This window comes from Zobellella sp. An-6 (assembly GCF_052487945.1).
In genome coordinates, this window is the sequence record NZ_CP199259.1 from 1,872,610 (window position 1) to 1,929,039 (window position 56,430).

Sequence of the window (56,430 nt, forward strand, 5' to 3'; positions counted from 1 at the left end):
CTTCTTCTTCGCCGACGCCGGCAAGCTGGAGGCGCTGGATGAGTACATGCGCGAGCTGAAAAAAGAAGGCAACTCCATCGGCGCCAAGATCCAGGTGGTGGCCCAGGGCGTGCCCGTGGGCCTGGGAGAGCCGGTGTTCGACCGGCTGGACGCCGATCTCGCCCATGCCCTGATGAGCATCAACGCGGTCAAGGGTGTGGAGATCGGCGACGGCTTCGCGGTGGTGGAGCAGAAAGGCTCCGAGCACCGGGACGAGCTCACCCCCGAGGGTTTTGCCAGCAACCATGCCGGCGGCATACTGGGCGGCATTTCCAGCGGCCAGGACATAGTGGCCAGCATTGCGCTCAAGCCCACCTCCAGCATCATGGTGCCGGGCAACACCATAGACGTGCACGGCAACCCCACCGAAATGGTGACCCGCGGCCGCCACGATCCCTGCGTCGGCATCCGCGCCGTGCCCATCGCCGAGGCGATGATGGCCATAGTGCTGCTCGACCACCTGCTGCTCAACCGGGCCCAGAACGCCGAGGTCGTGACCAGCACGCCCAAACTGTAAGGTCGTATTCGACCTAACCCGTCGCCGGTCCTGGAGCGCGGGCGGCCCGCCCGCATGAACCCGGCGCCGCGCCACTTGTGTACCCACCGCAGCCGGGTAAAATAGCGGCCCTGAATCGAGGGCCGCTTTTTATTATGTCATTTTGCTACCGGGATCTGATTTCCCTGTTTAACCAAAGCTTCGCCGACACGTACAATACCCGCCTCGAGCTGGGGGACGACGAGCCCATCTACCTGCCGGCCGACGCCGAAGTGCCGTACCATCGCATTATTTTTGCTCATGGTTTTTTCGCCAGTGCCCTGCACGAGGTGGCCCACTGGCTGCTGGCGGGGGAGGCGCGCCGACAGCAACCGGACTACGGCTACTGGTACCATCCGGACGGCCGGGATGCCGAGGCCCAGGCGGCCTTCGAGGCGGTGGAGGTGAAGCCCCAGGCCATCGAATGGGCGCTGTCGCTGTGCTGCGGTTTTCCCTTTAACGTGAGCTGCGACAACCTGAATGGCTGCGTGGATCCGGATCGTCACGCCTTCCGGGCCCGGGTGCGGGAGCAGGCGCTACGCTACCTGGCCGGGGGTTTTCCGGCCCGTGCCCGGATCTTTATGGACGTGCTGCGGCAACACTACGGCCGGCCGGGCCTGAGCGCGGCGGACTTTGACTGACAGAGGAAGGCGGATGTTCAAGATTGGCCTGATTATCAACCCCCTGGCGGGCCTGGGCGGCAGCGTGGCCCTCAAGGGCAGCGACGGCATGGCCGAGCAGGCCCTGGCCCTGGGCGCCGAGCCCCGGGCCCTGCAGCGCAGCAGCCTGGCCCTGGCGGAGCTGGTGGCGCTGAAGGATCATGTCACTATCTACACCGTGTCCGGCGACATGGGCGAGACGGTGTGCCGCTCCCTCGGGCTGCCGTTCGAGGTTTGCTACCAGGCCGCCAGCCCCAGCACCGCCGAGGACACCCACCGGGCGGTGCCGCTGCTGGTGGCACGGGGCATCGATCTGCTGTTGTTCGCCGGTGGTGACGGCACCGCCCGGGACATCTGCGCCGAGGTGCCGGAGCGGCTGTGCGTGCTCGGCATCCCCGCCGGGGTGAAAATCCACTCCGGGGTGTACGGCGTCACTCCCGCCGGCACCGGCCGGCTGCTGGCCAGGCTGGTGCGTGGCGAACCGGTGAGCCTGGTGGAAGCCGAGGTGATGGACATCGACGAGGCCGCCTTCCGCGAGGGCCGGGTGCGGGCCCGCCGTTACGGCGAGATGCTGATCCCCGGCGAGCTCAATTATGTGCAGGCGGTCAAGGTCGCCGGCAAGGAATCCGCCGAGCTGGTGCTCACCGACATCGCCGACGAGGTGATAGCGCGCATGGAAGAGCACGACGACTGCTACTTCATCATGGGCTCGGGCACCACGGTGGCGGCGGTGATGGAGCGGCTCGGCCTTAGCAATACCCTGTTGGGCGTGGATCTGGTGTACCAGAAACGCCTGCTCGCCTCGGATCTGGACGCCAGAGGCCTGTATGAATGGATCAAGGACAAACCATGCAAGCTGGTGATCACCCTGATCGGGGGCCAGGGCCATATCTTCGGCCGTGGCAATCAGCAGCTCAGTCCCCAGCTCATCCGGGCCGTGGGACGCGACAATATCTGGCTACTGGCGACCAAATCGAAGCTCAATTCGCTGCAAGGGCGCCCGTTGCGAGTGGACACCAATGATCCCGCACTCGACCGCGAACTCGGCGGCCTGATCCGGGTGATCACTGGCTATCATGATGAAGTTCTGGTCCGGGTGGCAAACCCGGAAGACGAGGCTCAATAGATGAACATTTTTGAATTCGAACGCCTGCTGCTGGCGGAAATAGACGCCCAGGTGGCCGATGCCAGCGACGATCAGCTGTTCGCCGGCGGCTACCTGCGCGGGCACATCACCCTGGCGGTGGCCCAGAGCGAGTTGTCCGGCCGCAACCATATCCGGGATGTGAAAGCCAGGGTCAAAACCAGCCTCAACCAGGCCATACTGAGCGGCGAGCTGAACGACGACGATCAGAAGCTGGTGCTGGGCTACTGGACCCGGCTGGTGGACAAGGTGGAGCGCCAGGCCGCCGCCACCGAATAAGCGGGACAAGGCACAAAAAGAAAGGCCGGCGCCTGTAAAGGCGCCGGCCTTTTGCATTTATTTGCCGGCTTGCGCCGGATCTGCCGTAGGGTCGATTGTAGGGTCCATTTCAATGGACCAACCCCGGCACCGGGTTCGGTCGAATAAATCCGACCCTACGGCGGGTCCGTCGTAGGGTCGATTGTAGGGTCGGATGGGTTGGTCAACTCAATTCGACCCTGCGGGCGCCGTGTCAGTCCAGGATTATGCCCTGGTGCTTGAGGGCCGCGATGATTTCATCGGCGGCGGCTTCGGCGCTCAGGGTGGTGGTATCCAGGCGGATTTCCGGGTTCTCCGGCTGCTCGTAGGCGGAGTCGATGCCGGTGAAGTTCTTCAGCTCGCCGCCGCGGGCCTTTTTGTACAGTCCCTTCACGTCACGCTCTTCGGCCACCGCCAGCGGGGTGTCCACGTGCACCTCGATGAACTCGCCCTCGGCCAGCAGCTCGCGCGCCATGCGGCGCTCGGAGCGGAACGGCGAGATAAAGGCGGTGAGCACGATCAGGCCCGCGTCCACCATCAGCTTGGACACTTCCGCCACCCGGCGGATGTTCTCCACCCGGTCGGCGTCGGTAAAGCCCAGATCCTTGTTCAGGCCGTGGCGCACGTTGTCGCCGTCCAGCAGGTAGGTGTGGCGGCCCAGGGCGTGCAGCTTTTTCTCCACCAGGTTGGCGATGGTCGACTTGCCGGCGCCGGACAGGCCGGTAAACCACAGCACCGCCGGCTTCTGGCCCTTGGCCTGGGCCCGCGCTTCCTTGTCCACGTCCACGTGCTGGAAGTGGATGTTCTGGCTGCGGCGCAGGGCGAAGTGCAGCATGCCGGCGGCCACGGTGTTGTTGCTGAGCCGGTCGATCAGGATAAAGCCGCCGGTGTCCTTGTTGTGCTGGTAGTCGTCGAAGGCGATGCCCCGGTCCAGGCTGATGTTGCACACGCCGATGGCGTTGAGCTCCAGCTTCTTGGCGGCGGTGTGCTCCAGGGTGTTGACGTTCACCTGGTACTTGATGTCGGTGATGGTGGCGGTGACCGTCTTGGTGCCGATCTTCAGCAGGTAGGGCCGGCCCGCCAGCATGGCGTCTTCGTGCATCCACACCAGGGTGGTCTCGAACTGGTCGGCGGTTTGTGCCGGCGCCTCGGCGGTGGAGATGACGTCGCCGCGGGAGATGTCAATTTCATCGGTGAGGGTCAGGGTCACCGACTGGCCGGCCACCGCCTGGGGCAGGTCGCCGCCGTGCACCACGATGCGGGCCACGTGGCTTTCCTTGCCGGAGGGCTGCACCCGGATGCGGTCGCCGGGCTTGATGATACCGCTGGCCACGGTGCCGGAGAAGCCGCGGAAGTCCAGGTTGGGGCGGTTGACCCACTGCACCGGCAGGCGGAAGGGGGCCTTCTGCATGCGGGTGTCGTCCACTTCCACGGTTTCCAGGTAGCCCATCAGGGTGGTGCCGTGGTACCAGGGCATGTTGTCGCTGTGGCTGATGATATTGTCACCCTTGAACGCCGACATGGGAATATAGGTGATCTGCTTGAGCCCCAGCTGCTCGGCGAACTGGCTGTACTCTTCCACTATGGTGCGGAAGGTCTTCTCGGAATAGCCCACCAGGTCCATCTTGTTGATGGCTACTACTATGTGGCGGATACCGAGCAGCGACATCAGGTAGCTGTGGCGGCGGGTCTGGGTGAGGATGCCCTTGCGCGCGTCCACCATCAGGATGGCGGCGTCGGCGGTGGAGGCGCCGGTCACCATGTTGCGGGTGTACTGCTCGTGTCCGGGGGTGTCGGCCACGATGAACTTGCGCTTGTCGGTGGAGAAGAAGCGGTAGGCCACGTCGATGGTGATGCCCTGCTCGCGCTCGGCGGCCAGGCCGTCCACCAGCAGGGCGAAGTCGATGTCGTCACCCTGGGTGCCCCATTTCTTGGAGTCGGCTTCCATGGCGGCGAGCTGGTCTTCGAACAGCATCTTGGACTCGAACAGCAGCCGGCCGATGAGGGTGCTCTTGCCGTCGTCGACGCTGCCGCAGGTGATAAAGCGCAGCAGGCTCTTGTGCTCGTGCTGCTTCAGGTATTGCTCGATATCGGTGGCAATCAGGTCGGATTGGTGCGCCATTAGAAGTAACCCTCTTGTTTTTTCTTTTCCATGGAAGCGGCGGAATCGTGGTCGATCATCCGGCCCTGACGCTCGGAGGTCTTGGTGAGCAGCATTTCCTGGATGATGGCGGGCAGGGTGTCGGCCTCGGATTCCACGGCGCCGGTGAGCGGGTAGCAGCCGAGGGTACGGAAGCGCACCTTCTTCATCATCGGCACTTCGCCTTCTTTCAGCGGCATGCGCTCGTCATCCACCATGATCAGGGTGCCGTCGCGCTCCACCACCGGGCGCTCGGCGGCGTAGTACAGGGGCACGATGGGAATGTTCTCGAGGTGGATATATTGCCAGATGTCGAGTTCGGTCCAGTTGGACAGGGGGAAGACGCGGATGGACTCGCCCTTGTGCTTGCGGGCGTTGTACAGCTTCCACAGCTCGGGGCGCTGGTTCTTGGGATCCCAGCGGTGCTGGGCGGTGCGGAAGGAGAAGATGCGCTCCTTGGCGCGGGACTTCTCCTCGTCGCGGCGGGCCCCGCCGAAGGCGGCATCGAAACCGTACTTGTCGAGCGCCTGCTTGAGGCCTTCGGTCTTGGTGATGTCGGTGTGGATGGCGGAGCCGTGGGTGAAGGGGTTGATGTCCTTCTCGATGGCCTCGGGGTTGATGTGCACCAGCAGATCCATGCCCAGTTTTTCGGCCATCTGGTCGCGGAAGCTGTACATTTCGCGGAACTTCCAGCGGGTATCCACGTGCAGCAGGGGGAAGGGGGGCACCGAAGGATAGAAGGCCTTCATCGCCAGGTGCAGCATAACGGCGCTGTCTTTGCCGATGGAGTAGAGCATGACCGGGTTTTCGGCCTCGGCCACCACTTCCCGCATGATATGGATACTCTCGGCTTCCAGCCGTTGCAGGTGCGTCAGATTCATAATGCTACTGTTCTCGCCTATGGATTATGCTAATAACTAAATGTTATAGATATTCAGTATGTCCAGTTTATTTGATATATGATTACAATGATAGCCCTGCTTAAAGAGCGAGTGGTTATATATGTCAGCCTATTTGGTATTAGCATCAATCGGAGCCTTGTTGGCCTTGCTGATACAAGGACGTTTTTCGCCGGCGGTGCTGTTTACCTCCTGGGCCATCGGCTATGTGCTGCTGGGCGTGGTGGAGCAGCAGGCACTGCTGAACAGCTTTTCCAACCCGGCGCTGATCACCCTGCTGGTGCTGATGCTGGTGTCGCTGGCGCTGGAGCGCTCGCCCCTGCTCGACCGCTTTTCCGACGCCCTGCTCAAGGGCCGGGAGTCGCTGGCCAGCCTGCGCCTGATGGGGGTCACCGCCACCCTGTCCGCCTTTCTCAATAATACCGCCGTGGTGGGATCATTGCTCGGGGTGATTTCGCGCCAGCGTTATGTTCCCGCCTCCCGCTTGCTGATCCCGCTGTCCTATGCCTCCATCCTCGGCGGCGTGACCACCCTGATCGGCACCTCCACCAACCTGGTGGTGAACTCCTTCGTGGTGAACGCCGGCCTGCCGCCGCTCGGCATGTTCCAGTTTGCGGCGGTGGGGGTGCCGGTGGCGGCGCTGTGCCTGCTGGGGTTGCTGTTCAGCATCCGCCTGTTGCCCCGCCACTCCATGCAGGATCGGGAGGCGACCCTGCCCTATTTTCTCGAGGCTCAGGTGATGCAGGGCTCGCCGCTGATCGGCATGAGCATAGAAGCCAACCAGCTGCGCAGCCTGGACGGCCTCTTCCTGCTGGAGATCATCCGCAACGAGCGGCTGATAAGCCCGGTATCGCCGGAAGAGATCCTGGAGGAAGAGGACATCCTGGTGTTCACCGGCGAGGTGGAGAAGGTGCAGGCCCTGCAGCGCTTTGCCGGCCTGCAGGTGTTCGGTGCCCAGGCCGACGATCTGCTGGCCTCCAACCTGGTGGAGGTGGTGATCTCCAACGAATCGGAGCTGGCCAAGCGCACCCTGCGGGAGGTGGATTTTCGCACCATGTTCAACGCCGGCGTGGTGGGCATCCGCCGGGGCCGGCGCCGGCTGACCGGCCAACTGGGGCAGATACCGCTCAAGGTGGGCGACAGCCTGCTGCTGGCGGTGGGCACCGATTTTATGCAGCACCGCAATATCGACCGCAACTTCCATGTGCTGAACGGCACCCTGCAGCGGCCCAAGCTCAGCAACCGCCAGAGCCTGTTCGCCTTTACCGGCTTTGGCGCGGTGATCGGCCTGGCCGCCCTGGGACTGGTGCCGCTGCTGAACGGACTGCTGGTACTGCTGGCGGCGCTGCTGCTGAGCCGTGTCCTCACCCTGAGCGAGCTGCGTCGGCGCTTTCCGTTCGAGCTGATGCTGATCATCGGCTCGGCCCTGACCGTGGCCAAGGCGCTGGAAAGCTCGGGCGGCGCCCAGCTGGTGGCCGACACCATGCGCACCCTGTTCGACGGTTACGGGGTGTACGGCGCCTTTATCGGGGTGTTTTTGATCACCCTGGTGCTGACCGAAACCGTCACCAACAACGCCGCCGCCGCCCTGGCCTTTCCCATCGGCCTTTCCACCGCCCAGGCCTTCGGCGCCGAGCCCATGCCCTTTATCATGGCGGTGGCCTTCGGCGCCAGTGCCTGCTTTATGGTGCCCTTCGGCTACCAGACCCACCTGATGGTGTATTCCCCCGGCCGCTACCGCATGCTGGACTACCTGAAGGCGGGGCTGCCGATCAGCCTGCTCTACTCGGCGGGCGTACTTATCCTGGTGCCCCTGGTCTTCCCGTTCTAACCGGCGGCCAACACCGCCGCCGATTTGTCCCGTAGCGCGGGCGGCCCGCCCGCGCTACGGGAACCCTGGCCCGAAAACCCTGCCTTAATCCGCAAGCGTACCCATACGGGCGAACGGTCGTGGATGGCTGACGGGGGAGAGGAATACAGACGGCAGTAACGCAACAGCGGAACCATCAGCAACGCGCCGGACCGAGAGAACTAGGAAGAGAAAATGGCGGAGATTGGAGGTGGCGCCCGCCAGCCGCATCCCGGCACTCGAAGGTCCCTGCCTTGGCTGCTCCCTTCCGGGCCTGACCAGGTCGACAAGGTTTCGATGCGAGAGGACCAACGGGGCCACCATCGAAGAGCGGCCAGTCTAGCAAAACGCCTTTTGAATGCAACCCCCGCCGGCGCGACTGCTGCTTTATTGCCCTGGGTCCTGCGGTGGCCCCTGCGGATGGGCGGCGGGCAGGGCCGATGCTACGGAGGGCCCGGCGGTTGCTTGCCGCCCCGCCGCCAGCGGTGGTAGCGGGCCAGCCAGGCCAGCAGCCGCTGTGGGGCATGGGCTTTCTTCCACTCGCCGGCGGCGTACTTGTTGGCCTCGCTCAGGGTGGGGTAGATGTGGATGGTGGCCAGCAGCTTGTTGAGCCCTAAGCCGTGGCGCATGGCCAGCACGTATTCCGCCAGCAGCTCGCCGGCGTGCTCGGCCACTATGGTCACCCCCAGTATCCGGTCCTTGCCCGGCACCGTCAGCACCTTGATAAAGCCGTGATCGGCGCCGTCGGTGATGGCCCTGTCGAGATCCTCCAGCCCGAAGCGGGTCACCTCACAGGCGATGCCCCTGTCCCTGGCCTCGGCCTCGGACAGGCCCACCCGGGCCACCTCCGGATCCACGAAGGTACACCAGGGGATCACCGAGTAGTCCACCCGGAAGCGTTTGAACTGGCCGAACAGGGCGTTGACGCTGGCGTACCAGGCCATGTGGGCGGCGGTGTGGGTGAACTGGTAGCCCCCGGCCACGTCGCCGGCGGCGTAGATGTGGGGGTAGAGGGTTTCCAGGTAATCGTTGGTCTCGAGCCGTTTATCGGGGTCGATGCCCAGCTGCTCCAGGCCGTAGCCGGTCAGCCGGGGGCGGCGGCCCAGGGCGAGCAGCAGATCGTCGAAGGCCAGCGCCACTTCCCGGTGGTGATGGCGGACGATCAGCCGCTTGCCCCGGTCGTCCTGCTCCAGCCGCAGCGGCTGGTGGCCGGTCAGCACGGCGATGCCGTCCCGGGTGAGCGTCTCCTTGACCCGTTCGCTCACTTCCTGGTCTTCCTTCGGCAGCAGCCGGGGGTTGCGCTGCACCAGGGTCACCTCCGATCCCAGCCGGGCCAGGGCCTGGGCCAGCTCGCAGCCGATGGGGCCGCCGCCCAGCACCAGCAGCCGGCGGGGCGGGCTGTCCCGCTGGGCCAGGGCCTGCCACAGGGTGTCGCTGGTGAGATAGCCGACTGTTTCCAGCCCCGGCAGCTCGGGCACCAGGGGGTCGGCCCCGGCGGCGATGATAACGGCGCGGGCGGTCAGCCGGCGGCGACTGCCGTCGTGGAGATCCACCTCCACCGTCCAGGGATCGAGCAGGCGGCCATGGCCCTGCAGTACCTCCACCCCCAGGGCGGTGTAGCGTTCCACGCTGTCATGGGGCGCGACCTTTTTGATGATCTCCTGCACCCGCGCCATCACCCGCTTGAAGCTGAACTCGGGCTGGGTGGCACAGAGGCCGTAATGGTCGGCCTGGCGCATCTGGTGGGCCAGCCTGGCGCTGCGGATCAGCGCCTTGCTCGGCACGCAGCCGGTGTTGAGGCAGTCACCGCCCATCTGGCCCGCCTCGATCAGGGTGACCCTGGCCCTGACGGCGGCGGCGATATAGGCGCTGACCAGGCCGGCGGCGCCGGCGCCGATCACGATAAGGTTGCGGTCGAAATGGCGGGGTTTTTGCCAGCCCCGGTAGACCCGGCGGCGCTGCATCAAGCGGACCAGGTGGCGGGCCAGCAGCGGAAAGATGCCGAGCAGGGCGAAGGACAGCCACAGGGCGGGGGAGAGGATGCCGCCGAGGGAGTCGAGGGCGGCGAGCCGGGTGCCGGCGTTCACATACACCAGGGTGCCGGGCAGCATGCCGAGCTGGCTCACCCAATAGAAGCGGCGGGCGGGAAAGGGGGTCAGCCCCATCAGCAGGTTGATCAGGAAAAAGGGGAACACCGGCACCAGCCGCAGGGTGAACAGGTAGAAGGCACCGTCCCTGGCAATGCCGTCGTTCACCGCCTTGAGCCGGTCGCCGAAGCGGTGCAGCACCTGGTCGCGCAGCAGGAAACGGGCCGCCAGCAAGGCCAGGGTGGCGCCCAGACTGGAGGCGAAGGACACCAGCACCAGCCCCTGCCAGAGGCCGAACAGGGCGCCGGCGGCCAGGGTCATGATGGCGGCGCCGGGCAGGGACAGGGCCGCCACCAGCACATAGAGCAGGAAGAAACCGGCGGCGGTAAGCCAGGGCGACCGGCCGCGCAGGGCGGCGAATTCCGCCTGGTGCTGTTTGAGTGCCGCCAGGGTCAGCAGCTCATGGCCGCCCAGGACGAAGAAGAGCAAGGCGAGCGTCAGTAACACCAGCAGCAGGATAAGCTTTTTCATAGGGTTCCTTGTGGCGGTCTTGGGCACGGCGGGCCGCCCTATGCGAGTGAATCATGCCTTAATAGTCGCCCCGGCGAGGCGGATTATTACAGATTGGAAGAAAAAGCCGCCATGGGCGCGGGAAACATGAAAAAAAGGTGGCGCCCTGTAATAAATCACGCCACCCGCACGACGTAATAACCAGGCCGGCATCGACGCCGGTTTGTTATCCATTCACCTGCCGTTTAAGGAAACCCTATGAAACTGCTCCATGCCCTGTTGTTGTCCCTCGGCCTGCTGCTCGGCGGCCAGGTCGCCGCCGCCGATATCCGCCCCTTCAGCCAGCCGCTGTTCGAGCAGTTGCAGGTCGAGGGCACGCCCGTGCTGGTGGACGTATACGCCGACTGGTGCCCGGTGTGCAAACGCCAGGAAGCGGTGCTGACGCCCATGCTGGCCGAGCCGGCCTTCGCCGATTTGACCCTGCTCAAGCTGGACTTCGACAGCCAGAAGGATGAGCTCAAGGCCTTCGGCGTCCGCCGCCAGAGCACCCTTATCCTGTTCCGGGACGGAGAGGAACTGGCCCGGGTGCTGGGGGAGACCGATCCCGCCCGGCTGCGCGCCTTCGTCGAACAAGCCTACTGAGGACGACGGATGGATCTCGGACTCGCCACCCTGGGGCTCAGCCTGCTGGCCGGCCTGCTGACCACGCTGTCGCCCTGCGTCCTGCCGCTGCTGCCGATAGTGGCGGCCTCGGCCATGGCCCGGCAACGGCTCGGGCTCTTCACCCTGGCGCTGGGCATGGCGCTGTCCTTCACCCTGGTGGGGGTGGGCATCGCCTCGGTGGGCCTGACTTTGGGGCTGGATGAGCGGCTGCTGCGACTGACCGCCGCCGTGCTGATGCTGCTGGTGGCGGCCTGGCTGCTGAGTGCCCGGCTGCAGGCCTGGTTCAGCGGCCACGCCTCCGCCCTGAGCGGGCGCGGCCAGGCCTGGCTGAACGGCTTCAATCCGGACTCGGCCATCGGCCAACTGGGCGTGGGCCTGCTGCTCGGCCTGGTGTGGACGCCCTGCATCGGCCCCACCCTGGGCGCGGCCATCGCCCTGGCGAGCCAGGGCCAGAGCCTGGCCAGCGTGTCGGCGGTGATGCTGGTGTTCAGCCTGGGCGCCGTGCTGCCCCTGGTCGCGGTGGGCCTGCTGTCCCGCCAGGGTTTCGCCAAACGGCGGGCCGGCCTGGCCGGGGTGGGGCCAGGGCGGGAGCACACTTTGCTGTAAATTTAACCAAAGAATAATTGAGCCCGATAATCGTCGTTCCAACTGGCTCGCTTCAGCTTGTTGCGCTGACTCGGTGAACCACATTCGCTCTGCTTGAGGATGTTCATCACGAACCGCCGGAACAGCGCCATGTTTTCGACTGCGTCACCAGTGGCAATCCGGGAGGCATCTTCATTGAACACCACATCCAGAACGTAATGCTGACTGTTTTCTATCCGCCAATGCTGACGGATGTAGTGCCCCAACAGCTTATGCTTGGGCGACATGGAGCTGACATAGTAAGAGGTATCCACCGTCCCTTTGCCATCGATGGTGCGGTGCCGTTCCACGGCGATGATACTGCGGATAGTCGGCCATTTTTCTGCTAGCTCTGCAGGTAGTTTTGCTTTTAATTGAAAGACATAGCGCTCTTCCTTGCGACCATGACCGGTTTCCTTGTGCTCAACGACCACTTTCTCTTTGCGGGCGTCGAAGACCGTCTGGAACTGAGACTGGACGGCTTTGCGTAGCGTGGGCTGATTGTGTTTAACCTGCACCACGACATGGGCTTTTTTGTCCTGGATTTTTTCCAGGGTCTCCCGCTGACAGTGCAGCGCATCCAGGGTCACCACGGCGCCGTTGAGGTTGAGCATATCCAGCATGTCCCGAACCGTCGCGATTTCTCCCTTCTTGGACGGGGTGGCTTTTTGACTCAACACCAGGCCGTTTTCGGTATCGTAAGCCGTGACCAGCTGCACCGCCTGAGCGGCGTTGTTGCGGTAGGAGCCGCGCAACACCTTGCCGTCGAAGGCAATAATGGGCTTGCCGTGATGGGTGCGATGTTCATTGACCCAGTTCAGCAAGGCCTCCAGCAAGGATTCAATCACTATGCAGCGGAGAATGCGTGCAATGGTATGCCGACGCGGAATGCCATGAGTAAAGGGGCGGTACCGACGCAACCAGTCGGCTTTGGCATCGCCATAGGTTTCAATGTCTTGCCAACCTTCAGCACCGGCCATGATGGCGCTGATAACCAGGAACATGACGTCCACCAGGTCATGCTTTTGGTTGATATCTGAACGGGTTTCTTCAACAAGGGTAAGGTGTTCTATCAGGGTCATGGTCAGGCTCCTTCGGCAAGAGGTGCTGATTAGATCACAGACGATCCACCCGTTCAAATTTCATTAACAAAGTATGATCCCGCCCTGGGGGTGGGGCAGGGTGGCCGCACGCTGATGGGGGTGAGCCTGCTGGCGGTGGGCCTGCTGGTGCTCACCGGCGGCGACAAGGTGCTGGAGATCTGGCTGTTGCAGCACAGTCCGGCCTGGCTGCTGGAGCTGACCACCCGTTTCTGAATGGACCCCGGGCCCCAGGCCCGGAACTCTCGCTCAAGGAGAACATCATGGTTGATCTGCCACTTACCGCCCTTATCGGCACCCTGGCCCTGGTGGGCCTGGCCAGCCTGTGGCTGGCGCCCCGGGTGCGTACCGCCGACGGCTTTTTCGCCGGCCGCGACGAGCAGGGCGCCCAGCCCGGGGTGCTGACCCTGACCTTTTCCCAGGTGACCACCTGGATCTTCGCCCGCTCCCTGCTCAATGCCGCCATTCTCGGCTATTTCTTCGGCATTGCCGGAGCCCTGGCCTATACCGCCTATTACGGCTCCTTTTTGACCGGCTGGCTGATCGTGGATCGGCTGCGCTACCGCCATGGCGCCGGCAATATCCAGGGCTTTCTCGCCGCCCGCTTCGGCCCCTGGGGCAGCGGCTGCTTCAACTTGCTGATCTCGCTGCGGCTGCTCACCGAGGTGTTCGCCAACCTGCTGGTGGTGGGCATGGTGTTCGGGGTGGCGGGCTCGTCGGCCTATACCTGGTCCATCCTGGCGGTGGCCGGCCTGACCCTGGCCTACTCCATGGGCGGCGGCTTGCGGGCCTCGCTGCGCACCGATGTGCTGCAGATGGGACTGCTGCTGGTGCTGATCCTGGTGCTGGCGGCCATGGCCCTGGGGCACCCGCTGTTCGACTGGGGCGCGGTGCTGGCCAGCAGTCCGGACTGGTTCGGTCCCGGCTGGATCCTGCTGGCGGTGGCGCTGTTGCAGGTGCTGAGTTATCCGCTGCACGATCCGGTGATGATGGATCGGGGCTTTATCGCCGACCGGAGCACGACCCGCCGCAGCTTTATCCACGCCTTCTGGCTGTCGGCCCTGCTGATCCTGGCCTTCGGCCTGCTCGGGGTGTTCGCCGGGCTGCATGCCGGGGAAGACAAGGACGTACTGGTGACCCTGCAGCGACTGCTGGGCACGCCGGCCATGCTGGTGCTGGGCCTGACCCTGGTGATCTCCGCCGCCTCCACCCTGGACTCCACCCTGTCCAGCGCCGTCAAGCTGATGGTGGTGGACATGGGCCTGGGGCGTTCCTCCACCCGCAACGGCCGGTTGGCGATGGCGCTGTTCGCCCTTGGCGGCCTGGCGCTGGTGTTCACCGGCAGCCACGATCTGTTCGACGCGGTGGCGGTCAGCGGCACCGCCTCCCTGGCGCTGACCCCGGTTGTCCTGTTCAGCATCCTGGCCGGACGCGAGGTGGCCCGCTGGAGCTTCCTGGCCAACTTCGGCCTGGCCATGGCCGGCGCCGTGCTCTACTTCCTGGAAAAAGGCGGCCGCATCAGCCTGATCGGCGACCTGTTCGGGGTGGAGCACAGCTATGCCAAGCTGCTGGTGGTGACGGTCTTCATCCTGCTGTCCGGCCTGCTGTGCTTCACCCTGGGGCTCAAGCCCAGGGCGACAATCGCGGAGCAGCGGGCATGAACCCCGGAAGAAGCTGCCCGCTCCACTACCGGCTGCAGCCGGAGCGGCTGGCACAGGGGCCCGTCCAACGGGCCGACAGCCTCTACCTGGCGGGTGGGTTGTACGGCAACTGGGCGGCGCTGAAGGCGATACTGGCGTTGCGCGTGCGGGAGCAGCTCGCCGGCCAGCCCCGGCCGGCGCTGGTGTTCAATGGCGACTTCAACTGGTTCAACGCCGAGCCGGCCTGCTTCGAGGTGGTGAACGAAGTGGTGCTGGACCATCTCGCCCTGCGCGGCAATGTGGAAACCGAGCTGGCGCGGCCGTCGGCCGGGGCGGGGGAGGGGGTGGTGAGCCGCTCCAACGCCATCATGGCCCGTCTGCAGCGGCTGGCCGCCGACCAACCCCGGCTGGCCGACCGCCTGGGGGCGCTGCCTACCCACCTCAACCTGGAGGTGGGCGGACTGCGGATATTGGCCCTGCACGGGGATCCCGAGTCCCTGGCCGGCTGGGGACTGGCGGTGGAGGCCATGCCGCCACCGGGCGAGGCCAGCCCGGTCATCGCCGACTGGTTCCGCCGCACCGGAGCCCGCGTCCTGGCCGGCAGCCATACCTGCCTGCCCTTTATGCAGGACTGGCTGCTGGACGGGCGCCGCCACTTGGTGGCCAACAACGGCGCCGCCGGCATGCCCAACTTCCGGGGCGACCGGCGGGGGCTGATCACCCGCATCGGTGTCCGGCCCAGCCCTTTCCCAACCCTGTACGGCACCCGGCTCGACGGGGTCTATGTGGAGGCGCTGCCGGTGACCTGGGAGCCGGGCTGGGATGCCTGGTTCGCCGCCCACTGGCCGCCCGGCTCGCCCGCCTGGGAGTCCTACCGGGAGCGTTTTATGGTGTGGCCCCGCTACGGCCTAGCCCAGGCACGGCGGCTGGCGCCGGCCTGAGCCCGGCTTAGCGGCTGTCGGGATGTTCCGGGCGTCGCCGCCAGGGCTGGGTCAGCAGGCGGCCCAGCCGCAGCTCGGCCGGGTCCTGGAAGTCGTTCAGTCCTATGGTCATGCGCCGGTGGCCCGCCTCGGGCTGGGCCCGGTAGGTGCCCAGCAGGCGATCCCACCAGGGCAGGTTGAAGCCGAAGTTGCTGTTGGTTTCCCGCGGGATCACCGAGTGGTGCACCCGGTGCATGTCCGGGGTGACCAGCAGCAGGCGCAAGCCGGCGTCGAGCCGGGGCGGCAGCCGGACATTGCCGTGGTTGAACATGGAGGTGGCGTTGAGCAGCACCTCGAACAGCAGCACCGACAGCGGCGGCGCCCCCAGCAGGATGACGATGCCCAGCTTGATCCCCATCGACAGCAGTATCTCCAGCGGATGAAAGCGCAAGCCGGTGGTGACGTCGATGTCCGGATCGCTGTGGTGCATGCGGTGCAGCCGCCACAGCCAGGGCAGGGCGTGGAACAGCCGGTGCTGCAGGTAGATGAGAAAGTCCAGCACCAGCAGGGAAAGCGGCAGGGTGAGCCAGAGCGGCAGCGGCCACAGCTGGAACAGTCCCCAGCCGCGCTGCTCCGCCAGCAGGGCACCGCCCACGGCGGCGAGCGGAAACAGCAGCCGCAGCAGCAGGGTATTGATGGCCACCAGCAGCAGGTTGGCCGGCCAGCGGCGATGGCGCGGATAACGCCGGCGGCGGCGCGGGGCGAGCGCCTCCCACAGCATCATCAGCAGCAAGATGCCGGCGAAGGCGGCCAGCCGGAGCAGGGGCTCATATGCCGGCATCGGTGAGCGGCTCGGGGTGGTGGGGCGGTATGGGTAACGGCATCTGGTCTTCCCTTGTTCACGCTGGACCTCTTCAATGTTAGTCCTTGGCGAGGGCACCAGGTGATAGTGCCCCGACGTTAGCCGGTCGCCACCACCGTTTGGTTGCGCCCCTGCCGCTTGGCCTGGTAGAGCGCCTTGTCCGCCATCTTCAGGGTGTTGTCGATGGTGGAGGGGCTGCCCGGCCAGTGGGCGATACCCAGGGAAATGGTGACATGGCCCACCCCGGGATATTGGGTTTTCTGGGTCTGCCCCCGCAGCCGTTCGGCCACTTCCCTGGCCGCGCGGGTATCGGCGCCGGGCAGGAAAAGCAGGAACTCTTCTCCCCCGCTCCGGCACAGGGCGTCGTCCTTGCGGGCACTGTTTTGCATCAGCTTCGCCAATGACGTTATCACCTGATCCCCCACGCCATGGCCATGGGTGTCGTTGACCCGCTTGAAATGGTCGATATCCAGGGCGATGGCGGCAAACGTTTGCCCGGTTTCCTGAAAATGATCGAGCACTTTCTGCATGCCCCGGCGGTTGAGCAGGCCGGTGAGGGGATCGCAGTGGCTGTCGGCATGCAGCCGGCTTATCTTGTCGTTGAGCAGGCTCACCCCCTTGAGGATGGCGCGCTTTAGCAGGGCGGCCTCGAAATACCAGGAACGCACCTGGGCGATGTTGTCCTGGGCCTGTTTCTGATCCATGGTCCTGGCGTTGTGGGCCAGTTGCCGCAGGGGAGTGGCGATAAAGAGGGCGGAAAACCAGATGAAGACCAGGGTAAGCAGGGCCAGGGGCAGGCTTTTGATAAAAACATCGAGGATCTGGCCATCGAGCCCGGCCAGGGCGGAAGCGCGGGGGCGCTGGGCGACGATGCCCCAGCCCGCCTTGGTGACGGGGGCATAGCCGGCGAGCATCTCGGTACCGTCGGTATCGGTCAACTGCAGGCTGCCGCTGTGGCCTTCGAGCACGGCGTCGACCACGGAATTATCGATGATTTTCTCACCGATACAGGCCTCGTCCGGGTGGTAGAGAACGGTGCCTTTCCGGTCGACCACATAGAGGTAGGAGTCATCGTTGTAGTAGTGACTGCCCAGCATCTGGCCGAGCATGCTTTCATCCTGCAGATAGACAGAGCCGCTGACAAAGCCCAGGTAGTCGCCTTTATCGGTGATAATGGGGTGGGTCACGCTGATCAGATAGTTGCCGGTGACCGAAACAAAGGGGTCGCTGGTAAGCGGCCTTTTCGCCTCGAGTGACTGGCGTACGATATCCGAGTCGAGGGTCAGCCCCAATAGTTGCAGTGTTTCCGGCGAGGTGGCCACCACCTTGGCATCGGCATTCACCACCACCAACGAGTTGAAGCTTTTGCTTTGCCGGTGCAGTCGCCGGGTTTCCTGCCGCAGGGCCTGCTCGTTACCCATCATGGTGCCGAGCAGTTCGGCACCATGAGCCAGTTGATATTCGGTGGATGCCAGAAAGTTATTGGTCGTTTCCGCCAGCTTGGCGGCGTATACCCGGTGCGACTCCAGGGTATTGGCGATCAGCAGGGCGCGCTGCACCTCGTAGGTGGCGTAAAAGCTGTTTCCCAGGGTAAGCAACACGCTGGCCATGGCCAGGGTCAGGATAAGGCGACGCAAATCCAGGCGTAGGAAAAAGGGTGGCTTCATTATCGGGGGGAAGTCTTCCTGCTGTGGGAGGCCGTCAAGCCAGGCCGAATCAGGCCACTGATTCTAATTGAGCCGGCCGGTCAAAAGCTACCCTTACAAAGGGTAAGTGAAAGAAAGACCCTGAAAAGGTATGAGTGCAATAACCGGGTGGTGTTTGTAAATGTGATGGTGGTGTCTGCCCGGCGATGAGGCGGTTGAGGCGGTATGGTTACGATGGGTAGGGAGTAACAGCATCGGCATGCGCTTGAGCCCGCATGCCGATGGGTATTAGCCGGGTTGCCTTATTTTACGCCGATAATGATGTAGCCCTTTATCCCCTTGCCGGAATTCAAATTCCCCGGCGGGGCCGGCGCATCAGGTAGTAGGCGGCGGGGATCACGAACATCGACAACAGCGGGGCGGTGATCATGCCGCCGACCATGGGCGCGGCGATGCGCTGCATCACCTCCGAGCCGGTGCCGCCGCCCCACATGATCGGCAGCAGGCCGGCCAGGATCACCGCCACCGTCATCGCCTTGGGGCGTACGCGCAGTACCGCCCCTTCACGGATGGCGTCGAGCAGGTCGGCTTCGCTGCCGCGGTCCTGCTCCAGCCGCTCGAACCAGGCCTGCTTGAGGTACAACAGCATGATCACCCCGAACTCGGCGGCTACCCCGGCCAGGGCGATAAAGCCGATCACGCCGGCCACCGACAGGTTGTAGCCGAGCCCGTACAGCAGCCAGATGCCGCCCACCAACGCGAAGGGCAGAGTCGCCATCAGCAGCAGCGCCTCGTCAATATGCTTGAAGGTGAGATACAGCAGCACGAAGATGATCAGCAGGGTGAAGGGCACCACCAGTTTGAGCCTGGCGCTGGCCCGCTCGAGAAACTCGAACTGACCGGACCAGGACACCGAATAGCCGGGCGGCAGCGCGACCTGTTCGGCGACGCGTTGCTGCATCTCGCGCACCGCCGAGCCGAGATCGCGGCCCCGCAGGTCGACATAGACGAAGCCGGTCGGGCGGGCGTTTTCGCTGCGCAGCATGGGGGGACCGTCGTTGATGCGGATGTCGGCCACGTCGCCCAGCACCAGTTGCTGGCCGCGCGGGGTGACCATGGGCAGGGCGCGCAGCTTGTCCAGCGAGTCGCGCACCTCGCGCGGGTAGCGCACGTTGATGGGGTAGCGCTCCAGCCCTTCCACCGTCTCGCCGATGTTCATGCCGCCGATGGCGCTGGCCACGACCGACTGCACGTCGGCGATGTTCAGGCCGTAGCGCGCGGCCGCCTCCCGCCGGATGTCGACGTCGATGTAGCGGCCGCCGGTCAGCCGCTCGGCAAAGGCGCTGGTGACCCCCGGCACCCTCTTCACCGCTTGCTCGATGTCGGCGGTGAGCCGGTTGATCACCCCCAGATCCTCGCCCATGACCTTGACCCCCACCGGGCTCTTGATGCCGGTGGCGAGCATGTCGATGCGGTTGCGGATGGGCGGGATCCAGATGTTGGTCAGCCCCGGCACCCGCACCGTCCGATCGAGCTCCGCCACCAGCTTTTCCGGCGTCATGCCGGCCCGCCACTGCTCCCGGGGCTTGAACTGGATGGTGGTCTCGAACATCACCAGGGGGGCGGGGTCGGTGGCGGACGTGGCCCGGCCGGCCTTGCCGTAGACGCTTTCCACCTCGGGCAGGGTCTTGATCAGGCGATCGGTTTGCTGCAACAGCTCGGCCGCCTTGCCGGCCGACAGGCCGGGCAGGGCGGTCGGCATATAGAGCAGGTCGCCTTCGTCCAGCGGCGGCATGAACTCGCTGCCGATGTGTTTGAGCGGCCACAGGCTGGCCGCGAAGAACAGCACGGCCAGGACGATGGTCGCCTTGGGAAAGCGCAGCACCCATTCGAGCAGGGGGCGGTAGGCCGCGATCAGCCAGCGGTTGAGCGGATTCTTGTGCTCGGGCGGAATGCGCCCCCGGATCAGATAGCCCATCAGCACCGGTACCAGGGTCACTGCCAGGGCCGCCGAGGCCGCCATGGCGTAGGTCTTGGTGAAGGCCAGCGGCGAAAACAGCCGGCCTTCCTGGGCTTCCAGGGCGAACACCGGAATGAAGGACAGGGTGATGATCAGCAACGAGAAGAACAGCGCCGGGCCCACCTCCGCCGCCGCCGCGCCGATGACCCGCCAGCGCGCCTCGCCGGCCAGGGACTCCCCGGGGTGCCGGTGGTGCCACTGCTCCAGGTGCTTGTGAGCGTTTTCGATCATCACCACCGCCGCATCGACCATGGCGCCGATGGCGATGGCGATGCCGCCGAGCGACATGATGTTGGCGTTGACCCCCTGCCAGTGCATGACGATAAAGGCGGCGAGGATGCCGATCGGCAGCGAGACGATGGCCACCAGGGCCGAGCGCAGATGGAACAGGAACAGCGCGCAGACCACGGCCACCACCAGGAATTCCTCAAGCAGTTTGTGGCCGAGGTTGTCGATGGCCCGCTCGATCAGGCCGGAACGGTCGTAGGTCGGCACTATCTCCACACCCGCCGGCAGGCTCCCGGCCAGCTCGGCCAGGCGGGCCTTGACCGCGGCTATGGTCGCCAGGGCGTTTTCCCCGGAGCGCATCACGATGACGCCCCCGACCGCCTCGCCTTCGCCGTCCAGTTCGCCGATGCCGCGCCGCATCTCCGGCCCGAGCTGTACCTGGGCCACGTCGGCCAGCCGCACCGACACCCCGGCATCGGTGGTCATCAGCGGAACGGCCCGGAAGTCGTCCAGGGTCTGGAGGTAGCCGGATGCGCGCACCATGAACTCGGCCTCGCCCAGTTCCAGCACCGAGCCGCCGGTTTCCTGGTTGGCCCGGCGCAGCGCCTCGATGACCCTGTCATGGGTAATACGGTAGGCTGCCAGCCTGTCGGGGTCGAGCACCACCTGGTATTGCCGCACCATGCCGCCGATGGTGGCGACCTCGGCCACCCCGGGCACCGTTTTCAGCTCGAACTTCAAAAACCAGTCCTGCAGACTGCGCAGCTGCGCCAGGTCGAGGCGGCCGGAGGTATCGGTCAGGGCATACTGATAGACCCAGCCCACGCCGGTGGCGTCCGGTCCCAGCGCCGAGGTGGCGCCGGGCGGCAGCCGCGACTGCACCTGATTGAGGTACTCCAGCACCCGGGAGCGGGCCCAGTAGAGATCGGTGCCATCCTCGAACAGCACATAGACATAGCTGTCGCCGAAGAAGGAATAGCCGCGCACGTCCCTCGCGCCGGAAACCGACAGCATGGTGGTGGTCAGCGGGTAGGTGACCTGGTTCTCGACCAGTTGCGGGGCCTGCCCCGGCCAGGTGGTGCGGATGATGACCTGGGTATCGGACAGGTCCGGCAGGGCGTCGAGGGGGGTGCGCAGCAGCGAGACCAGGCCCCAGGCCGTCATGATCAGGGTGGCGATCAGCACCAGGAAGCGGTTGGCAACGGACCAGTGGATAAGGCGGACGATCATTGGTCACCTCCCGTTGCGTTATTGTCCACCGGTTGCAGGGTGATGATGCGCGGCGGCTCTCCCTCCTGCATGCGGAAGCTGATATCGACTGGGTCGCCGACCGACAGTGCCGGCCGTGCCAGCCCGGGCGCCAGCCTGAAGTCCATGGTCATGGCCGGCCAGCCGAGCTCGGGGATGTCCGGGTGCGTCAGCGTCAGGGTCTCGCCGTCGATGGCCTCCAGGCGGGCGTGGGTGCGGTACAGGGGGGGCTCCGCGCTCGCAACCGGTTCGGCGATCCCGAGCCGGGCCTCGATGCCCTTGAGGTTCGCCTCCGAGTCGATCAGGAACTGGCCGGAGAGCACGACCCGTTGCCCCTGATCGAGGCCGGCGAGGATCTCGGTCATGCCGTCCTGCTCGATGCCGGTGGTCACTTCCAGCGGGCGGAAGTCATCGCCCTCGACCGCCATCACCAGGGTGCGCTGCCCGGTACGCACCAGGGCTTCGGTCGGCACCAGCAAGGCCGTGCGCGCCTCGGGGGCGGCCAGTGTCATTTGCACGAACATGCCCGGTACCAGTTGCCCCGTGGGGTTGGCCAGCTCCAGGCGTGCCTTGCGCGTCCGGGTGGCGGAGTTCACTTCCGGCAGCAACGCTTGCACGGTGCCGGTGAATAGCTCGCCCGGCAAGGCGGGCGTGCGGGCGCTCACCGGGCTGCCCCGGCGCAGCATCGTCGCCTGGCTTTCCGGCACCTCGGCCTCCACCCACACCGTCGCCCATTCATTGATGCGGGCGAGCAGCGTGCCCGGCATGACGGTGCCGCCTTCGCGGGCCGGCAGCTCGGTCACTATGCCGCTGGCCGGGGCGACCAGGGTGATCCGGGGCTGTACCCGGCCGGTACGCTCGACCAGGGCAATCTGCTGGTCGTTCATGCCCGCCTGGCGCATGCGCTGGCGGGCGGCGTCCACCAGCCCGGTCAGATCCTGACCCCGCATCCGGCGCAGGCCGAGGTAGTCTTCCTGCACCGCCACCCAGTCGGGTACATAGAGATCGAGCAGGGGTTGTCCTTCATTGACCGTATCCAGGGTCGCGCGCACATGAAGCTTTTCAATAAAACCGGTGGCGCGGGCCGTCAGGGTGAACTGGCCGCGTTCGTTCCAGCTCACCTTGCCCACCGCCGAGACCGTCGGCCGCAATTGCCCTTCGGACACCTCGCCGGTACGCAGCCCCAGGTTCTGCCGGATGCGCGGACTGACCGTCACTGTGCCGTCGTCGGCGTTCTCGCTCCCCGCATAGGCGGGCACCAGCATCATGTCCATGAAGGGTGATTTGCCGGGGGCGTCGAATTTCCTGCCCGGGACCATGGGATCGTGGTAGTAGAGGATCTTCCGGCCGGTACGAGGATCGACATCGCCGGCCTGCAGGCCGGCCTCGATATGCCGGCGGGTGGCGGCTTCGCCCTGCGGGATGCCCCAGGTCGAGGGATCTTCCGTGGCCGCCATCGGCGCGGCCCCGTCCACGGCGGCTTCGCCGCGGGACAGGCCCTGCTCCAGGCCCAGCCGATAGAGGCCGACACCGGCGGCGCCCAGCACGGCGGCGGCAAGCAGGCTGAGTACAAGGGGGTTCTTGTTCATGGGGTCGGCTCCTTGGTGGTCTGGTCGGCATGCCCGTCACGGGCGGCGAGAATGTCGTACTCCTCCGGGATCAGGAAGGCCAGCTCGGCCCAGAGGGTGGCGGTCTGCATCTCGATGCGCAGCCGCTCGATGCGGGTGTCGACGGCCATGCGCCGGGCCTCCAGCACCGCGGCCAGTGAGCCCTTGCCGCCGCGATAGGCGGCCTGCGCCGCCTGGGTGCGGCCCTCGGCCAGGGGGAGCAGGGTGCGGTCGTAGTCGTCCAGCCGGGTCAGGTTGCTGCGCCAGCTTTCCCGCAGGCGCCGTACCTCGAACAGGTGTTCACGACGTATTTCCTCCCGCTCGTTGCGCCGCTGCTCGACGCTGGCCAGACTGGCGGCCAGCTCCCGGTCCTGCCGGTTTTTTCGATCCCACTGCAGGGGGATGGCGACGCCCAGCGACACCATGTCGCCGAAGGCGTCGTCCCGTCGGCTGTACCTCAGCGACCAGGTCCAGTCGAGGCTCTTTTCCTGGCGGGCCACCTCGGCCTCGGCCTCGGCTACCCGGGTCCGGGCATCCAGCAGGGTGAGTTGCGGATGGGCCTCGATCTCGTGTGCGGCAGCCTGGGCGGCGCCAGGCACCTGCCTGATGTCGGGGAGGCGGCCCAGGGTGGTCGTGGCGTCATCGCCCACCCAGCGGGACAGCAGGCTATCGGCATTGTTCAGGTCCGCACGGGTTTCCCTCAGCCGGTCGTCGAGTCGGGCCACCGCCGCCCGGGTCAGGAACAGCTCCGACTGGGTGGCGCTTCCGCCCCGGTAGCCGGCCTCGACCGCCTCGACCACCAGCACGGCTTCCTCCCGCTGTTGTTCCAGCAGCTCGAGCAGCTGCTGCTGGTAGTGGCGTGCCAGCCAGGCGCGGGCGGTTTGGGTGCGCAGGGTGGCGAGCTGCAATCGCCGGTTGGCGACGGCGGCATCGGCCTCCCGCTCGAAGCGGTTCCTGCGTGCCAGCCGCTTGTCCGCATCGGTAAAGGTCTGCGACAGACCGATGGACTGCATGGTCATGAAGTCGTCGTCCAGGCTGAAGCGCATGGGGCCCTCTGCCGGTACATTGTCCAGCGACAGGCGCAGCTCCGGATCGGGCAGGCGACCGGCGGCGACCGCCTGCTCGCGGAAGGCGGTCGCCGAGGCATCCTGGGCCAGCAGCCCGGCCGAGTGCATTTGTGCCGCCTGCAAGGCGGCCTCTAAGGTCAGGGGGGCGGGCAACGGCGACTGGGCCGCCGCCGGCTGGGTCGTGCCCGAGATCAGCGCCACCGCCAGGGCCGCCATGCTCAGGCGTGAGTGCCGACGCCGGACGGCGTGGCGCAGGGGAAGCCGCTTGGCTTCGCCAGGGTGAGAATAGGAGTACATAGGCCAAATTCCATGTGCATGGGCGTCCGCGTGCAAACGACGCGGACAAGGCACGGCAACGGGCCCGGCCCGCTGCCGCATCAGGTCAACACAGGATCAGCCGATGCTGGGCGGTCGCCAGACGGAGGAAGGCTCGCGGGATCTTAACTGAAGCAGCGGATGGCCCGCCGGCTCGGTGGCAGGGGGAGGCGATGCGGTCAGGTTAACCGGGGCGAAAAGACAGGAGCCGGACGAACCGCAAGGCATGTCGGTTTTGCACGGCTCGCCGGTGTCGGCCTGGGTGTCGGCATCGTTGCAGCAGTGGTGATCCTCGGCGGACATCGCCATCGGGGATGCCGGTTGCTCATGCTCCATGGGGCAGGGAAGCATGGCGACGCGCGGGGCCGCGATGCCCTGGAAGGCAACGAAGAAAGTGATGATCAAGGCCAGGAAGGTGCGCGTCATGGGACGATTCTACAGATTTGAGCCTTGAATGGAATCCTTTCGGGTGATTTGAAGGGCCGAAGCGATGTGTTAAACACCTTGAAATACGCCTGAACGAATTCCCTGGTTGTTATCTATCGTTATGCACGGGCTGGCCACGGGTCAGCGATCGAACAGGGCGGCTCCGACCCACTGGGAGGGCAGCCAGAACAGGTCGTCGGGCTCGTCGATGTCGCGCAGGCACTCGCCCTGGTGGAAACACCAGCCGAGTTCGCGGATGCGCGCCCGGGTGAGCGTGGCGACCCGGTCGGTGCTCCAGGGAATATCCTCGAACAGGCGGGATGAGAAGCGGCGCAGGCCGAGCAGGGCGTAGCCGCCGTCGCAGGTGGGGTGAAACATCGCTTCGCATTGGCCGAGGCGGTGGGCGGCCGCCTGCAGCAGGGCGGGGTTGAGGTGCGGGCAGTCGGTGCCTATCAGCAGTAGCTGCGGGTTTTGTTGCAGGCCGCGCCGGGCCGCCCGGGCCATGCGCTGCCCAAGGTCGCCCTCGCCCTGATCGCTGAGTTCGATATGGGCGGGCAGGGCCAGCCCGGCCCAGGGCGGCCGGTCCGGCGCCGGGCTGGCGCACAGCTCCACCGGCCCCAGGGCCGCGGCCCGGCAATGGGCCAGGGTCGACATCAGCATGCGCCGGGCCAGGCGCGCCGCGCCCTCGGGCCCCAATGCCGGGATCAGCCGGGTCTTGGCCAGGCCGGCCAGGGGCGCCTTAGCGAACACGATGATGCGGGTGCTCATCGGTAGGCCTTCGCCAGCAAGGCCGGGTCGGCGCCCCGCCAGTAGGCGAAGCGTAACCGCCACATCAGCCAGATGGTGCGAAACAGCCCCCGGCTCTCCCAGCGCCGGCCCGAGGTGTGCGCCTTGTGTCGCAGGCAGGCCGGCCGCCCCAGCCGCTTGAGCCGCTTGCTGAGCTCGATGTCCTCCATCAGTGGTTGGTCGGGGAAACCGCCGATACGCTCGAAGCTGCTCCGGCGCACGAAGATGGCCTGATCGCCGGTGGCGATGCCGGTCAGCCGGGAGCGCAGGTTGACAAGTGCGGCCACCAGCTTCAGCAGGGGATGGCGGCCGGAAATGGTGATGTCGAAGCGGCCCCAGTGCCGGCGGGACAGGGCCTGCTCCACCGTCGACAGGACCCCGGGCGGCAGCCGGGTGTCGGCGTGCAGGAACAGCAACAGCTCCCCACGGGCCTCGGCGGCGCCGGCGTTCATCTGCCGGGCGCGGCCGGGGGCGCTGGTGACCACCCTGACTCCGGCCCGGCGGGCCAGGGCGGCGGATTCGTCCGTGCTGCCGCCGTCCACCAGGATCACCTCGGCCTGGCCGCCCCCCGGCGGCAGCGCGGCCAGGGTCCGGGGCAGGATGGCGGCTTCGTTCAACACCGGCATGATGATGGAGCAGGTCATGAGTCCTCCTGGTGCAGGGCACCGCCGCAGCTGCTGCCCTGGCCGGCGGTGCAGCCGTAGCAGTGCTCGGCCACCCGGATGGGCTGGCCGTCCAGCTCGCGGCGCAGCAGATCGCGCAGGTGCGGGCGGCCCGCGCCGGGCAGGCGCAGCCCCAGTTGCTGGTTGAAGTCGCAGTCGTACAGCTGGCCCTGCCAGTCCACGCTCACCAGGTTGCGGCACATCAGCCCCGGCAGGTTGGCGGCGGCAAAGTTTTCCTTCAGCAGGCGCAGGTAGTCGTGGAACCGGCGCTTGCTGAGCAGGTAGTCGCCGAAGCGCTTGATCGGCATGTTGGCCAGGGCGAACAGCCGGTTGAAGCGGATGCCGAAGTGTTCCCCCAGCTCGCGCTTGTAGTCGGCTTCCAGCGCCGCCTGGGGCGGCGGCAGGCTGGGGCCCTGGGGATTGTAGATCAGGTGGAGTTCAAGCCCCGAGCCGGGCTGGCCGTACCCCAGCCGGTTGAGTGCCTGCAGGGCGAGAATGCTCTTGTCGAAGGTGCCCTTGCCCCGCTGCTTGTCGACGTTGTCCACCGAATAACAGGGCAGGGAGGCCACCACTTCCACCCCCTGTCCGGCCAGGAACCCGGCCAGGTCGTCCTGGCCCGGCTCGAACAGTATGGTGAGGTTGCAGCGGTCGATCACCTTCACCCCCTGGGCGCGGGCGGCACGCACCAGCGCCCGGAAGCCCGGGTGCAGCTCGGGGGCGCCGCCGGTGAGATCCAGGGTCGACAGCCGGCGGGCCCGCAGCACCCGGGGGATCAGCGCCAGGTTGTCCTCGTCCATCATCTCGGTACGGTGGGGGCCGGCGGCCACGTGGCAGTGCACGCACTTCATGTTGCACTTGTAGCCCAGGTTCACCTGCAGGGTATCGAGCCGGTGGCGGCGGATGGCCGGAAAGTCGGTCAGATCCAGCAGCGGCAGGGTGTCTCTCATGGCGTACCTCCAGGAGTGGAATAGGCTAAGGCCGCGCGACGGGGCCGATGGTTACGGCCGGTTCGATTCCGCGTTGTCTACTAGCTTATACCCGGCGAGCGGCAAGGATCTTTCAGGCGGAATGCGCGGCATGCCCTATTCCTCGGGCTCCCCCTTCTGGGGGCTGCCGTGATCGGGACGGTCGGCGTAGCGCCTGGCTATCCGGCGGATCACCGGCAATTGCTGCTCGAAGTTGCGGCAGCCCCTGCACATCAGGGTATGCAGCTTCAGCGCCAGCTTTTCGCCGGCGGCGAGGGGCCTGTCCTGGCTCTCCGACATCAGTTGGGTGGCTTGTCGACAGTTCAGCATGAGCAGTCTCCTTGCAGTTGCCATTTGTTTTCCAGGCATTCGCGCAGGCGCAGGCGGGCGCGGTACAGCAGCACATTGAGGTTGCTGATGGTCAGCTCGAGCTCCCGGCAGATCTCATGGCTGTCCAGACAGATAAACTCCCGCATCATGAATACCCGCCCCTGGTTGGGGGGCAGGTGATCCAGGCAAAACTCGAAAATCGCCCAGAACTGCTCGTCCTCGAAACTGGCCTCGGGGGAGCTCCAGCGCACGGGGTGTTCCTCCCGATGCCAGCGGCCGCTCTGGTTGAACAGCAGCGCTTCCGGATCCTGCTCCTCGTCGCCGCCCAGGCTGGAAACCGGCAGTAGCCGCTGGTTCCTGCGAATGATGTCGGCAATCTTGTTGCGCAGTATGGCGAACACCCAGCTCTTGTAGGCGGCCTGGCCCTTGAAGGAGTCGGCGTACCTGAAGGCGCCGAGCAGGGCCTCCTGCACCGCGTCCTCCGCCAGGTGGGCATCCTTGAGCTGCAGTGTTGCAAAGCGGAGCATCTGCCGGCGCAGTGCCTCGGATAACAGCTCGGGGCGGGCGGCATGCCGTCCGTCCCGGCTCGTTTCATGTCGTTCGGGCATGGGGCCTCTTTATGCAGGCTTTGATAGGTGTGGGTAGACTGTAGCCCCAAAAAACCGGCTGTTCAGCCTTGCCCACCTTCTGATGGTGAGTCGTTTTACCGGCACTATTCTTACAGCGAGTCGAAAAATTTATCCATAGTGCTGTAATTAAGGGGAGTGCTCGGTCGACGGTCATCCGGCAGGGACACCACCCCGACGCCCTGACGCAGAGGTCCCGCCCATGAGCCAATACCATATTTTTACCCCCGAGCACGCCATCGACTATGCCCGCCGGCACGCCCCCGGCTTCGACACCGCCGCCCGGCTGTCGGCGGCGGAGGTGGGCGACGGCAACCTCAACCAGGTGTTCCGGGTGGTGGATGACGCCGGCGGGCGCAGCGTGATCGTCAAGCAGGCGCTGCCCTATATCCGCTGCGTGGGCGAGTCCTGGCCCCTGACCCGGGAGCGGGCCAGGATAGAGGCCGGGGTGCTGCGGCGCCATGGCGAGCATTGCCCCGAGCACATGGTGGCGCTGCTGCACCAGGACGCCGGGCTGTCGGTGCTGATGCTGGAGGATCTGTCGGCGTGGCGGCTCTGGCGCCAGGCCCTGATGGCGGGCGAGGCGCCGGCGGAAACGGCGGCCCGGCTGGGGCATTACCTGGCCCGGGTGCTCTATCGCGGCTCCGATTTTCACCTGGCATCCATAGCCAAACGGGCCGAGATGGTGCGGTTCAGCAACCCGGAGCTGTGCGCCGCCACCGAAACGGTGTTTTTCGACGACCCTTATCACGACCATCCGCACAACCAGATCGCGCCCGCCCTGCGCCCCCTGGCCGAGCGGCTGTGGCGAGACGGCCCCCTCAAACGCCGGGTGGCGGCGCTCAAGCACCGCTTTCTGTGTGATGCCCAGGCCCTGCTGCACGGCGACCTGCACACCGGCTCGGTGTTCGTGACCGAGGGCGGGCTCAAGGTGTTTGACGCCGAATTCGGCTGTTACGGCCCCATGGGGTTCGATCTGGGCTCGGCCATCGGCAACCTGCTGCTCAACCACTGCGGCCAGCCCGGCCTGCACCCGGGGGAAAAGGGGCGGGCAGAGCAGCGGCGGCGGCTGGAGGAGGTGCAGACCCTGTGGCGGCGGTTCCACGACGACTTCACCGCCCTGGCGGCGGGCTGCGCGGATCCGGCCCTGGCCGAGCCGGGCTATGTGGCCGACTTTCTGGCCCGGGTGTGGCGGGACAGCCTGGGCTATGCCGGCACCGAGCTTATCCGCCGCACCATCGGCATCGCCCGGGTGGCGGATCTGGACGGCATCGAGGAGGAGGCGCCGCGGCTCGCCTGCCAGCGCGCCGCCCTGACCCTGGGGCGGGCGCTGATCCTCGAGGCCGACACCCTGGCCGGCGACGGAGCGCTGGCGGCATTGGTGGCGGCGTGCGGACAGCCGTCCGAGCAGAATTAACGAACCGGCTCAGCGGCTGAGCGGCAGCCAGGCCCCGAGCAGGACGAAGAGGCCGCCACAGGTCCGGTTGAAGCCCTTGCCGCAGCGGCCCAGCCAGCCGGAGACCCGGCCGGCAAAACCGGCGATAAACAGCTCGGTCAGGCACTCCACCAGCGCGAAGGTGGCCGCCATGATGGCGAACTGCAGCCCGAGGCCGGCCTTGGGGTCGATAAACTGGGGCAGGAAGGCGGCGAAGAACAGGATGGCCTTGGGGTTGGCCAGAGCGGAGAGGAACCCCTGGCGGGCCATGGCCCAGCCGCTCGCCCGGCCTGCCGGGGTGCCGACGCCGCCGCCCGGGGTGGGCGAGCGCCACACCTGCACGCCCAGCCACACCAGGTAGAGGCCGCCGGCCACCTTCATCACCAGCAGCAGCTCCCCCGCCAGGCTCAGCAGCGAGGCGATGCCGAACATCGACAGCCCGATCACGGCCACAAAGCCCAGGGCGCCGCCCGCTATGGTGGCCAGGGTCTTGCCCGGGCCGTAGAGGGCGCCGTGGGTTAGCGCCAGCAGGCCGTTGGGGCCGGGAGTGAGCGACAGGCCGATGGTGGCCGCGAGGTAAACAAGCCAGGTATCCAGGGTCATGGCGGGCTCCTGATGGTGATGATGGGCGTCATTATGGGGCCAGGGCCCCTTTCATTTCTGGTAAAAACGAGACATAAAAGGGGAATATCTGGACCAGTGGAGTCATGATGCCGAGCCCCGATGTCGGTTTTTTGCTGTTGCCCCTGCCGGGCTTCGCCCTGCTGCCCTTCGGTGGCTTCCTCGACAAGCTGCGCTTTTCCGCCGACGACGAGGATCACAGCCGCCAGCGCTATTGCCGCTGGCGGATACTGGGCCTGGCGGAGGACGAGACGATCACCGCCAGCTGCGGGGTGGAAGTCCGGACCCAGGCCTCGCCTCGGGAGCTGGACTGGGCCCATTACCAGTACCTGGTGATCTTCGGTGGCCGCGACGCAGGGCAGACCCGGCGGCTGGCGCCGCGTTACCGCCACCTGCTGCGCCAGGCCAGTGCCCGCGGCCTCGGCCTGGTGAGCATCGACAATGCCTGCTTCCTGCTGGCCGAGGCGGGCCTGCTGGAAGGGCACCGGGTGGCGGTGCACTGGCGCCATGCCCGGGAATTCGCCACCGGCTTTCCGCACCTCGCCATGACCACCGAACAGCTGTACCTGCTGGACGGCCAGCGCATCAGCTGCGCCGGCGGCAGCGCCGCCATCGATCTGGCCACCGAACTGCTCGGCCGCCATTGCGGCCGGGAACGCGCCCTGAAGGGGCTGGCCGACATGCTGGTGGATGAAAGCCGGGAAAGGGGCCACCGGCTCCGGTCGCTGCAGCCGGAGCCGGATACCGGCCGCCACCTGGGGCGGGCCCTGGCCCTGATGCGCCAGTATCTGGGCTCGGCCATGACGGTGGCGGCGCTGGCCGAACGGCTGGGGGTAGGGCGGCGCCAGCTGGACCGGCTGTTCGTGGCCCGTTTCGGCCAGTCGGCCCGGGCCTACTGGCAGGAGCTGCGGCTGCAGCACCTGGCCTGGCGCCTGCGCCACAGCCACCACCAACTGGCCCTGCTCGCCGAGGAAGTCGGCATCCCGGACACCGGCTACCTGGCCAAGCTGTTCAAACGCCGTTTCGGGCTGACCCCGGCCCAATACCGCCGGCAATCATGAAGACGGCTCGCCGGGACGCAGGGATACACCCGGCCAGATAAGCGATGAGTTCATGCCTCAAGCCGCCGGCGAGGTTGCACCGGCGCCATGGTTGAGTTAACTCTGTAGTAACCTGGCTTTTGTTGAGTAAATCCAAAAACATGAGATCAAAAACGCCCTTGTCCCAGGTGACCGACTTCGATCTTCGCCTGTTGCGCCTGTTCAAGGTGGTGGCGGAGTGCGGCAGTTTTTCCGCCGCCGAAAGCGCCCTGGGGGTCACCCGTTCGGCGGTGAGCCTGCAGATGAGCGATCTGGAAAAGCGCCTGGGCATGCGCCTGTGCCAGCGCGGCCGGGCGGGCTTTGCCCTGACCGACGAGGGCAGGGAAGTGCTGCGGGCGGGGGAGGTGCTGCTGAGCGCGGTGGAAAACTTTCGCACCGAGATCAACCAGATCAACCGGCAACTGCGGGGCGAGCTCAATATCGGCATCGTCAACAACCTGGTGACTCAACCCCATATGGAGATCACCCGCGCCCTGAAGGCGCTGCGCGAGCGCAGCGACGAGATCCGGGTCAACATCAGCATGAGTACCCCCGGCGAGATAGAGCGGGGGCTGTTCGACGGCCGCCTGCACGTGGGCGCCATTCCCCTGACCACGCCGCTTTCTGGCCTGGACTACCGCCTGCTCTACGAGGAGCGCTCCAGCCTGTATTGCAGCCGCGAGCACCCGTTGTTTCATGCCGACGCCGAGCCGGACGACGACACCCTGGGCTCGGTCGACGCCGTGGTGCCCGGCTACCCCATGACGGCGCAGGCCATGGGCCTGCACCGGCAACTGAACTGCACCGCCACCGCTTCCGATCGGGAGGGCATCGCCTTTTTGATCCTCACCGGCAGCTATATCGGCTATCTGCCGGATCACTATGCCGCCAACTGGGTCGCCAAGGGGCAGATGAAGCCCCTGTGCCCGGAGCGGCTGTTTTTCGATGCGCCCCTGGCCATGGTCACCCGCAAGGGACGCCGCCCCAATCTGCTGCTGGAGAGCTTCCTCGACTCCCTGCAAGCCCCCCGCTGAATGGCGGCTGCTGCCGCCCTGGTGTCCGAGGAAAAGTTAAGCATTGGCTTACCTATGGTTAAATACATTTGAATTTAACTTAACCAAACCGGGCGCCAGAATGATCCTGTTATCGCTTTCCATCAACGGCAGCAGGGATTGGATCATGGCTAAACAGGATATTTTGCAGCGCGCCGGCCTGAGCCCCGAGCAGCTCGACGCCTACTGGATGCCGTACACCGGCAACCGCCAGTTCAAACAGGATCCGCGCATCATCGTCGGCGCCGAAGGAAGCTACTATCGGGATGTGGACGGCCGCCGGATCTTCGACGGCCTGTCCGGGCTCTGGACCTGCGGCGCCGGTCATAACAGGCCCGAGATCGCCGAGGCGGTGGCCAGGCAACTGCGCGAGCTGGACTATGCCCCGGCCTTTCAGTTCGGCCATCCCAAGGCGTTCGAGCTGGCCCATCGCCTCCGCGAGCTGACGCCCACCGGCCTCGACTACGTCTTTTTCACCGGCTCCGGCTCCGAGAGCGCGGACACCGCGCTGAAAATCGCCCGGGCCTACTGGCGCAAGAAGGGCAGGGCCGGCAAGAGCAAGCTGATCGGTCGCGCCAAGGGTTACCACGGCGTCAACTTCGGCGGCATCAGCCTGGGTGGCATCGGCCCCAACCGGGCCCTGTTCGGCCAGGGGATCGACGCCGACCACCTGCCCCATACCCTGCTGAAGCAAAACGCCTTTAGCCGGGGCATGCCGGAGCAGGGCGCCGACAAGGCCGAGGATCTGCTGGAGCTGATTGCGCTGCACGACGCCTCCAACATCGCCGCCGTCATCGTCGAGCCGCTGGCCGGCTCCGCCGGGGTGATCCCGCCGCCGGTGGGCTACCTGAAACGGCTGCGCGAGATCTGCGATGCACACGACATCCTGCTGATCTTCGACGAGGTGATCACCGGCTTCGGCCGCATGGGGTCCATGACCGGCGCCGAGGAGTTCGGGGTGGTGCCGGACATCATGAACCTGGCCAAACAGCTGACCAACGGCGCCGTGCCCATGGGAGCGGTGATCTGCCAGGGCGAGATCTACCACACCTTTATGGAGCAGGGCGGGCCCGACTACATGCTCGAGCTGCCCCACGGCTACACCTATTCCGGCCATCCGGTGGCCTGCGCCGCGGCGCTGGCCTCGCTCGATATCCTCCAGCAGGACCAACTCGTTCCCCGCGTGAAGGAGATGGCGCCGTATTTCGAGAATGCGCTGCACGGCCTGAAAGGCACCCCTTATATCAGCGATATCCGCAACTACGGCCTGGCCGGTGCCCTGCAGATCGAAAGCTACCCCGGCGAGCCGGCGCGCCGCCCCTTCGAGATTGCGATGAAGTGCTGGCAGAAGGGCTTTTACGTGCGCTACGGCGGCGACACCATCCAGCTGGGCCTGCCCTTTATCGTGGAGCGGGAAGAGATAGACCGGCTGGTCAACGCCCTGGGCGAGGTCATCGGCGAACTGGACTGAGCCCCGGCCACCGCCGCGAAAGACAAAAATTCATATCAAGCGAGGTACATGGATGAAGATTATCGGCCACCTGATCAACGGCGCCATCGTGACCGACGGCACCCGCACCCAGGACGTGTTCAACCCCTCCACCGGCGAGGTCGCCAAGCAGGTGGCCCTGGCCGGCAAGGCCACGGTGGAGGAGGCCATCGCCGCCGCCCAGGCGGCCTTTCCGGCCTGGCGCAACACCCCGCCGCTGAAGCGGGCGCGGGTCATGTATCGTTTCAAGCAACTGCTGGAAGAGCATGCCGAGGAAATCTGCCGGCTGATCGGCGAAGAACACGGCAAGATAGCGCACGACGCCATGGGCGAACTGCAGCGCGGCATCGAGAACGTCGAATACGCCTGCGGCGTGCCTGAGCTGCTCAAGGGCGAGCACAGCAAGAACGTGGGCCCGGCCATCGACTCCTGGAGCGAGTTCCAGCCGCTGGGCGTGGTGGCCGGCATCACCCCGTTCAACTTTCCCGCCATGGTGCCGCTGTGGATGTACCCCATGGCCATCGCCTGCGGCAACTGCTTCGTGCTCAAGCCTTCCGAGCGGGATCCGGGATCGACCCTGTACATCGCCCAGTTGCTGATGGAAGCGGGCCTGCCGGCCGGGGTGATCAACGTGGTCAACGGCGACAAGGAAGCGGTCGACACCCTGCTGGACGACCCGCGGGTGCAGGCGGTGAGCTTCGTCGGCTCCACTCCCGTTGCCGAATACATCTACGCCAGGGCCAGTGCCAACGGCAAGCGCTGCCAGGCGCTGGGCGGGGCCAAGAACCACGCCATCGTGCTGCCCGACGCCGACATGGACAACGCCGTCAATGCCCTGACCGGCGCGGCCTTCGGCTCTTCCGGCGAGCGCTGCATGGCGCTGTCGGTGGCGGTGGCGGTGGGCGACGCGGCCGCCGAGGCCTTTATCGAGAAGATGAAGGCGCAGATGCAAAGCCTCAAGGTCGGCGCCTTCAATGACAAGCGCAACGACTTCGGCCCGGTGATCACCCGCGCGCACATGGAAAAAGTAGTCGGATACATCAACAGCGCCGAGGAGCAGGGCGCCGAGATAGTGGTGGACGGCCGCCACCCCAGCGTGCCCGGGTTTGACAACGGCTTCTTCGTGGGCGGCACCCTGATCGACCGGGTCACCCCGGAGATGCTTTGCTACAAGGAAGAGATCTTCGGCCCGGTGCTGCTGGTGGTGCGGGTACAGACCATGCAGGAAGCGATGGATCTGATCGATGCCCACGAATACGGCAACGGCACCTGCATCTTCACCCGCGACGGCGAGGCGGCCCGCTACTTCAGCGACAACATCCAGGTGGGCATGGTCGGCATCAACGTGCCGCTGCCGGTACCGGTGGCCTACCATTCCTTCGGCGGCTGGAAGCGTTCGCTGTTCGGCGATCTCTATGCCTACGGCCCCGACGCCGTGCGCTTCTACACCCGGCGCAAGACCATCACCCAGCGCTGGCCCTCGGCGGGGGTGCGCGAAGGGGTGCAGTTCGCCTTTCCGTCCTGACGTAACAGGGGTGGGCGGTGTTTCGCCGCCCGCCGGCTCTCCCTTTTCTGCTCACCTCGAATGATCAATTTCAGCCCCTTTCACCCGGCGAGCGTCGTCACCGCCATCCCGGTGCCATAGTTGAAAGAGGATGGGCGCCGCCGGCCCATACCGGGCGGTTGGGGCGAACGGCGGCGTCGCCCGCCAGCGCGAGGAGGTGGATTATGGATGGGGCAGTGGTTCGGCGCGAGGTGCGGCTCGATGCCGCCGGTGTCACCCTGGACGGGTTCTTGGCGTTGCCGGTGGGAGGGCAGGCCCTGGTGCTGTTTGCCCATGGCAGCGGCAGCAGCCGGTTCAGCCCGCGCAACCGGCTGGTGGCGGAGCGGCTCAATGCCGCCGGGATCGGTACCCTGCTGTTCGATCTGCTGACGGCGGATGAGCACCGCATCGACGAGGTGACGCGCGAGTTCCGCTTTAATATTCCGCTGCTGTCCCGGCGGCTGATCGGCGCCATCGACTGGGCGGGCGGCGAGGCCGATACCCGGGCCTTGCGCCTCGGGCTGTTCGGATCCAGCACGGGGGCCGCGGCGGCCCTGTTGGCGGCCGCCGAACGTCCCCGGCGGGTGGCGGCGGTGGTGTCCAGGGGAGGGCGGCCGGATCTGGCGGGCGCGGCCTTGCCCAGGGTGCAGGCACCGACCCTGCTGCTCGTGGGTGGCGAGGACCATCAGGTGCTCGGCCTTAACCGCGAGGCGGCGCAACAGATGCGGATCCGCCCCCGGCTGGAAACCGTGGCGGGCGCCAGTCACCTGTTCGAAGAGCCGGGCACGCTGGATGCGGTGATCCGTCTGGCCATCGACTGGTTCGCGCGCCATCTGTGCCGGGATTGAGCCGGCATGGCCTGCTTACGTCAACGCCAGCTCCGCCAGCCATTCGGCGAACCGTTGCCGGTCGTGGCCTGCCAGGGTGTTGAGCGGCAGCGGCAGGCTGGGCGCCTCGGCCAGGCCCAGCAGCTCGGCGGCGGTTGCGGTGACCCGCAGGCTGCCGTACTGGCGGAACAGCGCCCACATTGGCTGCAGCCGGTCGGACAACTGCAGGGCCCCGTGGGCGTCGCCGGCCCGGGCGGCGCGGGTGATGGCCAGGGCCGTCTGGGGGAAGAGGCCGCCTATTACCGAATACCAGACCTCGCAGCCGGCGTTCAGCCCCCTGGCGGCCAGGGCATCGCCGCTAACGCCTATGGTCAGGTGCGGGGGCAGCAGGGCACGCAGGCGCTCGACGCGCGCCCGGGCGGCCTCGGCGTCGTCCGGCACGCCGGGTATCTTGATGGAAGCCACCCGCGGCAGTCCCGCTATCCGGCCGTGCAACTCGTCGCTGAAGGTGAAGTGGGTCGTGCCGGGGTTGTCGTAGACACAGAGCGGCACGGACAGGGTGCGGGTTACGTCCCGGTACAGGCCGAACACCTCGTCGTCCGACAGTGTCTGGTACGACACCGGCGCCAGCAGCACGCCGGCGGCCCCCGCCTGCTGGGCGTCTTCGGCCAGCTCCTGCACGGTGCGGGTGCGCAGGGCGCCGATGCCGGCGATCACCGGCACCGTCCCCGCGTGCCGCACCGCCAGCTGCACGATACGGGCCCGCTCGGCCCGTGTGAGGTAGGCATAGTTCCCCGTCGAGCCGAGCACGCCGATGGAGTCGACCCCTGCGCCGGCCAGGCGTTCGACCAGGCGGACGAAGGCGGCCTCGTCGATGCCGCTCTCGTTCATAGGGGTGAGGGGAAATGCGCTGAGGCCTGCAAACATGTTTTTCTCCGGTGACAGGGTGACGGGCAGGAATCACATACTAATGCCTATGCGCCCAGATGGCACCAATACCAAGGTGCCTGCTGGCACAGCCTCGACGAGCCGGTGCGGCCGTCCTTCGGCCCATGGAGATAACGCGGGCCTTGATGCTTTTGCATCAACGCCGCGCTGTATCCCGGCACCTGGGCGGAAGTACGGCAGGGCTTGTAGGGTCGAATTTATTCGACCGAACCATGGCGCTGCTGGTGAGATGGTCGATTGAAATCGACCCTACGGGGACCCTTGGCGGACCCCGGCGCCGGCTCTGTGCCGTGATCCCGCCTTGTGCTGAAATGGCGGCCTTACCGGCAACAACCTGATGCAAGGCGGAGCAGCGTGAAAAAAACCACCATCGTCGAGATTGCCGAACGGGCGGGCGTGGGCCGGGCCACGGTGGACCGGGTGCTGGAGCAGGCGGCGTCTCGGCGCGACGGTATCATCTTGTTCGCTCCTGCCCATCCGGCGGTGGCGACGGCGGTCAATCGCGCGGCCGCATCGACTTCACCCTGTTCACCCCGGAAAACCTGGGCGACTGAGGGCGGCTGTGCTCCCATGGGTGAGTAGTACTCTTGCGGCGGTAACCGGTCGATTAAACCGGCAAGATGATGAGGAAGAACAATGATAGATCGTCTGGACCACCTGGTTCTCACCACCGCGGATGAGGCGGCCTGTATCGGATTTTATGTCGATCTGCTGGGCATGGAGCTGGAACGCTTCGGCCAGGGGCGCAAGGCGTTGCGCTTTGGCAACCAGAAGATCAACCTGCACCTCAGGGGCAAGGAGTTCGAGCCCAAGGCCCATACCCCGGTGCCCGGGGCGCTCGATCTCTGTTTCATCGCCGACCGCCCCCTGGACGAGGTGATCCGCCTGCTGCGGGAAAAAGGGGCAAAAATTATCGAGGGGCCCGTGATGCGCGCCGGCGCCACCGGCCTCATCCGTTCCATCTACCTGCGCGACCCGGATCTCAACCTGGTCGAGATAGCCGAAATAACACGCTGACCGGCAGAGTCATTGTGGTCACCTCCGCGAAGGCGAAGGTCCATGACAGCGTGTACTGGACTCCCGCCAGCCGCACGCCCTGCTCCTCGATATGGCGCAGGTAGGTGAGGGTGATGTTCTGCTCGCCGTACATGAATATTTTCGGGCAGGGCAGGCCGAAACAGTTCTCTATCAATCCGCGGTGATCCGACAGCTCGACCATCGACTCGAAAGTGCCCCGTACCGCGCCTGCCCGCACCTTGTGCCGCGGGCTGGCGAGGTGCGGGCGCTGGTATAAAAGGGCGCCTGGCGGTTGTTGCACTTGTGAGTTGAATACGCGGTTAGCTTTCATGTTTGTGGAACAAGGAACCCCATAATATCCAAGAGGTTCCTTTTTATTGAAGGCTAAATAACTGTTCCGAATGGTAGATCACTACCGGCAGCGACTGGGTTCCGCTAAGCAGACCCTCCGCGCCAGGGATGGCGCGGCGGAGCCCCCAGGGATGGGTTCACGGCGTGTCTGCGTGCGGGACCCGGCCGATGTAGCACTATTAGGAACAGCTATTTAGATCACGGTACCGGCTGAGGGGGCCTCCAGTTCTCCTTCACTTTTGGCCACTATCATGGAGACCATCATATCCCCGCAGACATTGACGGATGTTCTGGCCATATCCAGGATACGATCCACGCCAGCGATGATGGCCAAACCTTCCATCGGTAAACCAACGGACGTCAGTACCAGAGAGAGCATAATCAGTCCCGCGCCAGGTACACCGGCGGTACCAATAGAGGCCAGGGTGGCGGTAGTGATAATAGTGAAATAATCCACCATGTCCAAGCTTACGCCAAAAGCCTGGGCGATAAAAAGAGCAGTCACTCCCTGGTAAAGGGCCGTTCCGTCCATGTTGATGGTGGCTCCCAGGGGCAAGACGAAACCACAGACGGATTTGGAAACCCCCAAGTCTTCTTGAGCATGCCTGATGGTTACCGGTAAGGTACCGGAACTGCTTGCAGTGGAAAAGGCCACCATGGCAGGGTTAATGATTGCTTTAAGATATACAATTGGATTTGAACGAGCAAGAAGACCAATGATGCCAGTGTAAACAAGCAGTACTTGTATTAGGCAGCCGATGTAAACAGCAATAATCACCGAGCCCAGTGATAGCAAAACCTCGAAGCCATACTTGCCTGCCACCCAGGCGATAAGACCAAATACGCCGACCGGAGCCAGACGCATGACCATGGCAGTGAGCTTATACATTGCTTCGGCTAAACTTTCCAGTGCAGTAATGGCAGCCCGTCCCTTCTCACCAGATTGGCTCAGGGCAATACCCAATGCCAATGCAAACAGAATAATTTGCAGAATATTACCCTCTGCCAGCGCAGCGACCGGATTTTGAGGGATTAAATTCAGCAGGCTCTGGATCAGTGTCTGTGGCTCACTCATTACCGGTGCGGTAACGGCAGCAGCCATATCCATTCCTTTTCCTGGCTGCAGCACGCCGGCCAGCAGTAGCCCAACGGTAATGGCAACGGCCGTAGTCAAGAGGTATAGAACAAACGATTTCAGCCCTAGACGACCCATTTTATTGCCGTCTTTTATCGACGAAACCCCGACTACCAGTGAGCAAAAAACGAGGGGAACGATCAACATTTTTATTAGGTTAAGAAAAAAAATCCCGATCGGCTCCAGCATGACAGCCTGCTCTCCGAGGAAGGACCCCGTTAGTGCACCTAAGAGCATGCCGATTAAAATTTTCTTCCATAACGCCATGTTAGAGGCTTTGGTTTCGCTTATTTGTACGGTGGCTTCATGATGATTGCTCATATTTTATACCTCAACTTCCTGTTGTGTTAAAAAATCCATCTGTTTTCTATTCAGATAGTGCAAAGGCCTCGACTTCAATCAGATAACCGTGGTGCAGTTCTGGTACGGGAACAACGGATCTGGCAGGCTTGGTTTCGCCAAATATTTCCGAGTATATTCTGTTGAATTCAGACCAGTGTTCCACTCCAACAATGTAAGCGGTCACTTTTAATATCTGATGTTTTTCTGCACCAGCCGCTCTGGCGATTTCCAGTACATTGTTAAGGCATTGTCTGGTTTGTTCAGAAAACGATTTGTCAAAACAATGGATCCCATCTTTTTCTGCGGCTAGTTGTCCAGAAATAAAAATGATATCGCCTCCGATTTTTGCCTGGGAATAGTGACCAAAGGGTGCTGGTGCGTTCTTGGTTGAAATGTTCATGATGCGTTTTCCAATGTTAATAAGTGATTTTTAATAACTGATTCCAATGTTGTATTGGACTGGCGTTTAATGAAACCACGTCTGGACGTGGTGAACGCCGTCGCAACCTGCTGTGAATATTCACTGAATATTTGCTCAGGCCGAGCAGGCTCATCACGGCACGATAAAATCTCGCCCTGGTGTGAGCCTGTTTGCAATGGTTGTGCGCTGCCCGGTCGATGCAGCACTATCAGGAGCCGTTATTTAATTATTGCCTCATCCACCGCCACGGCGTCGGCGCTGCCGCAGTTACCACCCCTTGATCCGGTGCCAGACTTCGAGGGTTCCGTTCAGATCATCAACTACCTGATACTGATCGTGCATGGCGGCGGTCGCACAGGCATGGTTGGGCAGGATACGCACCCGGCTGCCGATGGGAAAATCCTCGAAGCAGAGCGGATGGCCATCCACCCGGCCGATGATGCCGTGCTCCTGATTGGCGCTGAGCACCTGCATGCCCGCCATCACGGCGCCACCGGCGTTCGCCACCTGGCCATAACCGTAATCGACCGGTGCCCTGGCCGTGCCCCGGTCGGCAGACAGCGCCATCCAGCCCGCGTCCACCAGCACCCAGCCCTTGTCCCGATTGTGGCCGATCACGGTGGCGACCACGCTGAGGGCAATATCCTCGAGTTCGCAGACGCCGATATTGGCCATCACCAGGTCGAAAAAGCTGTATACGCCGGCGCGTACCTCGGTCACGCCCTCCAGTTGCCGGTAGCTGAACGCCGTGGGGGTGGAGCCCACGCTGACCACCGGGCAGGGGATCTGCCGTGCGGCCAGGGCGTTGCGGGCCCTGAGCGCGGCCGCGACTTCGTTGTCCGCCGCTTCCTGCAGCCCCTGCCGCCGGTAGCAGCGATAGGACTCACCCGCGTGCAGTAACAGTCCCTGGAAGTGGGCCGGCCCGTCCGCCAGCAAGCGGGCCAGTTCGATCAGCCACGGATCTTCGGGGAGGATGCCGCCGCGGTGGCCATCGCAGTCAACCTCGATCAGGGCGGGAATGGTGCACCGATGGACGGCACAGTAGTCGTTGACCGCCTGCACCTGCTCCAGGCTGTCGAGCAGAACGGTGAGGGTAACCCCTCGTTCAATCAGGGCGCCTACCCGGGGCAGCTTGGCCGCCGAAATACCGACGGCGTAGGTGATGTTGTGATAGCCCGCCTCCGCCAGCGCTTCCGCTTCCCGCAGGGTGGACACGGTGACGGGCGATGAAGCGTCGGGCAGCACATAAGCCGCCGCCTCGATGGCGCGTATGGTCTTGAAGTGCGGCCGCAGGGCCACGCCAAAGGGTGCTATCAGCGAGCGCAACCGGTTCAGGTTATTGATGAATTTGGGTTTGTCCACCATCAGGAAAGGGGTATTCAGATGGCCATGGGCCGGTGCCTGCGTTGATCCTGTATGGGTTTGCATGATGACGTTCCTCCGCCGTTGCTTTGATAATGTTGGTGGTGTGGAGTATGGAGGAACTATGCTTTAATAAATATTAATCAAAACTTACTTATTAATTAGGTTTCATCTTAATGATCAGCACGGAAGACCTGCGCTTTATCAGGATGCTCGCCGGCCATCGCACGCTCGCCGACCTTGCCCGGGCAATGAATGTGACCCCGCCTTCCGTTACCCAGCGGCTCAAGCACATTGAAGACAAACTCTCGACGCCCCTGGTGCAACGGCCTTCCCGCACCATCAGCCTGACCGAAGAAGGGCTGTTGCTGCTGGAGAAGGGGCTGCCCATCCTGAACGAGCTGGATGAACTGCAGGAACAACTGGCCGATCGAAAACGCCTGGTCAGCGGCAAGCTGCGCGTGCTGGCGCCGCTGGGCTTCGGCAACGAGCACGTGGCTCCCCTGCTCGGAGCGTACAAGCGGGCCCATCCGCAGCTGGATGTTGAGCTGGAACTCTCGGATAACCCCGTCTGGTCCAGCTGCCATAAGTGGGATGTGATCATCTACATCGGCGCCCTGAGGGACTCCTCCCTGAAGATGGTGACCCTGGCCAGAAACCGGCGTTTTATCTGCGCCTCGCCCGCTTACCTGGCCGCCCACGGCGAGCCGCGCAGCCCGAGGGAGCTGCTCCAGCACCAGTGCATCGCCCTGCGGGAAAACAACGAAGATGTGACCTTGTGGTCCTTCAGGCAGCGGAAAAGCAACAAGGAAGAGGTCATCCGGATACATCCGCAACTGGCCAGCAACGAAGGCCGGGTGGTCAAGGACTGGGCCCTGGCCGGGCTCGGCATCATCATGCGTTCGGAGTGGGACGTGCAGGCCGCTATCGACAGCGGCGGCCTGGTGCGCCTGCTGCCCGACTACCGGTTGCCGGATGCCGACATCGTCGCCCTGGTGAGCGGCCGGGGAGGGGAACGCTCCGCCCGGGTCTCCGGTTTTCTCGCCACGCTCAAAGCCGGCCTGCAGCCGGCGCCCTGGCTGGCCGGGTAGCGGCTATCGGTTTTCCCGGCACCATGTCCCTCAGGTTTCACCTCGGTAGCGGTGTTCACGGCCGCGAGAATCCATTCCTGAAAAACGGCCATGGCGAGACGCATGCTGGCCCTGTGCGAAGAGGCCGGGTCGGCTGCCGCTCTAACGTTGGTGCCAGTCGAGGAGATAGCGGCGCGGCTGGTATGCCTTCTCGGTGGGCGAGGTCATGGCCGGGCTCCTGCGGTTACAACTGTTGGGTATCGCCTGAAGCATGATATGACAAGTGTGGAAACGCCCCATAGAGCGGCGCGACACGAGGCATGCCCTGGCTCGGTTTTGTGGCCGGCCAGGGCTCAGGGTGAGATGCGGATGAGTATCTTCAATACGAGGGTTATGGTTGCTCTTTTTTACGGGTGGCGTCGTCCAGGCTGAGCACCGTCAGGGCGTTGGCCGAGCTGGTGGCCAGGGTGTCGATCACCCCGGTGCGCAGGGCGCCAAGGATGCCGGCGGCTTTGGTTCTTTCGCTGGCGATGGCGATGACGTCCGGGATCCGCGCCAGATCGCCGATGGTCAGCCCGATCACCCGGGCCTGCATCTTGGTCTGGGAAGTCTGGCCATGGATGTCGATGAAGTCGTACCCCATCATGTCGCCCACCGTGCCCAACAGCCGGGCCTCGGCGATCTCCTGGGGGGAGAACCAGCCCATGCGCACCATGTTGCTGTCTTCGCTCATGTCGCCCACCCCGATCAGCGCCATGTCGGCGCGCCGGGCCCGATCCAGGGTCTGGCGCACCGTGCTGTTTTCCAGCAATTGCTGGCGCAGCTCCGGGTGTTGCACCAGGGCGGGAGCATAGAGGGTTTCGCTGTCGCCGCCGAACTTGGCGGCCAGGCGGCGGCAGATGTGATCCGGGTTCATGTACTCGCCGGCCTTGAGCGAGCCGCCGATGGCGCAGACGAAGGAGCATTTGTAGCTGTTGTCGGTAAACACATTGTCGGCCACCGCGCCCACATTGCGGCCCATGCCCACCGCCACCACGCTGCCGTCGCTGAGCTGACGGGTGAGGTGATCGGCCACCAGCGACGCCACCTCCGAGCGCTGGCGTTCGGGGTCGGTGTGATCCAGGGCGATCAGCGCGCGCTTGATGCCGAAACGTTCAATCAGCGCCTTTTCGATATCGGCGCTCACCGAGGGGTGGTGGCGCACCCGCACGTCGACGATGCCGACCGCGTGGGCCCGCTTGATCAGGCGGCCGACCTTGATGCGGGACATGTCCAGGCGCTGGGCGATGGCCTCCTGGGTCTCGCCTTCCACGTAATAGAGCGTGGCGATTTCCGTCATCAGTGCGATTTCCGCGCTTTCCTGCCGATCCAGCATATGAAGATTCCCCCTTTTTATCCGGCGGTCATTCTACATCAGGCACTTAAGTAACAGAAGCCGGTCGCACGGGTGTTTGTGACATAAGTTTTTATTAATAACTAATGATGTGCTGATTTATGGCGGGTCATGGCCTTGATTAGTCATTATTTTGACGATTTTTGCGGTTTAACTGTGATTTTAGAATGTTTGTGGGATTTCATCAGAATGCGTGCTTTGTTCATTTGTTTTTGTCATTGACATTTGTTTGGTGGCGGCGCTACCCTGTGTTCGACCAGCAAGGTGCGCGGCAGCCTGCCGGCGCCATATCTTGAAGGGAGGCTTTAGATGGATCAGGACCTGCTCTACCGCCTGAGCGCGGTGACCGAGGCCGCGGCTCTGGCCGGCTACGCCTGGCTGGGCCGCGGCGACAAGAACGCCGCCGACCAGGCCGCCGTGGTGGCCATGCGCGACTTGCTCAATCAGAGCCCGATCGACGGTCGCATCGTGATCGGCGAGGGGGAAATCGACGAGGCGCCCATGCTCTATATCGGCGAGCAACTGGGACGGGGCGGTGTGGCCGTGGACATAGCGGTGGACCCCATCGAAGGCACCCGCATGACCGCCATGGGCCAGGCCAATGCGCTGGTGGTGCTGGCGGCGGGAGCCAGGGGGAGTTTTCTCTCGGCACCCGACATGTACATGGAAAAGCTGGTGGTGGGGCAGGGGGCCAGGGGGAGTATCGATCTGCAGCGCTCCCTGGCCGACAATGCCCGGGCGGTGGCGCAAGCCTTGGGCAAGCCGTTGTCCGAACTGACGGTGGCGACGCTGGCCAAGCCCCGCCACGAGGCGGTGATTGCCGAGCTGCACCGGTTGGGGGCACGGGTATTCGCCTTTCCCGACGGTGACGTGGCGGCCTCGGTGCTGGCCTGCCTGCCCGATACCGGCATCGACATGATGTATTGTATCGGCGGTGCGCCCGAGGGGGTGATTTCCGCCGCGGTGGCGCGCAGCCTGGGGGGTGACATGCAGGGCCGACTGCTGCTGCGCAGCGAGGCCAAGGGGGCGAGCCCCGCCAACGACGCCGCCAGTGAGCAGGAGGCCCGTCGTTGCCGGGAGATGGGCGTGGTCGCGGGAGCGGCGCTGACGCTGGAGGAGATGGTTCGCTCCGACGACATCGCTTTCCTGGCCACCGGCATCACCGGGGGCGAGCTGCTGGAAGGCGTCCGTCGCTACGACGATGGCCGGTTGACCACGGAAACGCTGGTGATCTGCGGCCAAACCAAGGCGGTGCGACGCATCCGCGCCCAGCACTGAGGCGGTTCGGGCGGGACCTGCCGCAAGGTGCGTCCCTTGTCCGCATGGCCCGGGGCTGCACAGCCATAGGCTGGGTGCAATATTGGTTTAAAACTTGGGCGCCGGTGTCGTACAATGCCGTGCCGCCAATGCGGTGTTTTATTTTATTTACTTATTCTCAGGGCGGGGTGAAAGTCCCCACCGGCGGTATGTTGCAGCAGCCCCATGGGTGGCAACGAGCCCGCGAGCGCCCGGCCTGTGGCCGGGGTCAGCAGATCTGGTGAGACGCCAGAGCCGACGGTGATAGTCCGGATGGAAGAGGATAAGGGAGCCGGCCTCCGCCGCCCCAGGGCGGCGGTGTCGCATCGTCGTTTTGCCGGTATCCTGAAAGGCTTTCCCTGGCGGAAAGCCACTGTTCCCATGCCCTGATTCTGGTAGCAACAGGAGCTTTTACCATGAATCAGTTTGTTCAAAGTCCTTCTCTTTTAGCCGAATTCGGTACCCCCATCGAGCGCGTGGAACGCGCCCTGCTCGCCCTGCGAGTCGGGCAGGGCGTGCTGGTGGTGGATGATGAAGACCGGGAAAACGAAGGGGATCTCATCTATGCGGCCGAGAGCCTGACTTCTGCGCAGATGGCGCTGATGATCCGTGAATGCAGCGGCATCGTCTGCCTGTGCATCACCGACGAGCTGGCCCGCCGGTTGGAGCTGCCGCCCATGGTGGTCGATAACTCCAGCAAGAACCAGACCGCCTTTACCGTCAGCATCGAGGCCAAGGAAGGGGTGAGCACCGGCGTGTCCGCCGCCGACCGGGTGACCACGGTCAGGACCGCCATCGCCGACGGCGCCCGGGCCGCCGACCTGGCCCGTCCCGGCCATATCTTCCCCCTCAAGGCCCAGCCTGGTGGAGTATTGAGCCGGCGCGGCCACACCGAAGGCACCGTGGATCTGATGAAACTGGCGGGGCTCAAGCCCGCCGGGGTGCTGTGCGAGCTGACCAACGAGGACGGCTCCATGGCCCGGTTGCCGGAAATCGTGGCCTTCGGCAAGCGGCACGACATGCCGGTGCTGACCATCGAGGACATCGTCCAATACCGCAGCGAACTGCTGGCCGAGGCTGGCTGAATAAGGGGGCCGGCGTAAAATTCGAGGCCGCTCACCAAGGGTGGGCGGCTTGTTGCCAGAATGTATCGGCGACCCAATGGTGGGGGTAGGGCCTCAGACCTGGCGAGATCTCGGCCTTGGCATAATGCGTTTCCTGAGTTTGCCGTTGATGTTTAATGCTATTTCGGGGTTTGGGCTCGTGGTCGAAAAGTTCGCCAAGCTGAGGAACTGACTATGCTGCTGCATGGCTGGGAATGAAAACGGTCGCGGCGGCGGCTTTCAACCAGAGTAATAAACACTGTAAGGGGCAGATGATGAAGATTAGAGCGGTCGTGACTGATATAGAAGGTACAACGAGCAATATCGAGTTTGTCCATCAGGTGCTTTTCCCCTATTCGAAGGAGCACCTACCTGCATTTGTAAAGGCATACTGGACCGATCCCGAGATCAGGCGCTACTTGGCGCAGGTAGAACAGGAGGTTGGTTCAACTGAGCCGGATGTCGTCATCGGGAAGTTGCTGCAGTGGGTAGAACAGGATGTCAAAGCTACACCGCTAAAGGCGTTGCAGGGGAAAGTCTGGAAGCAGGCCTTCGAGGAAAAGCTGTTTACCAGCCATGTATATGCCGATGCCTATACGCACATAAAAGGCTGGTACGAGAACGGTATTCCTGTCTATGTTTTCTCGTCGGGGTCTGTTGACGCACAGATTGGCATCTTCGGACATACCGTTGAGGGAGACATGACGCCGTTTCTGAGCGGCTATTTCGATACCGAAATAGGCGCAAAACGTGAACCGGTCGCCTATCGCCACATTATCGAGTCGATAGCTTGTGAAGCCGGCGCAGTCCTCTTTCTATCGGACGTTGTTCAGGAGTTGGATGCGGCTGCAGAGGCAGGCATGCAGACCTGCCTGTTGATCCGCGGTGACAGTCCGGATAACGCTGACAGACACCCGTCAGTCAGCAGTTTTGATGAGCTGGATGCCGTATTCGAATTTTAATAGGAAGGTGGCTGCTCCCTTTGTCGGGCGGAGCAGCCACAGATTCAACAATCAGAGTTTCACTTGATGCTTTGTTCGCAGAAGCTCAATGCTTTTTTTTACCTCGTCCAGTCTCACTGATTCCGGCCACCCCAGCGCCGCTGCCACAATAGCGGATATTTCCTCTATTCCTGCAATATCGAGATCGCCGCGTACTGCAAGCGCTGTCCGGCGAATGAGCAGATCATCCAGGTGCACGACCTGTTCGTGACGCGCTATCCAGTCGAGCTCGGCCGGACTGTATGCGGTGCCCGACTCCAGCTTTTCTTTCCGGTTCGTTGTGCTTTCTTGTTGTGCTATCGCTGCTGCCCTGGTGCCGTAACGCTCCAGCAGTTGTTGGATACGTACTTCGGTCAGGCCGGTGTTGTCGGCGAGTGCTCTGATCCAGTCATGGCGCTCATGGGGTTCAGGGTAGCCGGCTCCTCCGCCGATGCTGAGTTGCCGGGTCGAGCACTTGCGAGGATGTTTCAGCTCTTCAAGGAGCGTATCGGCTACCTCTTCGGCAAAGCCCCGGAAAGTGGTCCATTTGCCACCGACCAATGACAGTATTGAGAAGGGCCGCTCCGGAGTGGCGTCGATGCGAGGAGCTGAGTGATCACGACTGATTAATCCAGGCTCCCTGGCTTGGGAGCGGGGCAAAGGTCGTATTCCGGAATAGGCATAGACGATCTGCTCTTGAGTGATCTGGGTTCCGGGTAGAAGGGCGCGCACGCTGTTGAGAAAGTATTGCAGTTCGGCTTCGGTACAGCCTACTTGGTCGGGATCGTCATGGGGGATATCGGAGGAGCCGAGGATCAGTCGCCCCAAGTATTCGAAGATCAGGCAGATACGACCGTCATCGGCTTCGAAGTAGATCATCTGATCCTTCAGTTGTTGCGCCAGCTCAGGATGGTCAATTATAACGTGTGAGCCCTTGGTACCGCCTATGAGCGTGCTTTGGACGCCAAGAGACTGATTCACCTTGTCAATCCAGGGACCGGCCGCGTTGACCACGATTTTCGGCTGCACACGGTAGCGCTGGCCGCTATCGCCTTGCAATTCGACGATACCCGATGTCTGACCGAGTACCCGGGTATAGTTCAAGGCCCGAGCTTTGGGATTGGCACCGAGTCCATCCTGCACCAGCTCCAGCACCAACCGTTCGGGGTAGTTGACTTTCGCATCGTAATAGACGCCGGCCGCGACGATGCGATTCGTCAGGTTGGGCAATATGCTCAAAGCCCGTTTTTTGGAAAGCATCCGGTGTCTGGGCATGACCCGATTCTGGGCGCCAAAATAGTCATAAAGCCTGAGTCCGATCTTGACGAGCACGGCGCCCCGACTCCGGGGGGCCGAGGTGCTGCCAAACAGGGTACGCAGTGCCGCCGTTGTTCCCTTGAACCAGGAAAAGATGGGAATCGTCGTCTTCAGGGGATGCACCTGATGCGGTGCGTTTTTAAGCAGCAGGTTGCGCTCTAGTGCCGATTGGGCGACCAGTCGCAACTCGGCTGTTTCCAGGTATTTAATGCCCCCATGGATCAGTCGTGAGGGCGCAGCGCTGGTGCCGGAGCCGTAATCGCCCTTGTCGACCAGCATCGCTGTGATGCCCTGCTCACAGAGGTCTCGGAACAGGCCTGCTCCATTTATCCCGGCGCCGATAATCAGTACATCGACCGGAGTCGGTGCACAAGGCTCTGATATAGAGGGTGAAGTTGCTTGCATCTTGATTTATCTGCTCCTGGTTCAAAGTCCCTGTGGCATGGGGTGCGACGCCAGCGCATCCCAGATTGGCTGTAGTTGCTCCGCTGCCTGACAGAAAATTCGGTAGCGAGCATCGAAGAGCTCGGTGCGTTCGGTTCGAGGCTGATAGGTATGCCTGAGAGTGCTGAGCTCCCTGGGATCGCAAAAAGCGCTTTCGAACAGGCCGGTTGCTGCGCCACCACAGAGGGCAGCCCCCCAGGCAGCGGGTTCCTCCGTCGTACTCACATCGACAGGCAGACCCAATATGTCGGCAAACATCTGGGCAATATTGGTGTTTCTCGAGATTCCACCCGTGAGATGAATATGCTGGATTGGAAAGCTGCCCTGGAGCTTTTCCACGTGCCAGCGGTGGTTGAACACTATCCCCTCGATTACTGCCTTCAGTAGTGTGCCTCGGTCATGCCAGCCATGAACGCCCAAGAAACCCCCACTGCTGTTGCCACCAAATGGTGATCCGAAAAGATAAGGGTGGAATAGAGTGGCGCTGGGCGCTTGCATCGCCGTTGTCAATTCGTCGTTCAGGCGTTGGTGAATAGAGACGGATACTTCTCGTTCCGATGCGAAAAAGGTATCTATAAACCAGTCGTAGTTGGTGGCCGAGGCGGGCGAGATCGACATACAGTGCCAGAGTCCGGGCTCGATGGAATTACGGCAGAACCAGCCTGGGTCCAGCTTGGGTTGATCGGCGAGGACCTCGTTGATGGAGTAGGTTCCGGCCACGATAGTGGCATTGTGCAGACTATGCCCCCCAATGCCCAAGGCCGATGCCGTCACATCGTGGAGGCCAGCGGCAACCGGTGTACCCTCAAGCAATCCGGTTTGCCCGGCGGCTTTTGCTGTGACCGCTCCGACGATCTGGGCCGACGGGGCCATCTCAGGAAGTGCTGAATAGAGTGAGTCAAGGCCATAGAGCTGCAGGATAGCGCCGTCGTATTGTTGGGTTTCGACGGCTGTAAACGATGTGCTGGCTTCGGTCATGTCTGTGCCCAGCGAACCGCTCAGGCAATAGCGCAACCAGTCCTTGCAGCTCAGTATGGTGCCTATCTTCTTGTAGCGCTCCGGCTGGTGCCGCTGTATCCAGCTCAGTAAGGCGGAAGGCGCCGATGGGTGAGGAACCTGGCCGGAGAGCGTTATTGCATCCCTGTCCAGGCCCCGCTCTCGCCATTCGCAAACGATCGGGTGAGCGCGGGTATCGAGAGAGAGTATGCCGGGGCCAAGAGGATTTTGCTGGTGGTCGAGCAGATAAACTCCGTCTCCATGAGCTGTTACCGAGACCACGGCTATATCCGATGGCCGGCATCCGCTGTGATGAATGGCTTCCTTGATAACCTCCGCGGTTTGTTGCCACAGCATGTGCATATCCCGCTCGACCCGGTGGGGTTGCGGCAGCAATTGTGGCAATCGCCGCCTGGATACTGCCACTGTGCGACCGTTGCTATCGAAAACCGCTGCCTTGGTGACGGTCAGTCCGCTGTCTATTCCTAGGATATATTTCATGTCACTCCCCGTTGTGAACAGAGTGTAAAGAGCCCAGTTTGGCGATGCGGACCTCTATGCCCTGGTTTCGTATCTTGTCTATCTCACTTTCAGGGGTCAGTTCATCAACGATTACTAAGTCGAAGTCAGCCAACGCCAAATAGCGGTACAGCGCTCTTCTTTCGAATTTGGTGTGATCGGCCAGCAGAATGCGCCGGCTGGCAGAGTCATACATGGCCTTCTTGGTCTCAACCATTTCGGGAGACTGATGGAAGATCTGGCCGTTGACGATGGCTGACATGGAAACGAAACACAGGTCGGCACTGAGCATGGATATTTCGTGACGGGTAATCTGACCGAGAAAAGCGTTGCACCAGCTCTGGTATTGTCCTCCCAGGCTAATCAGGTTGATGTCGCTGCTGTCTTTCATTTCGTTAATCAGCGACAACGAGTTGGTTATCACGGTCAGGGGAGCCTTGCCGGGGAGCAAGCGTGCCATCTGAAACACAGTGGTCGAATCGTCGAGAAACAGTGATTGGCCAGGCTCTATGCTTTCAACGGCTGCCTTGGCAATGGCTTGCTTTTCTCTCAGTTGTCGGGAGGAGCGATAAAGGTCGCTGGCTTCGACCAAGCTGGTGGGTGTTGCTGAAACGATGCCTCGTCCCTTGCGCAGCAAGCCCCGTTCTTCTAATTCATCCAGATCCCGGTGAATGGTCATCAGGCTGATACCGAAACGCTCAACGAGATCTTCAATACGCACTGAACCTTCCTGGATCACTGCCTCTACAATCAGTTGTCGACGCGTAAGCTGCCTGGCCTGACGGCTATCGGAGGGGATGACGTCATTGAAAATGAGATCGAGTGCGGGGGCATTTTTTTTTCTGGTCATTGCTATATTCCGCATAACTTGATCCAGACCGGGAATGCTGAAACAGTTGCTGAAGCAGCAAAAAAGGAAGGTGCCCACAGGGCACCTTCAGGTCGGATCACTGGGTAAGAACGAAGGGGGAGGTGTATTTGTCGACGTTGTCGGCCGTGACGATGACACAATCGAACAGTTGCTTCTCTCTATCGACGCCGGTACTGCCGGTACGCAGGTAGTTGTCGGCTTGGCGTACGGCGGCTTCGGCAAACACTGCGACAGGCTGCAGGACGGTGTATTCCAGCTCTCCCGCCCTGATAGCATCAATTGCATCAGGGGAGCCGTCGAAGCCGCCAACCTTGACCTGAGACAGCTTGCCCGCTTCTTTAAGGGCTGCGATGGCACCCAGCGCCATTTCGTCATTACCGCTGATGACGCCGGTGATATTGGGGTTGGCCTGCAGCATCGACTGCATTTTGGTATAGCCCTGGGTGCGATCCCAGTTGGCGATGTCGCCGGCCACCCGGACCAGATCGGGATATTGGCTAAGAACCGTAACGTAGCCGTTTGAACGTGTGTGCGAGTTGTTATCGGATGGAGCCCCGAGCAGCTCTACATATTTTCCGGTATCACCCATGCTTTCGACCCATTGCATGGCACCGAGTTCTGCCCCCTGTGCATTGTTCGATACCAACTGGGCTTTGGCCAGCCCTTCTTCGTTGATCTCGGCGTTGATCAAGAAGACGGGAATGCCCGCGCTATGGGCTTTGCGTACGGCACCGATAGAGCCGTCCGCATTGGCCGGGTCAAGAATGATCGCTTTGGACTTGTTGGTAATTGCAGTATCAATCAAGTTGCTCTCGGCGTTGGTATCCCCCCGGTGTGCAGCAACTGTGGCTTGGTAGCCCAGGCTTTCTGCAGTTTGTTTAGCGACTTCTCCCTCGGTGCGCCAATAAGGGTTGGAAGGATCATTGACGATGATTGAAATAAGTCCATCCGCCCAGGCCGAGGTGGTCATTAGCGACAGGGTTGCAGCCGAAACTGCCAGAAGACGTTTAGTGTATTTCAACATGCTGTAAACTCCATTTTGGTTTTTCGATTGCCGAGACTCGGCGGGTTTTCCTTACCCGATCCGGCGAGCCGCACAGGGTATGAATCAGTTTTTATGTCAGCTGCTTTTACCTTTGCGTTTGTACTGCAAGCTATTCAGCAGAACAGCAAGGACAATGACTGCTCCCGTGAATACGGTCTGCCAGTAAGCAGAAACACCGATGATCACGAGACCGTCAGACAGGAAACCGATAACAAATGCGCCAAGCAGGGTGCCGCGGACGTTACCGCGTCCGCCGGTCAAGGCTGCTCCGCCAATGACGACAGCCGCAATCGCTGTCAGTTCGTAAGTGGTACCGGCGGTAGGACCTGCCGAGGTCAGCTGTGACGACAGCACCAGACCTGCTATGGCTGCACAGATGCCGGACAACATATACACGACAATCTTGACGCGCTTGGTGGGGATACCAGACAGCTCGGCTGCGCGCTCGTTGCCGCCAGAAGCATAGAGCCAGCGGCCGAAGGCGGTACGACTGAGCATTATCCCGCAGAGAATGGCGACTGCCACCATGATAATCACACTGATGGGAATGCCGGCCAGTCGGTTGAAACCAAGCCAGTCAAAACCGGTATTACCGAGCTCTTCCGCGCCTGCGAGTTTATTGAAAGTCAGGCCATCGGTCATCAGCAAAGCAGCACCTCTGGCGACATAAAGCGTGCCTAATGTGGCGACGAAAGGGGGAACGCGGAAATGAGCGATCAGAACACCATTTATGATGCCGATGGCGGCGCCCAACATACAGGTGAGTAATGCGACAACCCAGACCGGCGGATAGAGAATAACCCCCATGGCATCAACCTGTACTCCTTGCATCAGATAACCGGCAAACACACCGGAAAGACCAAGGGTAGAGCCTACGGACAGATCGATACCACCGTTGAGAATGACCAGCAGCATGCCGATTGCGAGCAGCCCGAATATAGCCACGTGCGAAGACATGATGAGCAGGTTATTCACCGTTAAGTAGTTCGGTGACATTAAAGAAAAAACGATGATGATTGCAATAAGAGCGAAGTATGCTCGTCCTTCGAGTAGCAGACGGCCGATATTCAGACTTTTTCCGGTCTTACTCTCTGTCTTATACATTGCTTGACTTCCAATAGTAGCTGTCATTTTTTATACCTCGCATGTCAGAATGTATTAGTGGACTACCGATTCACCGGAAGCCGCCATGATCTCTTCTTTAGTCACGGATGGACCAAACTCAGCAGCTATGCGACCGCGATGCATCACGATGATGCGGTGTGCGATGCTTAGGCATTCTCCGACCTCTGAGGTGGAATAAATGACAGCGAGTCCGGATTTGGCTCGTTCCGCCAATAACTTGAATACCTCGGCTTTGGCCCCGATATCGATACCTCGGCTGGGCTCGTCCAGCAGCACCACGCTGGGATGAGTGGCCAGCATCTTGCCAATGACCACTTTCTGTTGATTTCCGCCGGAGAGGGAACCTATCTCCGCCTCACCGCCGGCAGTCTTGACGGTAATATCACGGATCATGGTGTCGATGATCCGTTGCTCATCTTTCAGCGATGTTACGAGCCGGCGGGTAAAGGCGCCGATACTGGCCAGTGAGAGGTTCTGCCCGACACTCATGGTCTGTACCAAACCGTCGCGCTGACGGTCTTCGGGCACCAGAACCAGGCCTGCTTGAATACGCTGTCCGATCGAAAGACCGGAGACTTCCTGACCATGCAGCAGTACCTGGCCGGAGGAGGCTTTGAGCCGCCCGCCGATGCATTCCATGAGTTCGGTTCTTCCTGCCCCCATCAGACCATAGATACAGACAATCTCACCGGCACGTACATTCAGGGACAAGTTATCGACCAGGTTGTAGCCGCCACTTTCGCTGGTAACGCTCAGGCCCTTGATCGTCAGAGCATTTTCTCCCATCTCATAACCGCTCGGAGGGGATCCCAGATCGAAGTTTTCGCCGACCATATGGCGGACGATCCACTCCAGATCGATATCCTTCCGCTGGGCGTAGGCGGTCATGGTGCCATCGCGCAGCACGACAGCATGATCGGTAATCTGCAATGCCTCTTCGAGGTGATGGGATATGTACACGATGGAAACACCGCGGCTGGTCAGGTCGCGAATCACCTTGAACAGCACCTCAACTTCGGACGCGCTCAGGGCTGAGGTGGGTTCGTCCATGATCAATACGCGAGAGTTAACCGACAGGGCGCGCGCAATCTCAACGATCTGCTGCTGTCCCAGGCGTAGTTCCTCCACGGGCGTGAGGGGGTCAATATCCTCTTCCAGCTCTTTCATCAACTGCCGCGTCAGTCGCTCTTCCTCCGCGTAATCGATACCCGAGGCTGTCATTATCTCTCGGCCCATGAAAATGTTGTCGCGGACATTGAGGTTGGGGGCCAGGCTTAGCTCCTGATGAATGATGGAAATACCCCGCTCCTGAGCTTCGGAGGAGGATGAAAAGGCCACTGCCTCCCCGTCCAGCAGGATGTCACCGGATGTCGGCATCACAACGCCCGACAGGATCTTCATCAGCGTGGACTTCCCTGCTCCGTTCTCTCCGAAGAGCGTAGTCACCTGACCGCGATGAATATCGAAGTTTACCCCCTTCAACGCATGGGTATTGCCGTAGGACTTGGCAATGTGACGTGCAGCCAGCACTACCTCTGCCTTATCCGGGTGCTCGCGAGGGATTTCCCTAACATCACTTGCATTAATACTCATTTGACTTCCAGCCTTACTGGAGTAACCAGCCAGTTATTTGTGTTAATCAACTTGAACACGCCTGTCACCTCAACTGTTTTGCCGGTCAGTGACGAGGTGTCGATGGACGCCAGGACTTCATCTTTCATCGCCCTGTTAAGGGCAGCCCCTACGTCCTGATATTCGATCTGGTTTTTGAATTGACCGAACTCGATAGTGCCTGTGGCGTCACGGATGTCCGTTCCGTGAATGGCGGGCCCTGTCTGAATCCGTATTTTCTGACCGTCGGGCATGCCTTCCACATCCACGTAGTAAATGCCTGCATTACCGCTGCCTACTGTGCCGCTGAAGGAGACGGGAATCACCGAGGCGGCACCGACGCTGACACCATACTTCTGGCCAGCCGCAGCCTTGTCGAGCTGGATATCCTCCCACAGCACCCTGGCATCGACGGCATTCTCGAGAATGTGATGTCGGATCCGCGGAAACTCTTGCAGACCATAGGCATCGGGCGAGAAGGCTTGCTGGCGGATGTCTTGATCCGAGCCTAAAACGATCACCTTGGTGTCCAGGGCCATGGCCGAAACGAGGACGGCTGCAACGGCTGCTCCTGTGAACAAGCGGCGACGGGATTGGGACGCTAAGCGTTGAGACAATTCAGTTTGCATATTGAGTACCCATCTGACACAGGCATAAGGAACTATCTGCCTGACAAGAACGAATAATGTGTTGGCCAACTGCTGCCCGATGAGGAGGCCTCAGCTTGGGCAGAGGTGAACAGGAATGAATAGACGCGGGGCGATGCATGTGCAGATTTCTGCACTCACCTTGAGTGCGCCCTGGGTGTAGCGGTGAACTTTGTACTACGGATATTGAACTCGTCTGGATCATTGCTATTTGTCTCGTTCCAAGCTCAAGCATGCTGTTTGTCTGTGATTTTCAACGAGCAAACCTAGTCCGCGCAGCATCCTTGCAATGTGTACCAAGTGTTAAGTTAACGTGAAATTCTCCGTTTACAGTCGGACAAATCACATTGACTGTCAATGAAATTTTTTACATTGATGGATAAAAATATCACTGTTGTCTTAGCTGTGTGAGCTCAGTCAACTTTTCTAGCCCTGGCATTTCTATAGTCAGCAGTTGGCCGTATGACGCTCTAGAGCATGGTTGAGACATTTAATAA

Annotated in this window: 50 protein-coding genes, 1 other RNA gene and 1 riboswitch (1 of these 52 only partly in view); of the genes, 21 read left to right on the top strand and 30 right to left on the bottom strand. The window is 63.1% G+C overall.

Annotated features, from left to right (window positions below; genetic code table 11):
• The 4 genes from aroC to ACT7DK_RS08675 form a co-directional block, all read left to right on the top strand.
• On the top strand, positions 1 to 556 hold the 3' portion of the coding sequence (gene aroC, locus ACT7DK_RS08660) for a chorismate synthase (RefSeq protein WP_445398261.1). It extends 527 nt beyond the left edge of the window; the window shows 556 of its 1,083 coding nt (coding positions 528–1,083); its start codon lies off the left edge, out of view; it ends in the stop codon at positions 554 to 556.
• Positions 557 to 690: 134 nt separating this feature from the next.
• Positions 691 to 1,215: an elongation factor P hydroxylase gene (locus ACT7DK_RS08665; RefSeq protein ID WP_445398263.1), complete on the top strand. Its 525-nt coding sequence runs from the start codon at positions 691 to 693 to the stop codon at positions 1,213 to 1,215.
• A gap of 13 nt (positions 1,216 to 1,228) precedes the next feature.
• Complete coding sequence (locus ACT7DK_RS08670) at positions 1,229 to 2,359, top strand: ATP-NAD kinase family protein (RefSeq protein ID WP_445398265.1); 1,131 nt, start codon at positions 1,229 to 1,231, stop codon at positions 2,357 to 2,359.
• Positions 2,360 to 2,656, top strand: coding sequence for a YfcL family protein (locus tag ACT7DK_RS08675; RefSeq protein ID WP_445398267.1), 297 nt, complete (start codon positions 2,360 to 2,362; stop codon positions 2,654 to 2,656).
• Between the two features lie 232 nt (positions 2,657 to 2,888).
• On the opposite strand, the gene cysN is transcribed toward ACT7DK_RS08675, so the two are convergent.
• Together cysN and cysD are read right to left on the bottom strand one after the other, a co-directional pair.
• Complete coding sequence (gene cysN / locus ACT7DK_RS08680) at positions 2,889 to 4,796, bottom strand: sulfate adenylyltransferase subunit CysN (RefSeq protein ID WP_445398269.1); 1,908 nt, start codon at positions 4,794 to 4,796, stop codon at positions 2,889 to 2,891.
• Complete coding sequence (cysD, locus tag ACT7DK_RS08685; protein WP_445398271.1) at positions 4,796 to 5,695, bottom strand: sulfate adenylyltransferase subunit CysD; 900 nt, start codon at positions 5,693 to 5,695, stop codon at positions 4,796 to 4,798. The genes cysN and cysD overlap by 1 nt, the downstream gene beginning before the upstream one ends.
• Before the next feature lie 166 nt (positions 5,696 to 5,861).
• On the opposite strand from cysD, the gene ACT7DK_RS08690 reads away from it, so the two are divergent.
• The gene (locus ACT7DK_RS08690; protein ID WP_445398273.1) at positions 5,862 to 7,544 is read left to right on the top strand and encodes an SLC13 family permease; all 1,683 of its coding nucleotides are present in this window, start codon (positions 5,862 to 5,864) and stop codon (positions 7,542 to 7,544) included.
• Between the two features lie 234 nt (positions 7,545 to 7,778).
• Here ACT7DK_RS08690 and ffs read toward each other — a convergent pair.
• Positions 7,779 to 7,876: signal recognition particle sRNA small type (gene ffs / locus ACT7DK_RS08695), an RNA gene on the bottom strand.
• A gap of 129 nt (positions 7,877 to 8,005) precedes the next feature.
• Positions 8,006 to 10,180: an FAD-dependent oxidoreductase gene (locus tag ACT7DK_RS08700; RefSeq protein WP_445398275.1), complete on the bottom strand. Its 2,175-nt coding sequence runs from the start codon at positions 10,178 to 10,180 to the stop codon at positions 8,006 to 8,008.
• Positions 10,181 to 10,417: 237 nt separating this feature from the next.
• Between ACT7DK_RS08700 and ACT7DK_RS08705 the strand changes: the two genes are divergently transcribed.
• Both ACT7DK_RS08705 and ACT7DK_RS08710 read left to right on the top strand, forming a co-directional pair.
• Positions 10,418 to 10,801 (top strand): thioredoxin family protein, encoded by a 384-nt coding sequence (locus tag ACT7DK_RS08705; RefSeq protein WP_445398277.1) that lies wholly within the window; start codon positions 10,418 to 10,420, stop codon positions 10,799 to 10,801.
• A gap of 9 nt (positions 10,802 to 10,810) precedes the next feature.
• On the top strand, positions 10,811 to 11,428 hold the full coding sequence (locus ACT7DK_RS08710; RefSeq protein ID WP_445398279.1) for a cytochrome c biogenesis CcdA family protein: 618 nt from the start codon (positions 10,811 to 10,813) through the stop codon (positions 11,426 to 11,428).
• A gap of 2 nt (positions 11,429 to 11,430) precedes the next feature.
• Here the strand turns inward: ACT7DK_RS08710 and ACT7DK_RS08715 are convergent, their stop codons facing one another.
• Positions 11,431 to 12,528, bottom strand: a complete 1,098-nt coding sequence (locus ACT7DK_RS08715) for an ISAs1 family transposase (RefSeq protein WP_445398281.1) — start codon at positions 12,526 to 12,528, stop codon at positions 11,431 to 11,433.
• Positions 12,529 to 12,809: 281 nt separating this feature from the next.
• On the opposite strand from ACT7DK_RS08715, the gene ACT7DK_RS08720 reads away from it, so the two are divergent.
• Together ACT7DK_RS08720 and ACT7DK_RS08725 are read left to right on the top strand one after the other, a co-directional pair.
• Positions 12,810 to 14,207 (top strand): sodium:solute symporter family transporter, encoded by a 1,398-nt coding sequence (locus ACT7DK_RS08720; RefSeq protein WP_445398283.1) that lies wholly within the window; start codon positions 12,810 to 12,812, stop codon positions 14,205 to 14,207.
• Positions 14,204 to 15,127 carry a metallophosphoesterase family protein gene (locus ACT7DK_RS08725; protein ID WP_445398285.1) on the top strand — a complete coding sequence of 308 codons (924 nt, stop codon included), beginning with the start codon at positions 14,204 to 14,206 and terminating at the stop codon, positions 15,125 to 15,127. Before ACT7DK_RS08720 ends, ACT7DK_RS08725 begins: the two co-directional genes overlap by 4 nt.
• Before the next feature lie 7 nt (positions 15,128 to 15,134).
• Here the strand turns inward: ACT7DK_RS08725 and ACT7DK_RS08730 are convergent, their stop codons facing one another.
• From ACT7DK_RS08730 to ACT7DK_RS08780, 11 genes are all read right to left on the bottom strand, one after another.
• Positions 15,135 to 15,947 (bottom strand): sterol desaturase family protein, encoded by an 813-nt coding sequence (locus ACT7DK_RS08730; protein ID WP_445398286.1) that lies wholly within the window; start codon positions 15,945 to 15,947, stop codon positions 15,135 to 15,137.
• A gap of 119 nt (positions 15,948 to 16,066) precedes the next feature.
• Positions 16,067 to 17,635, bottom strand: coding sequence for a sensor domain-containing diguanylate cyclase (locus tag ACT7DK_RS08735; RefSeq protein WP_445398288.1), 1,569 nt, complete (start codon positions 17,633 to 17,635; stop codon positions 16,067 to 16,069).
• A gap of 328 nt (positions 17,636 to 17,963) precedes the next feature.
• On the bottom strand, positions 17,964 to 21,092 hold the full coding sequence (locus ACT7DK_RS08740) for an efflux RND transporter permease subunit (RefSeq protein ID WP_445398290.1): 3,129 nt from the start codon (positions 21,090 to 21,092) through the stop codon (positions 17,964 to 17,966).
• The gene (locus tag ACT7DK_RS08745) at positions 21,089 to 22,699 is read right to left on the bottom strand and encodes an efflux RND transporter periplasmic adaptor subunit (RefSeq protein WP_445398292.1); all 1,611 of its coding nucleotides are present in this window, start codon (positions 22,697 to 22,699) and stop codon (positions 21,089 to 21,091) included. Before ACT7DK_RS08745 ends, ACT7DK_RS08740 begins: the two co-directional genes overlap by 4 nt.
• A complete protein-coding gene (locus ACT7DK_RS08750; RefSeq protein WP_445398294.1) occupies positions 22,696 to 24,081 on the bottom strand; it encodes a TolC family protein in 1,386 nt (461 codons plus the stop codon). The genes ACT7DK_RS08745 and ACT7DK_RS08750 overlap by 4 nt, the downstream gene beginning before the upstream one ends.
• A 96-nt stretch (positions 24,082 to 24,177) precedes the next feature.
• A complete protein-coding gene (locus tag ACT7DK_RS08755) occupies positions 24,178 to 24,525 on the bottom strand; it encodes a hypothetical protein (protein WP_445398296.1) in 348 nt (115 codons plus the stop codon).
• A gap of 141 nt (positions 24,526 to 24,666) precedes the next feature.
• Entirely contained in the window at positions 24,667 to 25,293 is a 627-nt protein-coding gene (locus tag ACT7DK_RS08760) for a TIGR04282 family arsenosugar biosynthesis glycosyltransferase (protein ID WP_445398298.1), read from the bottom strand.
• Positions 25,290 to 25,955 (bottom strand): TIGR04283 family arsenosugar biosynthesis glycosyltransferase, encoded by a 666-nt coding sequence (locus ACT7DK_RS08765; RefSeq protein WP_445398299.1) that lies wholly within the window; start codon positions 25,953 to 25,955, stop codon positions 25,290 to 25,292. The genes ACT7DK_RS08760 and ACT7DK_RS08765 overlap by 4 nt, the downstream gene beginning before the upstream one ends.
• Entirely contained in the window at positions 25,952 to 26,920 is a 969-nt protein-coding gene (gene arsS, locus ACT7DK_RS08770) for an arsenosugar biosynthesis radical SAM (seleno)protein ArsS (RefSeq protein ID WP_445398301.1), read from the bottom strand. Before arsS ends, ACT7DK_RS08765 begins: the two co-directional genes overlap by 4 nt.
• Positions 26,921 to 27,055: 135 nt before the next feature.
• On the bottom strand, positions 27,056 to 27,268 hold the full coding sequence (locus ACT7DK_RS08775; protein WP_445398303.1) for a zf-HC2 domain-containing protein: 213 nt from the start codon (positions 27,266 to 27,268) through the stop codon (positions 27,056 to 27,058).
• Entirely contained in the window at positions 27,262 to 27,876 is a 615-nt protein-coding gene (locus ACT7DK_RS08780; protein WP_445398305.1) for an RNA polymerase factor sigma-70, read from the bottom strand. The genes ACT7DK_RS08775 and ACT7DK_RS08780 overlap by 7 nt, the downstream gene beginning before the upstream one ends.
• A 220-nt stretch (positions 27,877 to 28,096) precedes the next feature.
• On the opposite strand from ACT7DK_RS08780, the gene mtnK reads away from it, so the two are divergent.
• A complete protein-coding gene (gene mtnK, locus ACT7DK_RS08785; RefSeq protein ID WP_445398307.1) occupies positions 28,097 to 29,311 on the top strand; it encodes an S-methyl-5-thioribose kinase in 1,215 nt (404 codons plus the stop codon).
• A 9-nt stretch (positions 29,312 to 29,320) separates the two neighbouring features.
• Here mtnK and ACT7DK_RS08790 read toward each other — a convergent pair whose 3' ends face one another.
• The gene (locus ACT7DK_RS08790) at positions 29,321 to 29,932 is read right to left on the bottom strand and encodes a LysE family translocator (protein ID WP_445398309.1); all 612 of its coding nucleotides are present in this window, start codon (positions 29,930 to 29,932) and stop codon (positions 29,321 to 29,323) included.
• 104 nt (positions 29,933 to 30,036) lie between these two features.
• On the opposite strand from ACT7DK_RS08790, the gene ACT7DK_RS08795 reads away from it, so the two are divergent.
• The 5 genes from ACT7DK_RS08795 (at position 30,037) to ACT7DK_RS08815 (ending at position 35,961) form a co-directional block, all read left to right on the top strand.
• Positions 30,037 to 31,011 carry a GlxA family transcriptional regulator gene (locus tag ACT7DK_RS08795; protein WP_445398311.1) on the top strand — a complete coding sequence of 325 codons (975 nt, stop codon included), beginning with the start codon at positions 30,037 to 30,039 and terminating at the stop codon, positions 31,009 to 31,011.
• A 140-nt stretch (positions 31,012 to 31,151) separates the two neighbouring features.
• A complete protein-coding gene (locus ACT7DK_RS08800) occupies positions 31,152 to 32,063 on the top strand; it encodes a LysR family transcriptional regulator (protein WP_445398313.1) in 912 nt (303 codons plus the stop codon).
• Between the two features lie 145 nt (positions 32,064 to 32,208).
• The gene (locus ACT7DK_RS08805; RefSeq protein WP_445398315.1) at positions 32,209 to 33,552 is read left to right on the top strand and encodes an aspartate aminotransferase family protein; all 1,344 of its coding nucleotides are present in this window, start codon (positions 32,209 to 32,211) and stop codon (positions 33,550 to 33,552) included.
• 52 nt (positions 33,553 to 33,604) lie between these two features.
• Entirely contained in the window at positions 33,605 to 35,095 is a 1,491-nt protein-coding gene (locus ACT7DK_RS08810; RefSeq protein WP_445398317.1) for a CoA-acylating methylmalonate-semialdehyde dehydrogenase, read from the top strand.
• A 203-nt stretch (positions 35,096 to 35,298) separates the two neighbouring features.
• Positions 35,299 to 35,961 carry a dienelactone hydrolase family protein gene (locus ACT7DK_RS08815; RefSeq protein WP_445398319.1) on the top strand — a complete coding sequence of 221 codons (663 nt, stop codon included), beginning with the start codon at positions 35,299 to 35,301 and terminating at the stop codon, positions 35,959 to 35,961.
• 15 nt (positions 35,962 to 35,976) lie between these two features.
• On the opposite strand, the gene ACT7DK_RS08820 is transcribed toward ACT7DK_RS08815, so the two are convergent.
• Entirely contained in the window at positions 35,977 to 36,867 is an 891-nt protein-coding gene (locus tag ACT7DK_RS08820) for a dihydrodipicolinate synthase family protein (protein WP_445398321.1), read from the bottom strand.
• Between the two features lie 375 nt (positions 36,868 to 37,242).
• On the opposite strand from ACT7DK_RS08820, the gene ACT7DK_RS08825 reads away from it, so the two are divergent.
• Together ACT7DK_RS08825 and ACT7DK_RS08830 are read left to right on the top strand one after the other, a co-directional pair.
• Positions 37,243 to 37,470 carry a hypothetical protein gene (locus ACT7DK_RS08825; RefSeq protein ID WP_445398323.1) on the top strand — a complete coding sequence of 76 codons (228 nt, stop codon included), beginning with the start codon at positions 37,243 to 37,245 and terminating at the stop codon, positions 37,468 to 37,470.
• A 54-nt stretch (positions 37,471 to 37,524) separates the two neighbouring features.
• A complete protein-coding gene (locus tag ACT7DK_RS08830) occupies positions 37,525 to 37,905 on the top strand; it encodes a VOC family protein (protein WP_445398325.1) in 381 nt (126 codons plus the stop codon).
• Here ACT7DK_RS08830 and ACT7DK_RS08835 read toward each other — a convergent pair.
• From ACT7DK_RS08835 to ACT7DK_RS08850, 4 genes are all read right to left on the bottom strand, one after another.
• Entirely contained in the window at positions 37,871 to 38,236 is a 366-nt protein-coding gene (locus ACT7DK_RS08835; RefSeq protein ID WP_445398327.1) for a hypothetical protein, read from the bottom strand. The genes ACT7DK_RS08830 and ACT7DK_RS08835 overlap by 35 nt on opposite strands.
• 213 nt (positions 38,237 to 38,449) lie before the next feature.
• Complete coding sequence (locus tag ACT7DK_RS08840; protein WP_445398329.1) at positions 38,450 to 39,712, bottom strand: dicarboxylate/amino acid:cation symporter; 1,263 nt, start codon at positions 39,710 to 39,712, stop codon at positions 38,450 to 38,452.
• A gap of 46 nt (positions 39,713 to 39,758) precedes the next feature.
• Entirely contained in the window at positions 39,759 to 40,133 is a 375-nt protein-coding gene (locus ACT7DK_RS08845; RefSeq protein WP_445398331.1) for a RidA family protein, read from the bottom strand.
• Between the two features lie 288 nt (positions 40,134 to 40,421).
• Positions 40,422 to 41,582 (bottom strand): alanine racemase, encoded by a 1,161-nt coding sequence (locus ACT7DK_RS08850; protein WP_445398333.1) that lies wholly within the window; start codon positions 41,580 to 41,582, stop codon positions 40,422 to 40,424.
• Between the two features lie 110 nt (positions 41,583 to 41,692).
• Here ACT7DK_RS08850 and ACT7DK_RS08855 point away from each other — a divergent pair, with 110 nt between their 5' ends.
• Entirely contained in the window at positions 41,693 to 42,607 is a 915-nt protein-coding gene (locus ACT7DK_RS08855) for a LysR family transcriptional regulator (protein ID WP_445398335.1), read from the top strand.
• A 370-nt stretch (positions 42,608 to 42,977) separates the two neighbouring features.
• Here ACT7DK_RS08855 and ACT7DK_RS08860 read toward each other — a convergent pair whose 3' ends face one another.
• Positions 42,978 to 43,961, bottom strand: coding sequence for a sugar-binding transcriptional regulator (locus ACT7DK_RS08860; protein WP_094038462.1), 984 nt, complete (start codon positions 43,959 to 43,961; stop codon positions 42,978 to 42,980).
• A gap of 327 nt (positions 43,962 to 44,288) precedes the next feature.
• On the opposite strand from ACT7DK_RS08860, the gene glpX reads away from it, so the two are divergent.
• The 3 genes from glpX (at position 44,289) to mtnC (ending at position 47,340) form a co-directional block, all read left to right on the top strand.
• Positions 44,289 to 45,257, top strand: coding sequence for a class II fructose-bisphosphatase (glpX, locus tag ACT7DK_RS08865; protein ID WP_096779045.1), 969 nt, complete (start codon positions 44,289 to 44,291; stop codon positions 45,255 to 45,257).
• A gap of 149 nt (positions 45,258 to 45,406) precedes the next feature.
• A riboswitch (FMN riboswitch) is annotated at positions 45,407 to 45,564 on the top strand.
• 127 nt (positions 45,565 to 45,691) lie between these two features.
• On the top strand, positions 45,692 to 46,360 hold the full coding sequence (gene ribB, locus ACT7DK_RS08870; RefSeq protein WP_445398338.1) for a 3,4-dihydroxy-2-butanone-4-phosphate synthase: 669 nt from the start codon (positions 45,692 to 45,694) through the stop codon (positions 46,358 to 46,360).
• A gap of 233 nt (positions 46,361 to 46,593) precedes the next feature.
• Positions 46,594 to 47,340, top strand: a complete 747-nt coding sequence (gene mtnC / locus ACT7DK_RS08875) for an acireductone synthase (RefSeq protein ID WP_445398340.1) — start codon at positions 46,594 to 46,596, stop codon at positions 47,338 to 47,340.
• 51 nt (positions 47,341 to 47,391) lie between these two features.
• Here mtnC and ACT7DK_RS08880 read toward each other — a convergent pair whose 3' ends face one another.
• The 7 genes from ACT7DK_RS08880 to ACT7DK_RS08910 form a co-directional block, all read right to left on the bottom strand.
• Positions 47,392 to 49,080, bottom strand: a complete 1,689-nt coding sequence (locus ACT7DK_RS08880; protein ID WP_445398342.1) for a glycerol-3-phosphate dehydrogenase/oxidase — start codon at positions 49,078 to 49,080, stop codon at positions 47,392 to 47,394.
• A 21-nt stretch (positions 49,081 to 49,101) separates the two neighbouring features.
• The gene (locus ACT7DK_RS08885) at positions 49,102 to 50,616 is read right to left on the bottom strand and encodes an FGGY-family carbohydrate kinase (protein WP_096779047.1); all 1,515 of its coding nucleotides are present in this window, start codon (positions 50,614 to 50,616) and stop codon (positions 49,102 to 49,104) included.
• 1 nt (position 50,617) lies between these two features.
• The gene (locus tag ACT7DK_RS08890) at positions 50,618 to 51,484 is read right to left on the bottom strand and encodes a DeoR/GlpR family DNA-binding transcription regulator (protein WP_445398344.1); all 867 of its coding nucleotides are present in this window, start codon (positions 51,482 to 51,484) and stop codon (positions 50,618 to 50,620) included.
• A 97-nt stretch (positions 51,485 to 51,581) separates the two neighbouring features.
• A complete protein-coding gene (locus ACT7DK_RS08895; RefSeq protein WP_094038467.1) occupies positions 51,582 to 52,529 on the bottom strand; it encodes a D-ribose ABC transporter substrate-binding protein in 948 nt (315 codons plus the stop codon).
• Between the two features lie 96 nt (positions 52,530 to 52,625).
• Positions 52,626 to 53,654, bottom strand: a complete 1,029-nt coding sequence (locus tag ACT7DK_RS08900) for an ABC transporter permease (protein WP_094038468.1) — start codon at positions 53,652 to 53,654, stop codon at positions 52,626 to 52,628.
• Positions 53,655 to 53,708: 54 nt separating this feature from the next.
• Positions 53,709 to 55,268: a sugar ABC transporter ATP-binding protein gene (locus ACT7DK_RS08905; RefSeq protein ID WP_445398347.1), complete on the bottom strand. Its 1,560-nt coding sequence runs from the start codon at positions 55,266 to 55,268 to the stop codon at positions 53,709 to 53,711.
• Positions 55,265 to 55,915, bottom strand: coding sequence for a DUF2291 family protein (locus tag ACT7DK_RS08910; protein ID WP_445398349.1), 651 nt, complete (start codon positions 55,913 to 55,915; stop codon positions 55,265 to 55,267). Before ACT7DK_RS08910 ends, ACT7DK_RS08905 begins: the two co-directional genes overlap by 4 nt.
• Between the last annotated feature and the right edge of the window lie 515 nt (positions 55,916 to 56,430).

Coding starts and splice junctions, on each gene's coding strand:
- ACT7DK_RS08665 (WP_445398263.1), top strand. CDS start 691: ATGTCATTTTGCTACCGGGATCTGATTTCCCTGTTTAACCAAAGCTTC.
- ACT7DK_RS08670 (WP_445398265.1), top strand. CDS start 1,229: ATGTTCAAGATTGGCCTGATTATCAACCCCCTGGCGGGCCTGGGCGGC.
- ACT7DK_RS08675 (WP_445398267.1), top strand. CDS start 2,360: ATGAACATTTTTGAATTCGAACGCCTGCTGCTGGCGGAAATAGACGCC.
- cysN (WP_445398269.1), bottom strand. CDS start 4,796: ATGGCGCACCAATCCGACCTGATTGCCACCGATATCGAGCAATACCTG.
- cysD (WP_445398271.1), bottom strand. CDS start 5,695: ATGAATCTGACGCACCTGCAACGGCTGGAAGCCGAGAGTATCCATATC.
- ACT7DK_RS08700 (WP_445398275.1), bottom strand. CDS start 10,180: ATGAAAAAGCTTATCCTGCTGCTGGTGTTACTGACGCTCGCCTTGCTC.
- ACT7DK_RS08705 (WP_445398277.1), top strand. CDS start 10,418: ATGAAACTGCTCCATGCCCTGTTGTTGTCCCTCGGCCTGCTGCTCGGC.
- ACT7DK_RS08710 (WP_445398279.1), top strand. CDS start 10,811: ATGGATCTCGGACTCGCCACCCTGGGGCTCAGCCTGCTGGCCGGCCTG.
- ACT7DK_RS08715 (WP_445398281.1), bottom strand. CDS start 12,528: ATGACCCTGATAGAACACCTTACCCTTGTTGAAGAAACCCGTTCAGAT.
- ACT7DK_RS08720 (WP_445398283.1), top strand. CDS start 12,810: ATGGTTGATCTGCCACTTACCGCCCTTATCGGCACCCTGGCCCTGGTG.
- ACT7DK_RS08725 (WP_445398285.1), top strand. CDS start 14,204: ATGAACCCCGGAAGAAGCTGCCCGCTCCACTACCGGCTGCAGCCGGAG.
- ACT7DK_RS08730 (WP_445398286.1), bottom strand. CDS start 15,947: ATGCCGGCATATGAGCCCCTGCTCCGGCTGGCCGCCTTCGCCGGCATC.
- ACT7DK_RS08735 (WP_445398288.1), bottom strand. CDS start 17,635: ATGAAGCCACCCTTTTTCCTACGCCTGGATTTGCGTCGCCTTATCCTG.
- ACT7DK_RS08740 (WP_445398290.1), bottom strand. CDS start 21,092: ATGATCGTCCGCCTTATCCACTGGTCCGTTGCCAACCGCTTCCTGGTG.
- ACT7DK_RS08745 (WP_445398292.1), bottom strand. CDS start 22,699: ATGAACAAGAACCCCCTTGTACTCAGCCTGCTTGCCGCCGCCGTGCTG.
- ACT7DK_RS08750 (WP_445398294.1), bottom strand. CDS start 24,081: ATGTACTCCTATTCTCACCCTGGCGAAGCCAAGCGGCTTCCCCTGCGC.
- ACT7DK_RS08755 (WP_445398296.1), bottom strand. CDS start 24,525: ATGACGCGCACCTTCCTGGCCTTGATCATCACTTTCTTCGTTGCCTTC.
- ACT7DK_RS08760 (WP_445398298.1), bottom strand. CDS start 25,293: ATGAGCACCCGCATCATCGTGTTCGCTAAGGCGCCCCTGGCCGGCCTG.
- ACT7DK_RS08765 (WP_445398299.1), bottom strand. CDS start 25,955: ATGACCTGCTCCATCATCATGCCGGTGTTGAACGAAGCCGCCATCCTG.
- arsS (WP_445398301.1), bottom strand. CDS start 26,920: ATGAGAGACACCCTGCCGCTGCTGGATCTGACCGACTTTCCGGCCATC.
- ACT7DK_RS08775 (WP_445398303.1), bottom strand. CDS start 27,268: ATGCTGAACTGTCGACAAGCCACCCAACTGATGTCGGAGAGCCAGGAC.
- ACT7DK_RS08780 (WP_445398305.1), bottom strand. CDS start 27,876: ATGCCCGAACGACATGAAACGAGCCGGGACGGACGGCATGCCGCCCGC.
- mtnK (WP_445398307.1), top strand. CDS start 28,097: ATGAGCCAATACCATATTTTTACCCCCGAGCACGCCATCGACTATGCC.
- ACT7DK_RS08790 (WP_445398309.1), bottom strand. CDS start 29,932: ATGACCCTGGATACCTGGCTTGTTTACCTCGCGGCCACCATCGGCCTG.
- ACT7DK_RS08795 (WP_445398311.1), top strand. CDS start 30,037: ATGATGCCGAGCCCCGATGTCGGTTTTTTGCTGTTGCCCCTGCCGGGC.
- ACT7DK_RS08800 (WP_445398313.1), top strand. CDS start 31,152: ATGAGATCAAAAACGCCCTTGTCCCAGGTGACCGACTTCGATCTTCGC.
- ACT7DK_RS08805 (WP_445398315.1), top strand. CDS start 32,209: ATGGCTAAACAGGATATTTTGCAGCGCGCCGGCCTGAGCCCCGAGCAG.
- ACT7DK_RS08810 (WP_445398317.1), top strand. CDS start 33,605: ATGAAGATTATCGGCCACCTGATCAACGGCGCCATCGTGACCGACGGC.
- ACT7DK_RS08815 (WP_445398319.1), top strand. CDS start 35,299: ATGGATGGGGCAGTGGTTCGGCGCGAGGTGCGGCTCGATGCCGCCGGT.
- ACT7DK_RS08820 (WP_445398321.1), bottom strand. CDS start 36,867: ATGTTTGCAGGCCTCAGCGCATTTCCCCTCACCCCTATGAACGAGAGC.
- ACT7DK_RS08830 (WP_445398325.1), top strand. CDS start 37,525: ATGATAGATCGTCTGGACCACCTGGTTCTCACCACCGCGGATGAGGCG.
- ACT7DK_RS08835 (WP_445398327.1), bottom strand. CDS start 38,236: ATGAAAGCTAACCGCGTATTCAACTCACAAGTGCAACAACCGCCAGGC.
- ACT7DK_RS08840 (WP_445398329.1), bottom strand. CDS start 39,712: ATGAGCAATCATCATGAAGCCACCGTACAAATAAGCGAAACCAAAGCC.
- ACT7DK_RS08845 (WP_445398331.1), bottom strand. CDS start 40,133: ATGAACATTTCAACCAAGAACGCACCAGCACCCTTTGGTCACTATTCC.
- ACT7DK_RS08850 (WP_445398333.1), bottom strand. CDS start 41,582: ATGCAAACCCATACAGGATCAACGCAGGCACCGGCCCATGGCCATCTG.
- ACT7DK_RS08855 (WP_445398335.1), top strand. CDS start 41,693: ATGATCAGCACGGAAGACCTGCGCTTTATCAGGATGCTCGCCGGCCAT.
- ACT7DK_RS08860 (WP_094038462.1), bottom strand. CDS start 43,961: ATGCTGGATCGGCAGGAAAGCGCGGAAATCGCACTGATGACGGAAATC.
- glpX (WP_096779045.1), top strand. CDS start 44,289: ATGGATCAGGACCTGCTCTACCGCCTGAGCGCGGTGACCGAGGCCGCG.
- ribB (WP_445398338.1), top strand. CDS start 45,692: ATGAATCAGTTTGTTCAAAGTCCTTCTCTTTTAGCCGAATTCGGTACC.
- mtnC (WP_445398340.1), top strand. CDS start 46,594: ATGAAAACGGTCGCGGCGGCGGCTTTCAACCAGAGTAATAAACACTGT.
- ACT7DK_RS08880 (WP_445398342.1), bottom strand. CDS start 49,080: ATGCAAGCAACTTCACCCTCTATATCAGAGCCTTGTGCACCGACTCCG.
- ACT7DK_RS08885 (WP_096779047.1), bottom strand. CDS start 50,616: ATGAAATATATCCTAGGAATAGACAGCGGACTGACCGTCACCAAGGCA.
- ACT7DK_RS08890 (WP_445398344.1), bottom strand. CDS start 51,484: ATGACCAGAAAAAAAAATGCCCCCGCACTCGATCTCATTTTCAATGAC.
- ACT7DK_RS08895 (WP_094038467.1), bottom strand. CDS start 52,529: ATGTTGAAATACACTAAACGTCTTCTGGCAGTTTCGGCTGCAACCCTG.
- ACT7DK_RS08900 (WP_094038468.1), bottom strand. CDS start 53,654: ATGTATAAGACAGAGAGTAAGACCGGAAAAAGTCTGAATATCGGCCGT.
- ACT7DK_RS08905 (WP_445398347.1), bottom strand. CDS start 55,268: ATGAGTATTAATGCAAGTGATGTTAGGGAAATCCCTCGCGAGCACCCG.
- ACT7DK_RS08910 (WP_445398349.1), bottom strand. CDS start 55,915: ATGCAAACTGAATTGTCTCAACGCTTAGCGTCCCAATCCCGTCGCCGC.